The organism is Caulobacter sp. DWR1-3-2b1 (assembly GCF_049895765.1).
Lineage (GTDB): Bacteria > Pseudomonadota > Alphaproteobacteria > Caulobacterales > Caulobacteraceae > Caulobacter.
Map to the genome: position 1 here is coordinate 110,638 of NZ_JAFCSZ010000008.1, position 46,770 is coordinate 157,407.

At 66.3% G+C, this 46,770-nt stretch carries 43 protein-coding genes and 1 pseudogene (1 of these 44 only partly in view); 28 read left to right on the plus strand and 16 right to left on the minus strand.

The window, feature by feature from the left end:
• The 7 genes from ACP69S_RS10125 to ACP69S_RS10155 all read left to right on the plus strand — a co-directional run.
• A protein-coding gene (locus tag ACP69S_RS10125; RefSeq protein ID WP_425996807.1) for a HEAT repeat domain-containing protein crosses the window boundary here: on the plus strand, positions 1-473 show its 3' portion. Its footprint begins 439 nt before the window's first position; the window shows 473 of its 912 coding nt (coding positions 440-912); the start codon falls outside the window, past its left edge; its stop codon occupies positions 471-473.
• Positions 470-1,897, plus strand: a complete 1,428-nt coding sequence (locus tag ACP69S_RS10130; RefSeq protein WP_425996809.1) for a glycosyltransferase family 2 protein — start codon at positions 470-472, stop codon at positions 1,895-1,897. The genes ACP69S_RS10125 and ACP69S_RS10130 overlap by 4 nt, the downstream gene beginning before the upstream one ends.
• A 315-nt stretch (positions 1,898-2,212) precedes the next feature.
• Positions 2,213-4,726, plus strand: a complete 2,514-nt coding sequence (locus tag ACP69S_RS10135; RefSeq protein WP_425996811.1) for an ATP-binding protein — start codon at positions 2,213-2,215, stop codon at positions 4,724-4,726.
• Positions 4,723-5,106, plus strand: coding sequence for a response regulator (locus ACP69S_RS10140; RefSeq protein ID WP_425996813.1), 384 nt, complete (start codon positions 4,723-4,725; stop codon positions 5,104-5,106). The genes ACP69S_RS10135 and ACP69S_RS10140 overlap by 4 nt, the downstream gene beginning before the upstream one ends.
• The gene (locus tag ACP69S_RS10145) at positions 5,103-5,363 is read left to right on the plus strand and encodes an Hpt domain-containing protein (RefSeq protein WP_425996815.1); all 261 of its coding nucleotides are present in this window, start codon (positions 5,103-5,105) and stop codon (positions 5,361-5,363) included. Before ACP69S_RS10140 ends, ACP69S_RS10145 begins: the two co-directional genes overlap by 4 nt.
• A gap of 38 nt (positions 5,364-5,401) precedes the next feature.
• Positions 5,402-5,695: a hypothetical protein gene (locus ACP69S_RS10150; protein WP_425996817.1), complete on the plus strand. Its 294-nt coding sequence runs from the start codon at positions 5,402-5,404 to the stop codon at positions 5,693-5,695.
• Positions 5,696-5,967: 272 nt separating this feature from the next.
• The gene (locus tag ACP69S_RS10155; RefSeq protein ID WP_425996819.1) at positions 5,968-7,173 is read left to right on the plus strand and encodes an OmpA family protein; all 1,206 of its coding nucleotides are present in this window, start codon (positions 5,968-5,970) and stop codon (positions 7,171-7,173) included.
• A gap of 276 nt (positions 7,174-7,449) precedes the next feature.
• On the opposite strand, the gene mnmD is transcribed toward ACP69S_RS10155, so the two are convergent.
• From mnmD to motA, 3 genes are all read right to left on the minus strand, one after another.
• Positions 7,450-9,237, minus strand: coding sequence for a tRNA (5-methylaminomethyl-2-thiouridine)(34)-methyltransferase MnmD (gene mnmD / locus ACP69S_RS10160; protein WP_425996820.1), 1,788 nt, complete (start codon positions 9,235-9,237; stop codon positions 7,450-7,452).
• A gap of 101 nt (positions 9,238-9,338) precedes the next feature.
• The gene (locus ACP69S_RS10165; protein ID WP_425996822.1) at positions 9,339-9,662 is read right to left on the minus strand and encodes a hypothetical protein; all 324 of its coding nucleotides are present in this window, start codon (positions 9,660-9,662) and stop codon (positions 9,339-9,341) included.
• 162 nt (positions 9,663-9,824) lie between these two features.
• Positions 9,825-10,694, minus strand: a complete 870-nt coding sequence (motA, locus tag ACP69S_RS10170; RefSeq protein ID WP_425996823.1) for a flagellar motor stator protein MotA — start codon at positions 10,692-10,694, stop codon at positions 9,825-9,827.
• 121 nt (positions 10,695-10,815) lie between these two features.
• On the opposite strand from motA, the gene ACP69S_RS10175 reads away from it, so the two are divergent.
• Positions 10,816-12,126 carry an MFS transporter gene (locus ACP69S_RS10175; RefSeq protein WP_425996825.1) on the plus strand — a complete coding sequence of 437 codons (1,311 nt, stop codon included), beginning with the start codon at positions 10,816-10,818 and terminating at the stop codon, positions 12,124-12,126.
• Here ACP69S_RS10175 and ACP69S_RS10180 read toward each other — a convergent pair.
• On the minus strand, positions 12,123-12,764 hold the full coding sequence (locus ACP69S_RS10180) for a helix-turn-helix domain-containing protein (RefSeq protein WP_425996827.1): 642 nt from the start codon (positions 12,762-12,764) through the stop codon (positions 12,123-12,125). The two genes, ACP69S_RS10175 and ACP69S_RS10180, sit on opposite strands and share 4 nt — an antisense overlap.
• A gap of 164 nt (positions 12,765-12,928) precedes the next feature.
• Between ACP69S_RS10180 and ACP69S_RS10185 the strand changes: the two genes are divergently transcribed.
• Positions 12,929-13,291 (plus strand): nucleoside transporter, encoded by a 363-nt coding sequence (locus ACP69S_RS10185; protein WP_425996829.1) that lies wholly within the window; start codon positions 12,929-12,931, stop codon positions 13,289-13,291.
• Here the strand turns inward: ACP69S_RS10185 and fixJ are convergent.
• Genes fixJ through cydD form a run of 4 tightly spaced genes read right to left on the minus strand, consistent with a single transcriptional unit; the run spans position 13,288 to position 18,638 of the window.
• Complete coding sequence (gene fixJ, locus ACP69S_RS10190) at positions 13,288-13,890, minus strand: response regulator FixJ (RefSeq protein WP_425996831.1); 603 nt, start codon at positions 13,888-13,890, stop codon at positions 13,288-13,290. The two genes, ACP69S_RS10185 and fixJ, sit on opposite strands and share 4 nt — an antisense overlap.
• Positions 13,883-15,352, minus strand: a complete 1,470-nt coding sequence (locus ACP69S_RS10195) for a PAS domain S-box protein (RefSeq protein WP_425996832.1) — start codon at positions 15,350-15,352, stop codon at positions 13,883-13,885. The genes fixJ and ACP69S_RS10195 overlap by 8 nt, the downstream gene beginning before the upstream one ends.
• Positions 15,353-15,405: 53 nt before the next feature.
• Positions 15,406-16,989: an amino acid ABC transporter ATP-binding/permease protein gene (locus ACP69S_RS10200; protein WP_425996834.1), complete on the minus strand. Its 1,584-nt coding sequence runs from the start codon at positions 16,987-16,989 to the stop codon at positions 15,406-15,408.
• Complete coding sequence (gene cydD, locus ACP69S_RS10205) at positions 16,986-18,638, minus strand: thiol reductant ABC exporter subunit CydD (RefSeq protein ID WP_425996836.1); 1,653 nt, start codon at positions 18,636-18,638, stop codon at positions 16,986-16,988. Before cydD ends, ACP69S_RS10200 begins: the two co-directional genes overlap by 4 nt.
• A gap of 123 nt (positions 18,639-18,761) precedes the next feature.
• Between cydD and ACP69S_RS10210 the strand changes: the two genes are divergently transcribed.
• The 4 genes from ACP69S_RS10210 (at position 18,762) to ACP69S_RS10225 (ending at position 22,231) form a co-directional block, all read left to right on the plus strand.
• Entirely contained in the window at positions 18,762-20,318 is a 1,557-nt protein-coding gene (locus ACP69S_RS10210; protein WP_425996838.1) for a cytochrome ubiquinol oxidase subunit I, read from the plus strand.
• 12 nt (positions 20,319-20,330) lie between these two features.
• Positions 20,331-21,479, plus strand: coding sequence for a cytochrome d ubiquinol oxidase subunit II (gene cydB, locus ACP69S_RS10215; RefSeq protein WP_425996840.1), 1,149 nt, complete (start codon positions 20,331-20,333; stop codon positions 21,477-21,479).
• Positions 21,480-21,504: 25 nt separating this feature from the next.
• Entirely contained in the window at positions 21,505-21,624 is a 120-nt protein-coding gene (cydX, locus tag ACP69S_RS10220) for a cytochrome bd-I oxidase subunit CydX (RefSeq protein ID WP_425996842.1), read from the plus strand.
• Positions 21,625-21,778: 154 nt separating this feature from the next.
• Positions 21,779-22,231, plus strand: a complete 453-nt coding sequence (locus tag ACP69S_RS10225; RefSeq protein ID WP_425996844.1) for a chemotaxis protein CheW — start codon at positions 21,779-21,781, stop codon at positions 22,229-22,231.
• Between the two features lie 87 nt (positions 22,232-22,318).
• Here ACP69S_RS10225 and ACP69S_RS10230 read toward each other — a convergent pair whose 3' ends face one another.
• Positions 22,319-22,816: an ASCH/PUA domain-containing protein gene (locus ACP69S_RS10230; protein ID WP_425996846.1), complete on the minus strand. Its 498-nt coding sequence runs from the start codon at positions 22,814-22,816 to the stop codon at positions 22,319-22,321.
• Positions 22,817-22,998: 182 nt separating this feature from the next.
• Here ACP69S_RS10230 and ACP69S_RS10235 point away from each other — a divergent pair, with 182 nt between their 5' ends.
• The 9 genes from ACP69S_RS10235 to yihA all read left to right on the plus strand — a co-directional run bounded on the left by ACP69S_RS10235 (position 22,999) and on the right by yihA (position 31,312).
• On the plus strand, positions 22,999-24,363 hold the full coding sequence (locus ACP69S_RS10235; protein ID WP_425996847.1) for a flavin-containing monooxygenase: 1,365 nt from the start codon (positions 22,999-23,001) through the stop codon (positions 24,361-24,363).
• A 152-nt stretch (positions 24,364-24,515) separates the two neighbouring features.
• A complete protein-coding gene (locus ACP69S_RS10240) occupies positions 24,516-24,767 on the plus strand; it encodes a DUF2164 domain-containing protein (RefSeq protein ID WP_425996849.1) in 252 nt (83 codons plus the stop codon).
• A gap of 341 nt (positions 24,768-25,108) precedes the next feature.
• Positions 25,109-25,747 (plus strand): TetR/AcrR family transcriptional regulator, encoded by a 639-nt coding sequence (locus ACP69S_RS10245; protein ID WP_425996851.1) that lies wholly within the window; start codon positions 25,109-25,111, stop codon positions 25,745-25,747.
• A gap of 10 nt (positions 25,748-25,757) precedes the next feature.
• Positions 25,758-26,825 carry an alpha/beta hydrolase gene (locus ACP69S_RS10250; RefSeq protein ID WP_425996853.1) on the plus strand — a complete coding sequence of 356 codons (1,068 nt, stop codon included), beginning with the start codon at positions 25,758-25,760 and terminating at the stop codon, positions 26,823-26,825.
• A 100-nt stretch (positions 26,826-26,925) separates the two neighbouring features.
• Positions 26,926-27,930: an NADPH:quinone oxidoreductase family protein gene (locus ACP69S_RS10255; RefSeq protein ID WP_425996855.1), complete on the plus strand. Its 1,005-nt coding sequence runs from the start codon at positions 26,926-26,928 to the stop codon at positions 27,928-27,930.
• 114 nt (positions 27,931-28,044) lie between these two features.
• Positions 28,045-28,179, plus strand: a complete 135-nt coding sequence (gene rpmH, locus ACP69S_RS10260; RefSeq protein ID WP_012284717.1) for a 50S ribosomal protein L34 — start codon at positions 28,045-28,047, stop codon at positions 28,177-28,179.
• A 112-nt stretch (positions 28,180-28,291) separates the two neighbouring features.
• Entirely contained in the window at positions 28,292-28,783 is a 492-nt protein-coding gene (gene rnpA / locus ACP69S_RS10265; RefSeq protein WP_425996858.1) for a ribonuclease P protein component, read from the plus strand.
• A 7-nt stretch (positions 28,784-28,790) separates the two neighbouring features.
• Positions 28,791-30,647, plus strand: a complete 1,857-nt coding sequence (gene yidC, locus ACP69S_RS10270) for a membrane protein insertase YidC (RefSeq protein ID WP_425996860.1) — start codon at positions 28,791-28,793, stop codon at positions 30,645-30,647.
• Complete coding sequence (gene yihA / locus ACP69S_RS10275) at positions 30,644-31,312, plus strand: ribosome biogenesis GTP-binding protein YihA/YsxC (RefSeq protein WP_425996862.1); 669 nt, start codon at positions 30,644-30,646, stop codon at positions 31,310-31,312. The genes yidC and yihA overlap by 4 nt, the downstream gene beginning before the upstream one ends.
• 9 nt (positions 31,313-31,321) lie before the next feature.
• Here the strand turns inward: yihA and ACP69S_RS10280 are convergent, their stop codons facing one another.
• From ACP69S_RS10280 to ACP69S_RS10305, 6 genes are all read right to left on the minus strand, one after another.
• Complete coding sequence (locus ACP69S_RS10280) at positions 31,322-31,624, minus strand: hypothetical protein (RefSeq protein WP_425996864.1); 303 nt, start codon at positions 31,622-31,624, stop codon at positions 31,322-31,324.
• Between the two features lie 207 nt (positions 31,625-31,831).
• Positions 31,832-32,584 carry a DUF72 domain-containing protein gene (locus ACP69S_RS10285; RefSeq protein ID WP_425996866.1) on the minus strand — a complete coding sequence of 251 codons (753 nt, stop codon included), beginning with the start codon at positions 32,582-32,584 and terminating at the stop codon, positions 31,832-31,834.
• A gap of 183 nt (positions 32,585-32,767) precedes the next feature.
• A complete protein-coding gene (locus ACP69S_RS10290; protein WP_425996868.1) occupies positions 32,768-34,156 on the minus strand; it encodes an L-serine ammonia-lyase in 1,389 nt (462 codons plus the stop codon).
• 133 nt (positions 34,157-34,289) lie between these two features.
• Positions 34,290-35,942 carry a M28 family metallopeptidase gene (locus tag ACP69S_RS10295; RefSeq protein ID WP_425996870.1) on the minus strand — a complete coding sequence of 551 codons (1,653 nt, stop codon included), beginning with the start codon at positions 35,940-35,942 and terminating at the stop codon, positions 34,290-34,292.
• Positions 35,943-36,178: 236 nt separating this feature from the next.
• A complete protein-coding gene (locus ACP69S_RS10300) occupies positions 36,179-37,375 on the minus strand; it encodes an alanine racemase (RefSeq protein ID WP_425996872.1) in 1,197 nt (398 codons plus the stop codon).
• A 64-nt stretch (positions 37,376-37,439) separates the two neighbouring features.
• Complete coding sequence (locus tag ACP69S_RS10305) at positions 37,440-38,417, minus strand: threonine ammonia-lyase (RefSeq protein WP_425996874.1); 978 nt, start codon at positions 38,415-38,417, stop codon at positions 37,440-37,442.
• Between the two features lie 100 nt (positions 38,418-38,517).
• Between ACP69S_RS10305 and ACP69S_RS10310 the strand changes: the two genes are divergently transcribed.
• From ACP69S_RS10310 to ACP69S_RS10330, 5 genes are all read left to right on the plus strand, one after another.
• Entirely contained in the window at positions 38,518-39,126 is a 609-nt protein-coding gene (locus ACP69S_RS10310) for an acyloxyacyl hydrolase (protein ID WP_425996875.1), read from the plus strand.
• Between the two features lie 122 nt (positions 39,127-39,248).
• Complete coding sequence (locus ACP69S_RS10315) at positions 39,249-40,535, plus strand: adenylosuccinate synthase (protein WP_425996877.1); 1,287 nt, start codon at positions 39,249-39,251, stop codon at positions 40,533-40,535.
• A 106-nt stretch (positions 40,536-40,641) separates the two neighbouring features.
• Positions 40,642-41,781, plus strand: coding sequence for a hypothetical protein (locus ACP69S_RS10320; RefSeq protein WP_425996878.1), 1,140 nt, complete (start codon positions 40,642-40,644; stop codon positions 41,779-41,781).
• An 89-nt stretch (positions 41,782-41,870) separates the two neighbouring features.
• Entirely contained in the window at positions 41,871-42,680 is an 810-nt protein-coding gene (locus ACP69S_RS10325) for a response regulator transcription factor (protein WP_425996880.1), read from the plus strand.
• Between the two features lie 175 nt (positions 42,681-42,855).
• On the plus strand, positions 42,856-45,546 hold the full coding sequence (locus ACP69S_RS10330; RefSeq protein ID WP_425996882.1) for a TonB-dependent receptor: 2,691 nt from the start codon (positions 42,856-42,858) through the stop codon (positions 45,544-45,546).
• 93 nt (positions 45,547-45,639) lie between these two features.
• Here ACP69S_RS10330 and ACP69S_RS10335 read toward each other — a convergent pair whose 3' ends face one another.
• Positions 45,640-46,350, minus strand: coding sequence for an alpha/beta fold hydrolase (locus tag ACP69S_RS10335; protein ID WP_425996884.1), 711 nt, complete (start codon positions 46,348-46,350; stop codon positions 45,640-45,642).
• Between the two features lie 313 nt (positions 46,351-46,663).
• Between ACP69S_RS10335 and ACP69S_RS10340 the strand changes: the two are divergent.
• A pseudogene (locus ACP69S_RS10340) lies at positions 46,664-46,770 on the plus strand (IS481 family transposase); the annotation flags it as partial.

Genomic DNA, 46,770 nt, shown 5'->3' on the forward strand with positions numbered 1-46,770 from the left:
CGGCGGCGCCCGAGGCGACTGTCCAGGCGCTGGAACGCGGCGACCTCAGTCCCGTGCTCCGCACCCTGGCAATCGACGCCTTGGGATTGAGTGGGGACTACCAGGTATTGCCATCCCTGATCCTGGCGGCCGGAGATGATGATCAGGAAGTGCGCACCGCCGCAGTGCGGGCCCTGGGCCGACTGCAGCATCCTGCTGGAGAGGCGGCGATAGGACGAGCCATGCAGGACGAACGCTGGGTCGTTCGTTCGGTGGCGGCGGAAGCGGCGGGGCTCGCCGGCTTCTCGCGATTGGTCCATGACTTGGATCTACTGCTGGGCGATCCGGAGTGGTGGGTGCGGTTCCGTGCTGGCGAAGCCCTTGTGGCGCTGGGCGGGGAGGGGTTGTTCCTGCTGAATCGCACCGCAAGCGGTGAGCGCCCCTTGGCGCACCGAGCGGCCGAATCGGCCCTTGCTGAGCAAGCCGCGCGATGAATGGACTGCACGCACTGGCGCATGGGGTGATCCAGGTCGCGCAAAGCATCGCCTGGGCCGTCATCGTCACGGGCTTGCTGCAGAACACGCTCTATCTGTTGCAGCTCGTGCTGGCGGCCCGGGCCCTGTCACAGAACCCCTCGATCGGCACGCCGACGGTGCTTTGGCGTCGTTTCGCCGATGCCGCCCCGCCTATCACCCTGATGGCCCCGGCCTATAACGAAGCGCTGACCATCGTCGAGAGCATTCGTTCACTGCTGGCGCTGCAATATCCAAACTTCGAGGTGGTCGTCGTCAATGACGGGTCCAAGGATGAGACCCTTCAGGTCCTGATCGACGCCTTCGAGCTGACCCCGACCCAGCGTCACTATCACTTGACCGCCGCCTGCGCGCCCATCCGCGGGCTGTACAGTGGAGCCAAGCAGCCCAAACTGCTCGTGGTCGACAAGGAAAACGGCGGCAAGTCCGACGCCCTCAATGCGGCCCTGAACCTGTCGCGCGCGCCGATCGTCTGTTCGATGGACGCCGACTCGCTGCTGGAGCCTGACGCCTTGCTGCGCGCCGTGCGGCCGTTCGTGGAGGACCCCGAGCGCACCGTAGCGGTGGGGGGCACGATCCGCATCGCCAACGGCTGCAAGATATCCCATGGCCGCGTGGTCGAGGTTGGCGCGCCTCGCAATCTTCTCGCCCTGCTTCAGACCGTTGAATACCTCCGCGCATTTCTGATGGCGCGGCTGGCCTGGAGCAAGCTCGACGCCCTGACAATCATTTCCGGCGCGTTCGGGCTTTTTCGGCGCCAGGCCGTGCTCGACGTCGGCGGCTACAGCCACGGTACGGTCGGTGAAGACATGGAGCTGGTGGTCAAGCTCCACAAGCACTTCCGACGGCTCGGCAAACCCTATCGGATCGCCTTCACGCCCGAACCCGTGTGCTGGACCGAAGCGCCGGAAAGCTGGTCGGTGCTGGCGCGGCAGCGGGCCCGCTGGCATCGCGGGGCGATGGAGACCATCTTTCGCCACCGCGACATGATCCTCAACCCCCGCTACGGGCGTGTCGGTATCATCGGCTTTGGGCACATTCTCCTCGTTGACGTGCTTGGGCCAATCATCGAGGCTTTCGGCTATGTGCTGATCCCGGCCTTCTGGCTGTTAGGTCTCCTGTCGCTCGACTACCTCTTGGCGATGCTCGCGGTGACCTTCGGCTTTGGCGTGGTGATCAGTGTAGGCGCCCTGGCGTTGGAAGAGGTCGAGCTTCGTCGTTTTCCCAACGCCAAGAGCCTGCTGATCCTGATGGGCGCGGCGGTGCTGGAAAACTTCGGCTATCGCCAGATCAACAACCTGTGGAGGCTTCGCGGACTTTGGCAGTTCATGACCGGCGCTCAAGGTTGGGGCTCGATGACCCGCAAGGGATTCAGATCTGCCTAGTCGGGGCGAGGCTGAGGCGAGGGCGGCGTTTCGACCGCGAGCCGCAATTGCCGCTTGACCAGCAGCGTTGGCGTCACAGGCCACGCTAGCGGGGCTTGCCTGGAACGCAACAATGGGGGGCGCGGCGCTAGGTCGCAGGAGCGCGCGATCGCAAGGCGGGACAGCGTTTGAGCTTCAAAAGGATTGGCCAGAACCCGCCGGACACGTCGGCGCCGGGCGCCCACGCTTTGTTAGCGTTGACATCTTAAATGACGAGCGTGCGACTAAAGGCATAGCGCTTGCGCCCGAGCTTCGCTTGCCATTGGGAACTGCTTGATGTCGTTAGTCCCGCCTTCCCATTCGCCGGTCACCAAGGGTTTGCGGTTGCCCGCCGTGGTGGGACTGATCGTCGTGCCGCTTCTGTTGCTGACGATGGCGTTGGAAATTCGGCGGGAGTTTGATCGCGGGCGAGAACTTCGCGCCGCCGTCAACCACTCCTACGAGGAGCGGTTGCAGATGCAGACGGTGTTCTCGCTGATCCAGGACGCCGAAACCGGTCAGCGCGGCTATGTCATCACCGGCCAGAAGCGTTTCCTGGAGCCGTATACCCACGCCCTAGGCGCCCTGGGCCAGGAACGGAGCCGGCTGCGGAAGCTGCAGGAAAGCGAACTCGAACACCCCGGCGCCGATCGGGCCGAGCTTGCCGAGCTTGACGCGATCGACGCCCAGATCGGCGCCAAGCTGGCTTATATGCGCGAGACGATCGCCACGCGCGACACGCGTGGCGCGGTCGCCGCCCGGGTCATGGTCGGCGACGGGATCGGCAAGCAGATCATGGACGATCTGCGCCTGCGTATGGGGCGGATGTCCAGCGCCGAGACGCAGGCCCTTTCCGAGCGCATCGTCGCCGACGCCGAGCGAACGCGCGCGACCGAACATCTTACCCTGACACTGTTCCTGAGCCTTGCCCTGCTGTTGCTTGGGGCCTTCGTGCTGATCCTGTTGCAGGGCAGGGGGCGTCAACGCCTTCTCAAGAAGGTCGAGCTCAACGCCGCCCGAATGACGGCGATCTTCGACAGCGCCCAGGATGGGCTCTTGACCTTCAACCGTTCCGGCACGGTTGAGAGCCTAAATCGCGCTGGGCAGGCGATGTTTGGCTACGGGCCGATCGACACGATCGGCCGTGACGCCTCGATGCTGTTCGACATCCCCCAGGATGGCCGGCTGTTTCTCGACCGCTTAGGCGACGGACACGACCTGCGTGAGGGCCTGACCCGCGAGTTTCTGGCGCGGCGGAGGGATGGCTCGACCTTCCCGGCGGAAGTCTCGCTCGGACGCTTTGATCTCGCCAGCGGCGCCTATGTGGTCGCCGCCGTTCGCGACATGAGCGAGCGTCGGCGCATCGAGCAGATGAAGTCCGAATTCGTCTCTACCGTGAGCCACGAACTGCGAACACCCCTGACCTCTATCGCCGGCTCCCTGGGGTTGTTGGCGGGGGGAGCCGGGGGCGATCTGTCCGAGCGGGCGGGGCGGTTGGTGGGGATCGCCCACGCCAACTCCCAGCGCCTGGTGCGATTGATCAATGACATCCTCGACATCGAGAAGATCGAATCTGGCCAGATGACCTTCGCCATGGAGGCGATGGATGTCGCCGAGCTGGCGCGGGGCGCCCTTGACGCCATGCAGGGCCTGGCCGCCGAGCTTGGCGTGGAGATGGTGTTGACCGCGCCGGAGCCCCTCACCGTTCGGGGGGATGCTGACCGCCTGATCCAGGTGCTGACCAACCTCTTGTCCAACGCCGCCAAGTTTTCGCCAAAGGGGGAGACGGTCGAGATCAGCGTCTCCCGCCGCGAGGGCGGGCGGGCGCGGTTGAGCGTGCAGGACCGGGGACCGGGCGTGCCGGAGAGCTTCCGCCAGCGGATCTTCTCGAAGTTCGCCCAGGCCGATGGGTCCGATACCCGACGGCTCGGCGGAACGGGCCTGGGATTGGCCATCTGTCGCGAGATCGTCGAGCGGCACGGCGGGCGAATCTTCTTTGATTCCCCTCCCGGTGAAGGCGCGACCTTCCATGTCGATTTGCCGTTGTTCGACACGGACCCTTCCCAAGCGTCGGAACGACGACAGATCCTGATCTGCGAAGACGACGCCGACGCTGCGACGGTGCTTTCGGAAATGACGGCCGAGCTGGGGCTCGACGCCACGGTCGTCGGTACGCTGGCGGCGGCCGATGCGGCGCTGCGCGAGCCGATCCGCTATATCGCCATGCTCCTAGATCTGCGCCTGCCGGACGGCCACGGCCTTGACCTGCTGAAGCGGCTGAGGTCTCGACCCGAGACCCGTAGCTTGCCGGTGTTGATCGTGTCGGGCGAGGCCGCTTCTCCCCAGAGTCTGGACCTGCTCGACTGGCTTCAAAAGCCCGTCGATATCGAGCGGCTCAGGGCGGGCCTGGCCAATGCGCGTCGCGGCGAGTTGGCGCGCCTGCTGGTTTTACATGTCGAGGACGATCCCGACGTTCGGCAGATCGTCGCCACCGCGCTCTGCGATCATTGCGACATCATCGCCGCCGACAGCCTGAAGAGCGCTCGGCGCATCCTGCGCAATAGCTCTCCTCAGCTGGCTATCCTCGACGTGGCCCTGGGTGACGGCTCGGGGCTGGATCTGCTGCCTGATCTTCGCAAGCCGGGGCGACCGCCCGTGCCGGTCATCGTGTTCACCGCCCAGAGCCTGGACGACGGGCAGCTTACCGACTCGGTCGACGCCGTGTTGACCAAGTCGCGTGCGACCCTGAAAGAGCTGAGCGAGCGGGTTCAATTGCTGGCCGGCCGCGCGCTTGGGGAGGGAGCGCCATGACCGGCCTGAAGCTGATGTATGTCGACGACGAGCCTGATATTCGCGAGGTGGCCGCGTTCGCCTTTGAACTCGACCCGGAAATAGAATTGCGCGTCCATTCGTCGGGAGCGGCCGCGCTGGACGCTCTGGCGAGCGACCCGTGGCGCCCGCAGTTGATCCTGCTGGACGTGATGATGCCTGACATGGACGGTCCCACCACTTTGGATAGGCTCCGAGATGTCGCGGGGCTCGAAAATACCCCTGCCGTCTTCATCACCGCACGGGCCCAGCCACAGGAGCGCGCCGCCTTCATTGCTCGTGGGGCGATCGGGGTGATTGCCAAGCCGTTCGATCCGATGACGCTTGCCGCGGACATTCGCTCAATCGTGGCCGGCGCATGACCGATCCTCTCGCGCCCTTGCGGGCCAAGTTCATCGCGCGCTGCGCCGAGGATCTTCTCGTGGTCCAAGAGGGTCCGGCGGCCTCCGAACTGCCGCGCACCATCCATCGCATCGCGGGGGTCGCCGGCATGTTCGGCTATGAAGCCTTGGGCGCGTTAGCGGGCCGAATCGACGAGCGCGCCCACGCGGGGAAGGGTTTCGTCGAGCGTGAGCTGGCCGAATTGGCGGCGGCGCTAGCGGCAGTGGCGCGAAGCTAGAGCATCGCGCGGAATGGCTGAAATCCCACCCGAGAAGCTTGGATAGCTTCCCCGCAGATGCGCTGGCGCGGAGCGCCGCGGATGCGGCCGGCGCTTGGCGCCTATGGCTTGGGGTTGAACATGGCCGCGACACGCTTGGTCAGGACGTCGGGCGTGAAGGGTTTGATCTCGTCAAGGGGCGGGAGTTGCTTTTGCCCAGGAGTTTCTTCAAGATCGCCGGACCGGACCTGCGGTGCTGCTGGATGGTCAGCGAGAAGGTGACGAGCGGCCATGCCCAGTCGCTACGGGACTTCGATTTGGCAGGTCGGCCACACCTCGTTGACATCGAGTAGGGCACAGGTTCAATCCTCGTCGCGTCCACCATTCCTTTCCAAGACAAATTTGTCGGGACAGCGGTCTGCGACCTCCGTAGTCAGCGCCCTGATCTGGCGCAGGCCCGGCGTGTCCTGAACCCGCGGAGCCTGCGGACCGCTGTTCCAAGTCAGGAACGTCTCTTTTCTCAAATGTGGCACTTTTGCCACATACGAATTCGCTACTGCTGCGTTTGTCCTGTCGGGTCCGTCTCTGGGTCGGCTCCACGACAATTCTAACGAGGGTGCAAACCATGAGATTCCAATTGTTGGCCGGCGTCGCGGTGGTCGCGCTTTGCGCCGCCACTGGCGCGTCTGCCCAAAGCGCGACGAGCGGTTGGTACGTTGCCGGCGATGTCGGCTACCACATGCCCAAGGACGTCAAGGCGACGTCTTCCAAGGGTTACAACTGGGACTTCTCCCAGAAGGAAGACTGGGCTGCCTTTGGCCGTCTGGGTTACAAGTTTTCGCCCAATTGGCGGGTTGAAGGCGAATACGGCTACCGCGGCGCTGATATCGACGGCGTCCGGGGTTCGGGCCTTTCCGGCGCTCAGCCGATCGGTCTCTGCACCGCCGGCCCGATCCGCACCGCCGCCTCGCCCAAGTGCGGCGAGCCGAACGGAGAGATGAAGGCCACCACCCTCATGGCCAATGTCATCTATGACATCATGCCGGAATCCAGCATCCATCCCTTCATCGGCGCGGGCGCCGGCGTCGCTTGGGTGCACAACAAGGTCTATGGTCAGCTGAGCGGCGTTCCGGCCGGCGGCGCGCCGTTCCAGAACGCAAGCTTCGACGACGTTGATCAGGCCTTCGCTTATCAAGGTCTGCTTGGCCTGGCCTGGGACTTCGCCCCCAACTGGAGCATGGACCTGACGGGCCGCTATCTGGCCACCAAGGACCTCAAGTGGGGTCAAGTGACGCGGAACGCTGGTCCTGGCGTTGGCTCGATCACCGACACCGGCATCTATGAAGGCAAGTACAAGGACGCTTCGGTGACCTTGGGCGTGCGCTACACCTTCGGTGCGCCCCCGCCCCCGCCCCCGCCGCCCCCGCCGCCCCCGATGCCGCCTGAGCCGCCTGCGCCCCCGCCACCTCCCCCGCCGCCTGCCCCGGCTGCGTATGAAGCGCGCGAGTTCGTGGTCTACTTCCCGTTCGATCAGTACGTCCTGACGCCGGAAGCCCAGTCGGTGGTCCAGCAGGCCGCTGAATACGCCAAGGCCGGCATGGCCACCAAGCTGACGATCACGGGTCACACCGATACGTCGGGTTCGGACCGCTATAATGCCCGTCTGTCGGAGCGCCGCGCCAAGGCCGTCGCCGATGGCCTGGTGGGTATGGGTGTCGCCGCGACCGCCGTGGCTGTCGACTGGAAGGGCGAAAGCGCTCCTGCCGTCGCCACTGGCGATGGTGTCAAGGAACCGCTGAACCGTCGTTCGACGATCTCGATCAACTTCTAAGATCGACGTCAGACAAGCAGATTGGGGCTCGACCGAAAGGTCGGGCCCTTTTCTTTTGTGCCAGACCTCAGAACGAAAGACGCTCCCGATTGGGCGTCGGGAGCGTCACCGTCGACGGCCTTGAGGGCAAAGAGGCCGCCGTCATGGGCCGACCTTTGGGGGTGTCGGCCTCATGTACCCGGGCGCCGTCTTCGGGGACAGACACCCTTCGTCAAGGCCAGACCGGCCAGACGAAAGCTCGATCACGCTGACTTCGTTACCTAATTCCGGGATTGATCATATACCGGCGCCCGCCACGGGCGAGTCAAAACGACCCGGCGCCGCCAACCGCGACAATTCGCGCGGGAGCGGCGAAGGCGTCCCTGTCGCCAGGGCCACCACGTGTTCGGCCAGCAAGGGCGCCAGACAGAACCCCCGCGACCCTAGGCCGCCAAGCACAAACAGGCCCTCGTCCAGCTTGCCGGCCAGCGGCAGGTGATCGGCCGTCGTCACCCGTATGGCGGCGCGGCCGGACAGGCCGGCCTGGCTCAAGCGCGACGCCAGTTCCGGCAGTCCCTTGGCCAGGGCTTCCAGATTGCGGGCGTGATCCTCGGGCCGCTCGTCGGTGTTGAGCACGCCGCGGTCGTGGGTGGCGCCAAACAGCAGGCCGTCGCGGGTCGGTATGGCGTAGCCGCCGAACGCCGCCGGGGTCCGGCCTGGTCCTTCGGTCAGGGGCGCCCAGCTGGCCTGGCCGCGCACCGGTCGATAACCAAGGCTCGGCAGCAGGCCGCCCAATCCCGCGCCGGCCGCGACCACCACGGCGTCGGCGCGAACGATCTCGCCGCCGGCTTCGTCCAGAAGACGCCAGCCGTCGGTGCAGCGTTCCAGGGTATGCACCCGGGCTGCGATGGCCTCGCCCCGCCAGGCGTCCAGCACCCTGTGTGGCTCGATCACAAGGGCTCTGGCCATGGAGAGGGCTGCGCCGACCGGCTCGCCCAGCCGGTCGGTCGCCGAGGCCAGCAGGGTCATGGAGCCCGGCTCGAAGATGTCCTGTCCCGCGACGACGGCGAAGCGGTCGGCGACCTGCCGGGTCTGGGCCAGTTGCAGGACCCCGCGCGCGATCACGGCTCCGGGCAGGGCCTCATAGAGCTGGACAGCGCGCGCGAAAGCCTGGGCTGGAAACGCGGCGCGGGGACCGCCGCCGGCATCGAGGGCAGGGGTGACGAGGGCGGCGGGGTTGCCCGAGGCGGGGGCTTCGTCGGCGTCGATGACCATGACGTTCAGGTCCTGTGCCCGCGCGGCGCGCGCCAGAGCGGCGGCGGCGATCCCGCCGCCAATAATGGCCAGGCTGGCGGGGCGGGTCGGAGCGTGCGGCTCGCCGGGCAACCAAGCCTCCAGCCGATCCTTCTTGCGTCCAAACCCCGGGCGCTTGGCGATCTCGAAGCCCGCCGCCTGCAGGCCTCGCCGCACCGCCCCGGCCACCGTGAAGGTCGCCGCACGCGCGCCGGGGGCCGAACGGGCGGCGACGGCGGCCAGGATGTCTTCGCTCCACATCGCCGGATTGAGGGCGGGCGAGAAGCCGTCGAGGAACCAGGCGTCGGCCGCGCCGTCCCAGCTTTCCAGGGCCTGACCCACGTCCATGACCGCCAAGTCCAGGGTGGCGCGAAAGCCCGGCAGGTCCACGCGATGGAAGCCGCACGCCTGACCGGGCCAGTGGTCCAGCAAAACCTGGGCGGCCTCGCCCAGCTCGGGCCAGACGGCCAGGGCGCGGGCGGCGTCTTCTCGGCTGATCGGATGGGCCTCGACCGAGAAGATGTGCAGCCGCGCTTGTCGCGGCGCTTCGCGGCGCCACAGGTCCAGCAGGGCGGCGATGTTCAGGCCGGTGCCAAAGCCCAGTTCGCCGACCACCAGCTGGTCGCGATCCGCGAAGCTCTCGGGCATGCCGCAGCCGGTCAGGAACACCGCGCGGGTCTCGGCCAGACCGTCGGCGCTGGAGAAATAGACGTCGCCGTACAGCCGCGAGCGCGGCAGGCCGTCTTCGTTCCAGACGAGGGGCGAGGCGTCTTCTGGCGAGGGGTCGATCATGGGCTCGCTAGAGCGGCGCGAGCCGCTGTTCTGTCAAGCGGACACGAAAAAGGGGCCGCCCAGGTGGGGAGCCCCTTCGATTTCGCTGGGAGAGCGTAGGCTTAGTGTGCGGGCGGAGCCGGGGTCTGGGCGGGCGTCTTGGCCGCAGGGGCAGGAGCGGAAGCCGGAGCCTCGGCGGCCGTCACGGCGTCGTCGCCTTCGGCGGCGGGAGCGGCGGCGGCGTCGGCGGCGGCCTTGTTGGCGTCGGCGGTGGCCTGGTCCTGAGCGGCGGCGGCGTCGGTCACCGTGCTGGCGCCCGCAGCGGCGGCCTCGGCGGCGGCGGTCGAGGCGTCGTGGCCTTCTTCCTTCTTGCCGCAGGCGGCGAGCGAGAGGGCCGATACGGCGACGCCGGCGATGAGAAGCGTGCGAAGAACGGTGGTGCTCATGGGAAATCCCTTGCGGCTGTTGTTCTGGAACGTCGCTCGCTGTTCCAGGCGACGTCTTCGACTGGCAGGGAATACCGGTTCGAACGGGCGTGCAAGCGTCAGGTCACGCGCCCGTGATTACTTCGACGACAGACTCCGGCGCGACGGACTTCACGAGTCCGATCAGGCCTCGTTGGGGATCTGCGACAGGGCTTCTTCCAGCTCCAGGAAGCTGGGCTGTGCTGTGCTGGGCACGTTGCCGCGACCGATCTCGACCGAGATCTGAGCGGCGTTGCCATGCAGGTGGGCGACGAGCACCGCCTGGATGATCTTGTAGAAGGCGTGATCCTCGTCGATCACGGCGGCCAGACGGGTCGCCATGGGGCCGACCAGGCCATAGGCCATGAACACGCCCATGAAGGTGCCGACCAGGGCGCCGCCGATCATGCCGCCCAGTACGGCCGGCGGCTCGGTGATCGAGCCCATGGTCTTGATGACGCCCAGCACGGCGGCGACGATGCCCAGGGCGGGCAGGCCGTCGGACAGTTGCGTCAGGGCGTGGGCGGGGCCGTGGGCCTCGTGATGGTGCTTTTCGAGCTGCTTCTCCATCGCGTCCTCGACCTGGTGGGGATCTTCCAGGTTCATGGTCATCATCCGCAGGGTGTCGCAGATGAAGTCGACGGCGAAGTGGTCCTTGGTGATTTTGGGATAGCGCGAGAAGATCGTGCTGTCGTGGGGCTTTTCGATGTGGCTTTCCAGAGCGATGACGCCCTTGGACTTCATCGTCTTGGTCAGCAGGAACAGCAGGGCCAGCAAGTCGCGGTAGTCGGAAGCCTTCCACTTGGGGCCGCCGAAGATCTTGCCGAAGGCGGGGCCTGTGCCCTTGATCACCGTCATGGAGTTGGCGATCAGGTAGGCCGCTATACCGGCGCCGCCGATGGCCATCAGCTCGTGCGGCGCGGCGTGCAGGATCACGTCCATCTTGCCGCCGGAGATGATGTAGCTGCCAAAGACCAGGGCGAAGAGCAGCACGATGCCAATGATCTGGAACATGACGGAAGGCTGACCCCGAGAATTGATCCGGCATCATCCCGGTTATTGATTAATCCAAGGTTCCCGGATGCGGGGCCTGATCGAGTTGCACCCTGGCGGCGAGCAGCCTAACAGTCGTTTGATGTCCAACGCCACACAAGACGCCCGGAGCAACCGGGGCGCGTTCGCGATCCTCTTCGGGGTTTCCGTGGTCTCGGCCATGGGCAATAGCGGCATGTGGTCGGTGCTGCCGGCCATCGGAAGACAGATCGGCATTCCCGATGTTCTGGTGGCGGCGATCTTCTCGCTGTCGGCCGTTTTGTGGGCGGTCAGCTCGCCATTCTGGGCCAGGCAGTCCGACCTGCACGGCCGCAAGCCCCTAATTCTGCTGGGTTTGGCGGGATTTTGCGTCTCCATGACCCTTTGCGCCATCGTGGTCGGCGCCGGCCTGCACCATGTCGCTACGCCCATGGTGATCTTCGTGCTGTTCCTCATGGCGCGGGCGCTGTTTGGACTGTTCGGCTCGGCCTCGAACCCCGCCACCCAGGCCTATATGGCCGAGCGCACCAGCCGTGAGGATCGCACCCAGAGCATGGCCACCCTGGCCGGAGCCTTTGGTCTGGGCACGGTGGTCGGGCCGCTGCTGGCGCCGCTGTTTGTTCTCCCCATTGTGGGTTTGGCCGGGCCGATGTTCGCCTTCGCCGTACTGGCGGGGGTCATGCTGGTGGTCGTGCAGCGCGGCCTGCCCGAGACCTTCAAGCCCGGCCGCGGCGAAACGCCGCCGCGTCGGGGCTTTGGCTTCATCTTCAAGGGCGAGGGGGCGGGACTGTGGAAGGACCCGCGTCTCAAGCCCTTCCTGATCTATGGCTTTCTGGTCGCCTCATGCCAGACCGCCCAGTCCCAGACCCTGGGGTTCCTGATCATCGACAAGCTGGGCCTGCCGCCGATGCAGGCCCAGGGCTACATCACCCTGGCCATGGCGGCGGGCGCGGTCGCCGGCTTGCTGGCCCAATGGGGCCTGATCCGGATGTTCTCCATGCGCCCGCGCGACCTGATGCGCTGGGGCGCCGGCGCGGCGGTGGTGGGCAACGTGATTGTGGCCTTCGCGCCGGACTACGCCGCCGTGGCCATCGGTTTCGCCATCTCCAATCTGGGCTATGGCTTCGCGCGACCGGGTTTCACCGCCGGCGCCTCGCTGGCGGTGGGGGCCAAGGACCAGGCCGGCGCCGCCGGGGCGATCGCGGCCATCAACGGCCTCAATGTCGTGTTCGGCCCGCTGTTTGTGATGCTCTACCGCTGGATCGGCTGGGGTCCGTTCGCACTTAACGCCGTCATACTGGCGGGTCTGCTGGTCTATACCCTTCGCCAGGCGGCCCTGCGCAAGGTCAGTGACGCCGACCCGCAGGAAGAAGCCACCCTGGCCAGTCTCGAACGCAGCGACGAGGGCGGCTAATTCGCCAGCCGCCGAAGGGCCACGCCGTCGCACAACACGATGTGGCGCGTGGTCGGGATGGCTATGACGCCGTCGGCCTGCAACTGGGTAAGCGTGCGCGACACCGTTTCGATGGTCAGGCCCAGATAGTCGGCCATGTCCTGCCGTGACATCGGAACATCCAGTTCGCCACCGCCGCCGGTGCGATCGGCCAGATCGATCAACAGGCCGACAACCCTCTCGCGCGCTGTTTTCCGGCCCAGCATCAGCACATGGTCCTGGCTGCGCTGCAGGCCTTCGACGGTCAGGCGAAACAGCGCCCGGGCCACGTGCGGCTTTCGGGCAGCCAAGTCGCTCAGCACGCCTAGACGGACCATCCGCACGGTGGTGTCGGTCATAGCCTCGGCGGTGACCCTGTGCAGCTCCCCCGCCTCAAGCCCGAAATAGTCGCCGGCGAAATGGAACTCGTCGATCTGCCGCCGGCCGTCGCGCAGGGTCCGGCAGGTGCGGACCGAGCCCGAGATCACCTGATAGACATAGTCGGCGGTGTCGCCTTCGGCGAACACCTCCTCGTCGCGAGCGTGACGCAGGCATGGACCCGTGAAGCCGAACGGGGCCACAGTTGGCGTAAGGTCGGTCTGGCGAAGCGGAGACAGCATGGAGAGCATCCGTATTTAAGCCCTTTTGTGGGCTGGCCCGGACGCGCGGTAAATTCGGGTGCGACGCCTAAGTGGCGCTACTTACGCGGGCTTGCGGAGCCTGGTCTGGAACAGACTTGCGCTGGATCAAGGCGCGGTTTGTCTGGTTGCGATGTGTTGATTGCATGTGCGCCGCCGCCAACGCTCTCGACGAACAGCCCCTGATCGTGGTTCTCGACCCCGACGAGGCCCTGCGCGAGGCCCTGCGATTTTCGTTGGAGACCGAGGGCTACCGGGTCAGGACCTTCGGTGCGGCGTGCGATCTGATGGCCCCTGGACGCGACCGGGGCGCGGCCTGTTTCGTGATCGACGAGGCGGTTTGCGGGCCGGATCTGCGCCAGTGGCTGCGATCGAGGCGCGTGCCGGTGATCCTGATGTCCGCAAGGTGCGGCGCGGCCGCTGACGGCGATGGCGTGGCGGTAGTCGAGAAGCCGCTGATGACCGACGCCCTCAGTCGCCGGATCGCTGCGGCTCTCGCGACCAGCTAGCCCCGCACCGACAGCGTCATCCGCACCAGGGCGGCCAGGTTGTCGGCGTGCATCTTGGTCATCAGCTTGGCGCGATAGATCTCGACCGTCCGGGGGCTGATGCCTAGCTCGCGGGCGATGACCTTGTTGGGATGGCCGGCGACCACGCCGTCCAGCACTTGGCGCTCGCGTTCTGACAGGGTCCCCAGGCGATGCTGGATCTCGGTCTGATCGCCCGACACCGCCGGCGCTTCCATGGCGTTCATCGCCCGCTTCAGGGCGTCGAGGATCCGGCTTTCCGAGAATGGCTTTTCGATGAAGTCGACCACGCCCGAGCGCATGGCCTCCACCGCCATCGGGATGTCGCCATGGCCGGTGATCATGATGACGGGCATGCGGGCATCCAGCGCCGCCAGCCGCGCGACCAGTTCCTGGCCGCTCATTTCAGGCATGCGGACGTCGGTGATCACGCAGCCGGGACTGGCGGTGGGCAGGGCGTCCAGGAAGGCCGGTGCGCTGTCATAGCTGACGACCTGGAAGTCGGCCGACTCCAGCAGGAAGGCCAGGGACTCGCGAGCGCTTTCATCGTCGTCGACTACATGCACGACAGCGTCAGTCATGGATCTCATCCTCCTGGTCGGCCGGCGGCAAGGTGAAGCGGAAAATCGTTCCGCCGCCGGGATTGGTCTCGGCCCAGATCCGCCCGCCATGGGCCTCGATGATCGAACGCGAGATCGAAAGGCCCACGCCCATACCCTGAGGCTTGGTGGTCATGAAGGGCTGGAACAGTTTCTCGCGCACCGCGTCGGTGATGCCGCCGCCGCTGTCGGTGACGCTAACCCGGGTCCAGCCTTCCTCGTTCAGGTCGCTGGAGATGACCAGGGCGCGGCGGGGCATGTTCTCCATGGCGTCGATCCCGTTGCGGATCAGGTTCAGCAGCACTTGCTGGATCTGCACCCGGTCGGCAAATACTTGGTCGGCCTGGGGATCTAGCGACAGCCGCACATCGACCTGGCGCTCCTTCTCGCCGATCAGGGCCAGGGCGCTGGCCTCCTCGACCAGCTTTGACAGGCTCTCGACTTCGCGCTCGCTGGCCCCGCGCCGCACAAAGTCGCGCATTTTGTGGATCACATCGCCGGCGCGCAGAGCCTGGGCGGCGGCGCGGTCGATGGCGTCGCGCACCTTGGCCTGATCGGCGGGACGGCCCCGGTCGATCAGGCGCCGCGAACCGGTCAGCAGATTGGCGATCGCCGACAGCGGCTGGTTCAACTCGTGGGCCAAAGCCGAAGCCATCTCGCCCACCGCCGTCAGGCGCGAGACATGGACCAGTTCGTTCTGCAGTTCCTGCAGGCGGGTCTCGGTCTGCTGGCGGTCCGTCAGGTCACGGATAAAGCCTGTGAAAGAGGGACGGGGTCCCTTGGTCTCGCCGACCGCCAGCTCCATCGGGAAGGTCGAGCCATCCCTGCGCTCGCCCACCACCACGCGACCGACGCCGATGATCCGCTTCTCGCCGGTCTGGGCGTAGCGATGCAGATAGCCGTCGTGAGCCTGACGATAGGGGCTGGGCATCAGCAGGTTGACGTTCTGGCCGACGGCCTCTTCCGCCGTCCAGCCAAACAGACGCTCGGCGGCGGCGCTGAACGAGGTCATCATTCCCCCGCGGTCGATGACCACCACAGCGTCGGGCACGGTGTCGAGGATCGACTGCAGGTGGGCGTTGGTCGCCGCCGCCCGTCGCCGAGCCGCGTGGAACCAGCCGCCGCCGATAGCCATGCCGATGCCGACCAGCAGGAAGATCACGCCGCTCATCGATCCGACCAGGGTCCGGGCGTCGTCCTGGGTCACTGCCCCGACCGCCAGGCTGGCGCAGACCGTCGCGAACAGGCCGCAGATCAGGCCGCCGAGCGCGGCGCTGACCAGCACGGCGGGGATGAACAGCAGGAACGACGAGGCCGCGGTGAACGCCTCGCCCAGAGACAGCCGCAGCGCGAATGTCCCCGCCACGGCCACGGCGGCCACCATATAGGGGCCGGGTCGCGGGTCGCTGAACAGGGGATAGGGGGTCGGCCGGACGGCCTTCATGTCGTCTCGTCTCTGTTGCCTGGGTCTTATAGCCGAGGCTGGAGGCAAGTCCTCTACAACGACAGCCGTCGCCCGCAGATCGCCAGAGGCGCGGGCCGGTGGCTGACCAGCACCACGCCCTGCCGCGTGCGATCCAGCCGCGCGGTCAGGCGTTCCAGCACCAGCGCCTCGGTCGTGGCGTCCAGACTCTCGGTGGGCTCGTCCAGTAGCAGCCAGGGCGCGGGACGCAGATAGGCGCGAGCCAGGGCCAGTCGGCGTCGCTCGCCGCCCGACAGGCGCTCGCCATTGTCGCCGAGCCAAGCCTTCAGGCCCGCCGGCGCGGCGCGGATGCGCTCCTCGAGCGCGGCGTCGCGAAGGGCTTCCCACATCTGGTCTTCAGAAGCGTCGGGCGCGGCAAGGCGGAGATTGTCGGCCACCGTGCCGGCGATCAAGGCCGCGTCCTGAGGCGCATAGGCGAAGACGGCGCGCGCGACGGCGGGGTCGAGATGGGCCAGATCCGCGCCGCCAAGCGCCATCGCGCCCGGCGTCACGGGACGCAGGGCCACAAGACGTTCCAGCAACGTGGTCTTGCCGGCCCCTGATGGTCCCGTGATGGCGATGCGGTCTCCGGGCGCGAAGTCCTCGTTCAGCAGTCGAAGGCCGGGATCCCGAAGATGGAGGGCGGTAGCGGCTGGCGGCGCATGGCGGAGCACGGCGTCGAGACGGTCGGCGGCTTCGCCCGCCGCGCCGTCCTGGTCGAAGGCGGCGGCCAGGTTCGCGACCCCGTCCACGGCCATGGCGGCGGCCAGACCAGCCAGCGCGGCCAGCGCTGCGCCCGCCGGCGCGGCGAGGGCAATGGCGGCGGCGATGGCCAGTCCAAGGATCACGGCTTGCGAGAGAGCGATCCAGCCCCTGGCCCGGGCGGCGTCCAGTCGCGACGCATCGACCGCCTGTCCCCGCGTCGCCAGGGTCTCGCCGGCCCAGGCTTCCATCCCATAGGCGCGCAGCTCTGGCGCGGCGGCGGCGAGGCTGGCGGCGGCGTCCTTGAGGGCGCCCATGCGAATCTGGATCCCGCGACCGGCGGGAGCGGAGAGGCGCCGGGCTAGGGCGCGCGCCACGAGGATCGCGGCGGTGGCCGACAACAGGATCGCGAGCGCCGCCGCCCAACCCGCCAGGGCGCCCAAGGCCACACCCGCGGCCACGGCGGCGCCCGCGCCCCACGGCGCCGACAGCCGCACGAAACGTGTCTCGACCGCGTCGACATCCTGCACCAGCCGGGCCGAGGCCTCGCCGCCAGAGAGAGCCAGGGCTTCAGCCGGCGGCGCGGCGGCGAGCGAGGCGAACAGCACCGGCCGGATCGCCGCGAGGGATCGCAGGGCGGCGGCGTGACCGGCGAGCCGCTCGCCATAGCGCGCGCCGGTGCGCAGGATGGCGAGCAGCCGGATGGTGGCGCTGGGGAGCAGCACGTTGAAGGCCTGAGCGGCGCCCAGGCCGGCAACACCCGCCAAGGCGGCGCCGGTGATGAACCAGCCCGAGACGCCCAGCAGCAAGGTCGAGGCGGCGCCCACGACCACCGCGCACACGGCGGCCAGCAACAGGCCCTCGGCGTGGCGACGGCGCTGGGCGCGGATCAGGGTCTGGAGCGGGAAGGTGGTCATGTCAGCCTCACCACATGATCGGCCAGGTTGGCTAAGGCCTCCGAGTGTGTGGCGATCAGGGTCGTGCGGCCTCGCGCGGTTTCCCGGATAGCGGCCAGCAGGTCGGCCTCGGCGCCGGCGTCGAGATTGGCGGTGGGCTCGTCCATCAGCAGGATCGGCGCGGGCTTGAGAATGGCGCGGGCCAAGGACATCCGTCGGCGTTCGCCGCCAGACAGTCCGGAGCCTCGCTCGTCCAGCCAGGCGTCGAGGCCGCCGGGGCGTATGGCCAGGGCGCCGGAGAGGCCGACCCGTTCGGCGGCGGCGTCGATCTGCGCGTGGGTCGCGTCGCGATGGGCCAAGGCGATATTGTCGGCGATGGAGCCCGGCGTGATCAGCGGATGCTGTCCGGCCCAGGCAACCTGTCCCGACAGCGCGCCAAGCTCGGCCAGCGGCCGGCCGTCGATCAGCACCGCGCCGGCGGTCAGCGGCGCGAGGTCGAGCAGCAGGTTCAGCAGCGAGGTCTTGCCCGAGCCGCTGGGGCCCAGCAGGGCAACGATCTTTCCAGCGGGAACCTCCAGATCGAAGCCTTCCAACACGGGCGCATCAGCATTGGGATAGCGGATGGTCACGCCGCTGAACCGGATCGTCGGCGGGGCGGTAAAAACTGGCGCGGCGGGACGCTGCTCCGGCCGGGGCAGGGCGATCAGGCTGGCGGTCGCGGCCTCGGCGGCTTGGCGGTCGTGATAGGCGGCGGCGAGGCGTCGCATCGGCAGATAGATCTCCGGCGCCAGGGCCAGCACGAAGAAGGCGCGCTTCAGGTCCAGTTGCTCGGGGACCGGGAAGGGCAACAGACGCAGCAGATTGAAGCCGCAATAGACCGCCACCAGGGCCACCGAAAGGGCGGCGAAGAACTCCAGCGCGCCGGAGGAGAAGAAGGCCACTCTCAGTACGCGGATGGTGCGGTTGGCCAGTTCGTCGGCTGAGCGGGCCAAGTCGCGGGTGATCCGCTGCTCGGCCTGAAAGGCCAGCACCACGGGCAGGGCGCGAACCCGGTCGAGGAACAGGCCCGACAGTCGCTCCAGCGCCGTGAACTGGGCGCGGGATTCTGCCGCGGCGGCCGTGCCGGCCAGGGCCATGGCGATGATGAAGGGCAGCAGGGCGCCCAGGAGGATGGCGGCGGCGATGGGGCTGGCCAAGGCGGCGACGGCGATCAGGGCCAGGGGCGTCGCGGCGGCCGCAAACCGGGCCGGGAGAAAGCGCGAAACATGGCCGTCCAGCGCTTCGACCCCCTCGACCACGGCGGTGGTGGCGTCGCCGCTCGACAGGCCGCCGCCGGGCTTGCGGGCGGCGAGGGCGGAAGCGGTGTCACTGCGGGCGATAGTCTTGACCAGGGCGGCTGCGCGGGCCCCGGCCTCGCCCGCCAGCTTTGTCATCACGCCGCGAGCGACTGTTGCGACGACCAGCAGCACCAACCATCCCCGGAATTCTTTCCCGGTCGCCAGGGCGTCGATGGCGCAAGCCAGGGCGGCGGCGAAGGCGGTCGCCGCCGCCCCGTCCAGCAGGATCAGCGTCCGGGCGCGACGCAGGGGGGATGCGCCGAACCGCGCCAAGTCCTTCAATCTTGCCGTGACCAGCGTGTGGCCAGCGATAAGCGATGGACGAGCTTGCATAGGCTGAGTGTAGGCTAGCTTCGCCGGCTGCCCTTGATCTGGATCAAGGTCGGCGCGGCCCGACGGGTCTAGGGCGGTGCTCTCGGTCGGCGCGATCATTCGCCGTCCGTTTCGGAGCTGTGCATGGACCCCGCTGTCGTCGATCTCTCGAGACTGCAGTTCGCGCTGACCGCGCTGTACCACTTCCTGTTCGTGCCTCTGACCTTGGGGCTCTCTTTCATGCTGGTCATCATGGAGAGCATCTATGTGATGACCAAGCGCCCTATCTGGCGGACGGTCACAAGGTTCTGGGCCGGACTGTTCGGCATCAATTTCGCCCTGGGCGTGGCCACAGGCCTGACCATGGAATTCCAGTTCGGCATGAACTGGGCCTACTACTCGCACTATGTCGGCGACATCTTCGGGGCGCCGCTGGCCATCGAGGGCCTGATGGCCTTCTTCCTCGAAGCCACGTTCGTAGGCCTGATGTTCTTTGGCTGGGACAAGCTTTCGCGCGTCGGCCATCTGGGTGTGACCTTCCTGGTCGCCATCGGCACCAACTTCTCGGCCCTGTGGATACTGATCGCCAATGGCTGGATGCAGAACCCGGTCGGGGCGGCGTTCAATTCCGACACCATGCGCATGGAGGTCAGCGACTTTCGCGCCGTGCTGTTCAATCCGGTGGCCCAGGCCAAGTTCGTCCACACGGTCAGCGCCGGTTACACCATCGCCGCCGCCTTCGTGCTGGGGATCTCGGCGTACTACCTGCTGAAGGGTAAGTATGTCGGCGTCGCCAAGCGCTCGATGACCGTCGCCGCCGCCTTCGGCCTGGCCTCGGCCCTGTCGGTCGTCGTGCTGGGCGACGAGAGCGGCTATGCCCTGACCGACAACCAGAAAATGAAGCTCGCGGCTCTGGAAGCCATGTGGGAAACAGAGCCCGCCCCGGCCGGCCTGACCGCCTTCGGCATCCCCAGCCTCGCCGACCGCAAGACCCACTACGAGGTCAAGATCCCCTATGTGCTGGGCCTGATCGCCACGCGCAGCATCGACAAGCCGGTCGCGGGTATCTTCGAGCTGGTCGCCACCGCCGAGGACCGCATCGAGTCCGGCGTGGTGGCCTATGGCGCGCTGGAAGTCCTGAAGGCCAATCCCAAGGACATGGCCGCCCGCGCGACCTTCGAACTGCATCGCCGCGACCTGGGCTATGGCCTGCTGCTCAAGCGCTATGTCTCCGATCCGCGCATGGCCGACGCCGCGACGATCAAGAAAGCCTCGTGGGACACCGTGCCAAACGTGCCGGTAATGTTCTGGGCGTTCCGGATCATGGCCGGTATCGGCCTGCTGATGATCGCCCTGTTCGCTACCGCCTTCGTGCTGGTGACCATGCGCAAGCACGACACCAAGTGGTTCCTGATCGTCGCCGTCTGCGCCATCCCGCTGCCGTGGATCGCCACGGAACTGGGCTGGGTGCTGGCCGAGGTCGGACGCCAGCCTTGGGCGGTGGAGGGCGTGCTGCCCACCTTCCTGGGCGCTTCGGATCTCAGCGTCGCCCAGCTGTGGACGACCATCGTCGCCTTCACCCTGCTTTACGGCGCCCTGGCGGTGGTCGAGGTCGGGCTGATCGTGCGTCACATCAAGAAGGGCCCCTTCGCCGAGCAGGAGGCCTTCGCCCCCGCCAACGGCGAACCGGCCGTCGCCTGAGGAATGACCGTCATGGAACTTCCAATCGACTACGCGACCCTCCGGGTCATCTGGTGGGGCCTGCTGGGCGTGCTGCTGATCGGCTTTGCGCTGACCGACGGTTTTGACATGGGCGTCGGCGCCCTGCTGCCGTTCGTCGCCAAGACCGACGAGGAGCGGCGGATGGTGATCAACACCGTTGGCGCCACCTGGGAAGGCAACCAGGTATGGTTCATCGTCGGCGGGGCATCGATCTTCGCGGCCTGGCCCTTTGTCTATGCGGTGGCTTTCTCGGGTTTCTACCTGGCCATGTTCCTGGTGCTGGCGGCGATGATCCTGAGGCCGGTCGGCTTCAAGTATCGCTCCAAGCGGCAGGATCCGCGCTGGCGCTCGTTCTGGGACTGGGCGCTGTTCACCGGCGGTTTCGTGCCGGTGCTGGTCTTCGGCGTCGCGGTCGGCAACGTCCTGCAAGGCGCGCCCTTCCGCTTCGATAGCGATCTGCGGATGAGCTATCTGGGCTCGCTGCTGGGCCTGTTCTCGCCCTTCGCCCTGCTGTGCGGCCTGCTGTCGGTTTCGATGCTGGTGCTGCACGGCGCGGCTTGGCTGACCGTGAAGGGCGAGGCAGGGCCGGTGACAGAGCGCGCCCGCTGGTTTGGCGAGATCGCCGGCCTGGCCAGCATCGTGCTGTTCGCGGCCGGCGGCTTTTTCGTCGCCTTCGGCAGCATGGGCTTTCGGCTGGAAGGCCTGACCGACGCGGCCGGACCGTCCAACCCCTTACGCACCGTGGTGGTCGCCGCGCCGGGAGCCTGGCTCGACAACTATGTCCGCAATGGCTGGATGATCGCAGCGCCAGTACTGGGCTTCCTCGGCGCGGCGGTCGCCCTGGTAGGTCTGCGGTTCGACAAGGCCCCGTTGTCGTTCGCCGGCTCCTCGGCCTCGACCCTGGGCATCGTGGCGACGGTGGGCCTGTCGATGTTCCCGTTCATCCTGCCCAGCGCGGTGGACCCGCGCTCAAGCCTGACGGTGTGGAACGCCTCGTCCAGCCACCTGACGCTGTTCATCATGCTGATTGTCACGGCGATCTTCCTGCCGTTGATCCTGATCTACACCGCCTGGGTCTACAAAGTGCTGTGGGGCAAGACGACAATGGCCGCCCTGTCCACCAACCCCGACCTCTACTGACCCAACGACTGAGGGAGACGAGACGATGTGGTATTTCGCGTGGGTTCTGGGCCTGGGACTGGCCGTCGCCTTCGGCGTGCTGAACGGCGTCTGGTACGAGTTCAACCTGTCGGACGACGGCGACGAGGGTCTGTCCGAACCCTGATCCGCTCACGCGATTGCGACAATCCGGCGCGCTGCTTCGGCGCCAGCGTTAACCGTTGTTAAAGGGCCAATCGCGTCATGTGAGAGCGTGGTCTGGAGCGCGCCGAATACGCGAACCAGAGGCACGCCTGACCTTCTATCCCGGGGACCTCGATATGACCGACCAAGCCGCGCCGGCCCTGGAGCTGATCTCCTTCTGCATCGGCGAGCAGGAATTTTGCATCGACGTGAAGACCGTCCGCGAAATCCGCGGCTGGACTCCGGCGACGCCAATCCCGCACGCACCGTCCTACCTGCGCGGGGTCATCAACCTGCGCGGCGCGATCATGCCGGTCATCGACCTGCGCAACCGCCTGGGCCTGGGCGTCACCATTCCAGAGACGCGCCACGTGATTGTGGTCGTCGAGTGCCAGGACCGTCTGGCCGGCATTCTTGTGGACGCCGTCTCCGAGACCTTCACCGTGTCGCGCGAACACCTGCAGCCGGCTCCCGACCTGGGCGTCGAGGAACTGCGCTTCATCCAGGCGATCATCTCGATGGAAAACCGCCTGATCACCTATCTGCGCATGAACGACGTGTTCCCGGCGGTCATCCGCGAAGCCGCTTAAGTCTCGAGCGTTCAGACAGCAAAAAGCCGCCGCCTGCTGATCGCGGGCGGCGGCTTTTTGCTGTCTGAACCGCGGGGACGCCGCCATTCAGCCCTTCCGGACGATCAGGGCGGCGGCCGCGTGAAACCCGGCTTCTGCCTCGGCGGCGGCGGCGACACCTGCGTGGCGGTCGGCGGCGACGCTCATGGCCTGGCGGCCGGTGGTGGGAGCCGCATAGCTCTGCGAGACCTTGCGAGCGTCCTGGGCGCGCAGGGTGGCGTTCGAGGCCGCCGTCTCGTGCCAGGTCGCCAGTTGGTCGGCGGTCAACGCGCCTTCGGGCGCAGCGTCGGCATGGGGCATGACCTCGCCAAAGCCGATGGCCACGAAACCATGGATGACGCCATAGTCTTCTTCGGACAGCACGAAGGTGATCTGACGCTCCTCGACCTGACCGGTGTAGACGTCGCTGTCGGGGTCGAACTCGCGCAGCACCAGGATGTCGCCGACCGAGAAGTCGCGGTCGTTGCGGCGGATCTCGAAGCGTTTCTTGTTCGAACGGACGGCGGCGAAATATTGCGGCCAGGTCTTCAGTTCGTGGCGGGTCATGGTCTTGGCCTTCGTATGCGCGGCGAGTCGGAAAAGATGGGGTCGTGGTGTCGAACGCCAGACCCTAGCGGAGGATTAACCCACCGACGCGAAACTGTGGAGCGCCGTGACGTAGGGGCGCCGTTTGATCGCTTGCATAACGCTGATACGCTTTCCTGAACAACGATAAGTCAGGGGCGGACATGACGGGCAAGCTTCCCAAAGCGTGCATCATCGGCGCGGGCTGCAGCGGCTTCACCACGGCTAAGCGCCTCAAGGATGTCGGCGTCCCCTATGACTGCTTCGAGATGTCCGACGATGTCGGCGGCAACTGGTATTTCAAGAACCCCAACGGGATGTCGGCCTGCTACGAGAGTCTGCATATCGACACCTCCAAATGGCGGCTGGCCTTCGAGGATTTCCCGGTCCCGGCTGACTGGCCCGACTTCCCCCACCACGCCCAGCTGCACCAGTACTTCAAGGACTATGTCGATCATTTCGGGCTGAGGGAGACGATCAGCTTCAACACGCGCGTGGAGAAAGCGCGGCGCACCGACGACGGCCTTTGGGCGGTGACCCTGGGAACCGGCGAGACCCGGCTCTACGACGTGCTGTTCGTCTGCAACGGCCACCATTGGGACCCGCGCCTCCCAGAATATCCAGGCGAGTTCGACGGCCCGGCCTTTCACGCCCACGCCTATAGCGACCCGTTCGACCCCGTCGATATGCGCGGCAAGAATGTCGTGGTGGTCGGCATGGGCAATTCGGCCATGGACATCGCCAGCGAGCTTTCGCAGCGGCCTATCGCCAAGACCCTGTGGGTCTCGGCTCGCCGCGGGGTGTGGGTGTTTCCGAAATATCTGAACGGCAAGCCCTCGGACAAGTCGGCCCTGCCGGCCTGGATGCCGCGCAAGCTGGGCCTGGCCCTGACCCGCAAGGTGCTGAAAAAGACCATCGGCCGGATGGAGGATTACGGCCTGCCCAAGCCCGACCATGAACCACTGGAGGCCCACCCGTCAGTGTCCGGCGAGTTCCTGACGAGAGCCGGCTGCGGCGACATCAGGTTCAAGCCGGCCATCCAGGCGCTGGAGGGCAGAAACGTCCGCTTCACCGACGGCAGCGTCGAGCAGGTCGATGCCATCGTCTTCGCCACCGGCTACAAGATCAGCTTCCCGTTCTTCGATGATCCCGCCCTGCTGCCCGGCGAGGATCACCGCTTCCCGCTGTTTAAACGGATGATGAAGCCGGATGTCCCCAACCTCTTCTTCATGGGTCTGGCTCAGCCGCTTCCGACGCTCGTGAACTTCGCCGAGCAGCAGGCGAAACTCGCGGCGGGCTATCTGGCCGGCCGTTACAAGGCGCCGTCGGCCGAAGAGATGGCGCGGATCACAGCCAAGGATGAGGAGCGGCACTTGGGCCAGTTCTACGCCTCGGCGCGACATACGATTCAGGTGGATTTCAACGTCTACTGCGCCGACTTGAAGAAGGAGATCGCGCGGGGAGAGAAGCGGGCGCGGGCGGCGGGTAACCGGCTGCCGGTGGCGGCGCGGGCGGCTGTGCCGGCCTGACCACTCGCCCCCTCCTGACCGCCACGCGGTCGTCCTCCCCCGGAGGGGGAAGACGAAGCCGCGCCGACCTCATCTTCCTCCTCCGGGGGAGTAGGGCCGTAGGCCCGGAGGGGGCAAGTGGCTAGGGTGCGCGGAGAATCGGAGCCCGCCCCATGCCCAAGATCGACCTCGACAAGGACACTCACGCCAAGCTGACCGACGGCCTGTCGCGGTACCTCAAGGACGAGCTGGATCTGGAGGTCAAAGGTTTCGACGCCAAGTTCCTGCTCGACTTCATCACCGAGCGGCTGGGGCCGTACTACTATAACCAGGGCCTGCACGACGCCCAGGCGCTGTTCGCCAAGAAGATCGAGAGCATCACTGACGCGGTCTATGAGCTGGAGCAGCCGACCAAGGGGTTCTAAGCTCGCTCCCCCAGCGTAAAGATTGACCTCCGACGCAGCCCATCCATCATCCCTCCGACCGCATCGCCGGCAACTGGGTGTTCCAGGCCGCCGAGCGCGACGCCATGCATACGGGGGTCAAGCCCATTATGTCGCCTCGGCCCGCCACACCATCCAGATCAATTGCGGAGCCTATGCCTTCTACCTGCGCAAGGAGCTCAAGTGCGGAATCAAGCGGGCCGGGGCGCTGGGAAACCCCCTGCCGATCGCTCCGCGTGCGGCGAAAGTCTTGCCCCATGCGGCGGAATGAGGCTCAGATCATGACGGGGCGTCATGATCGCCTCGCCTACGAGTCGCGTTTGATGTCGAATATCGCCTATTTCCCCAAGGCGCCGGTCCTCGACGACCGGCCCGGTAAGCGAGAGCGCACCAAGGTCGCCAACCGCCAGGCCATCCTGGATGCAGCACGGGAAGTGTTCGGCGACCTGGGCTACGACGCCGCCACGGTGCGCGACATCATCCGCCGCACCGGCCTCGCCTCGGGCACTTTCTACAACTATTACAAGTCGAAAGAGGAAGTCTTCGACGCCCTGGCGGACGACGGCGCGCGGCGTTTTCGGCCTCTGCTGCGTGTCGAGGTCGACAAGGCCATCGACTTTCAGTCGTTCCTGCGCGGCGCAATCAGCGCCTATTTCGAGTTTGTAGCGATCGAGCAGGAGAACTGGCGCCTGAACCGGCCGGCCGGCGAGCAGATCCCCCACGCCCGCGCCACGCCCGAGATCGTCGCGGTGTTCGACGAGGTGCGTGAGGGCTTTGCGAAAGTGCTCGAGCTGGAGCACGCCCCGGCCGTCGACCTCGACTACCTGACCGCCGCCTGCATCGCCGTGGCTCGCGAGGTCGGCGACAAGATGCTTGAGCGCCGACCGATCGACACCACCGGCGCCGCCGACTTCGCCGTCAAACTGATCCTGGGCGGTCTGCCCGCCCTCCCCAAGCTGTAGAAGAGTTCGCATGGCCAACGACGCCGTCCAGAAGTTCATTCTGAAGACCATCCTGTCCCTGCCCAGCCCGATCCTGCGGGTGATGTCGGGCGGAGGGGTGGTCTATCGTGGCGGTCGGACCCTGGACCCGCGCTTCCAGTTCTTCGCCCATGCGGCCAGGAAGATGCCGCCGATGACAACCTTCCCGCCGGACGTGGCTCGCGCCGGCAGCGCCAAGGGGTTGGCGGCAGTGGCTGGTCCGTCCGAGCCCGGCGTTCGCACTGAGAGCCTCAGCATAGACGGCCCCGATACTCCGGGAGGGGGCGGCAACCAGATCCCCTTGCGGGCCTATCGCCCGGCCGACCAAGACAGTTCCGCGCCGCTGATCGTCTTTGCCCACTTCGGTGGCGGTGTGATCGGCGACCTGGAAACCTGCCACGCCTTCTGCGGGATCTTGGCCAAGGTTGCGCGGACAGCGGTGCTGTCGGTCGATTACCGTCTTGCGCCCGACCACCGCTTCCCGGCCGGTCTCGACGACGTGCTGGCTGCCTATCGCTGGGGCCGCGACAACGCCGCTCGCTTCGGAGCCTTGCCGGGGACTGCGGCCATCGGCGGCGACTCGATGGGCGGCAATTTCGCCGCTGTCGTCGCCCAGGAGATGAAGCGTCTGGGCGAGGCTCAGCCCGCCGTGCAACTGCTGATCTACCCCGCAGTCGATGTGGCTAGCGAGACGGCGTCCATGACCGTCTATGCCGACGCCTATCCGTTGAGCCGGCCGATCATGGACTGGTTCATGGGTCACTATATGGGTCCCGACGCCAACCCGGCCGATCCGCGCGTGTCGCCTGACAAGACCGCCGACCTGTCGGGCCTTGCGCCGGCCGTGGTGATCACTGCTGGCTTCGACCCGCTGGTCGACCAGGGAGAGGCCTATGCCAAGCGCCTGCAGGCGGCCGGAGTGCCGGTGACCTACCGCTGCTACGACAGTCTGGCGCATGGGTTCACGGCGTTTACCGGCGCGGTGCCGGCGGCCGATGCGGCGTGCCGTGAGGTGGCGCGGCTGGTGCGGACGGCGTTCGAGGCGGGACCCAATAAGTAGGACAGGGGAGACCGGACATTCGGCCGCACAAACCCAATGTTCACCGTCATCCCGGGACAAGTCCCGGGATGACGGTGAAAAGAGCAGGGGAATCCGTCCCATGACCACTATCCCGTCCACCATGCGCGCCCTCGTCGTCGAAAGCCTTGCCCCCGACTACGCCGGTTGCGCGGTGTGCGAGGTCCCGACTCCCACGCCAGGCCCCGGCGAAGTCCTGGTCCGGGTGAGGGCCGCCAGCGTCAACTTCCCCGACCTGCTGATGACCCGCGGCGAATACCAGTTCAAGCCGCCGGTCCCTTTCACGCCGGGCCTGGATCTGGCCGGCGAAGTCGCGGCGCTCGGGGAGGGCGCCTCCGGCTTCGCCATCGGTGACGCGGTGGTTGGCGGCGCGCGGCTGGGGGCTTTCGCCGAATATGCCCAGGTCTCAGCCGCCGCGCTGAAGCCCAAGCCCGCACGCCTGTCCTATGCCCAGGCCGCCGCCTATGGCGCGGCCTATCTCACCGCCTATGTCGCCCTGGTCCGTCGCGCGCGGATCGAGCCCGGAGAGTGGGTGCTGGTCCATGGCGCGGCCGGCGGCGTTGGTCTGGCCGCCGTGGACCTCGCCAAGGCCCTCGGCGCGCGGGTGATCGCGGCGTCGGCCTCCAACGACAAGCTGGCGGCGGTTTCGGCGCTCTACGCACCTGACGCTGCCGTCAACGTCACCGGCGGCTTCCGCGAGCAGGTGAAAGCCATCACCGGCGGGCGTGGGGCCGACATCATCTACGACCCCGTCGGCGGAGACGTCTTCGATGAGAGCGTGCGCTGCATCGCCTTCGACGGCCGGCTGCTGGTGATCGGCTTCACCTCGGGGCGGATCCCGACGGTCTCGGTCAATATGCCGCTGATCAAGGGCTTCTCGGTCATGGGCGTACGGGCAGGGGAATATGGCCGCCAGTTCCCCGAAAAAGGCCACGAGAACGTCGAGGCGGTCTGGAAGATGGCGGACGAAGGCGTAATAAGGCCGCACGTCCACACCGAGCTGCCCCTTGACCGCTGGCGCGAGGCGTTCGATCTGCTGGCGGGGCGCAAGGTGATCGGCAAGGCGGTCATTCGGCCGGATCTTTGAGGCCAAGTCCCTGAACCGACTCAGGTTGACAGCCGCGGCGCCTTCCCTTATCCACCGCCCCTCACTCGCGGAGGCCTTGCGGCCCTCGCGTCCCATTATTATCGGAGCCACCTCGTGAAGCGGACATTCCAGCCGTCGAAGCTCGTGCGAGCCCGCCGTCACGGCTACCGCGCACGTATGGCCACCAAGAACGGCCAGAAGATCGTTGCGCGTCGCCGCGCTAAGGGCCGTAAGCGCCTGACGGCCTAAGAACGGCTCACCCCGTTCTTTTCTCCCGCTCGCGGGAGGCACAGACCATGACAAAAGCCGCCTTTTCCCAGAGCCTGTTCTCAGGTTTTCGCCGGAAAGGGCGGCTTTTTTCATGATCGCGCCCTCACCGGCCAAGGATGGGCAGGACGCCGTCGTGAAGATCGAGCGCCTGAAAAAGCGCCCCGATTTCCTCAAGGCCGCCAAGGCTCCGGCCCTGTCGCGCGGCGCGGTCTTCATGCAGATGCGGGCCCGGCTCGACGATGATCCCCTGATCCGTGTGGGTTTTACCGCCACCAAGAAGGTCGGCGGCTCGGTCGAGCGCAATCGCGCCAAGCGCCGACTGCGCGAGGCCGCGCGGCTGCTGCTACCCCTTCATGGCCGTCCCATGTACGACTATGTATTCATCGCGCGCGGCGGCACCCGCACCCGCGAATGGGGGCGTCTGCTTGACGATGTGAAAACCGCGCTGATAAGCCTCGCGGCTGAACATGATCGCGCGGACGCTCGGGCCAGATTGGCTCAATCCGCTGATCTTCTCAAAGACACACCTTTCGACGACACACCTCTCGACGCTAGCGCGCCCGATCCCTCCGTTTCCGGTTAAGTCATCCATGCAGAACGACAACAAAAACACGTTGATGTTCATCGTCAGCGCGTTCGCGATCCTGATCGGGTACCAGTTTTTCATCCTGGGTCCGAACCAGAAGAAGGTTGAAGCCGAACTGCAGGCCAAGAAGGTCGCCGAGGCGCAGATCATTGCGACCCAACCCGGCGTGGTGCTCGGCCCCGACGGCCGTCCCGCACCGCTGAAGCTATCGCGCGACGCCGCCAAGGCCCAGAGCCCGCGTCTGTCGATCGATACGCCGGCCCTTTCCGGTTCGATCTCGCTGAAGGGCGCTCGGATCGACGACCTGTGGCTCAAGCGCTACGACCAGACCACATCCAAGACCTCGCCGCCGGTCGAGCTTTTCCGCCCCGAGGGCGCCGAGCACGCCTGGTTCGCCGATTTCGGCTGGGCTGGCGCCAATCTGCCGGGCCTGCCCGACAGCCGCACCGTCTGGACCGCCGCACCGGGCCAGGTGCTGCGTCCCACTTCGCCGGTCGTGCTGACCCATGACAACGGCCAGGGCCTGGTCTTCACCCGCACCATCTCGGTCGACGCCGATGCGATGTTCACCGTCGCTGACAATGTGCGCAACCAGGGCAGCCAGATCCTGTCGCTGGCGCCCTACGCCTCGGTGCAGCGTCAAGGCATCCCGGCCAAGCTGGGCGCCAATCAGATCGTCCACGAAGGCGCCATCGGCGTGTTCGGCGGCGAGGATGGCAAGACCCACAGCCTAAAACAGTCCAAGTACGGCAAGTGGAAGAAGGACAAGCCGCTCGAGACCTTCCCCTCCAAGGGCGGGTGGACCGGCATCACCGACCAGTACTGGCTGGCGGCCCTGGTGCCCGACCAGTCGCAGGATGTCACGGCCCAGTACCGTGTCACCCAGGCCGGCGCTGTCGACATCTATGACGTCAATTTCGTCGGACCGACCAAGGCCCTGGCGCCCGGTCAGACCCTGACCCAGTCCACGCGCCTGTTTGCGGGCGCCAAGACCGTGCCGCTGTTGCGCCAGTATGAATATGGCGGCCAGCCGCCGGCCTGGTGGAAATTCTGGGACAGCCGCAAGGCCCAGGTGCCGCGTTTCGACGACGCCATCGACTGGGGCATATTCAGCTTCTTCACCCGTCCGATTTTCAACGTGCTGGAGATGTTCTTCAAGCTGGCCGGCAACTTCGGCGTCGCCATCCTGCTGCTGACCGTGGCCCTCAAGCTCGTCCTCTACCCGCTGGCCGACAAGAGCTACGAGTCCATGGCGAAGATGAAGAAGGTCGCCCCCGAGGTCGAAAAGCTGAAGGCCAAGCACAAGGACGATCCTGCCAAGCAACAGCAGGAAATGATGGGGCTGTACGCCAGGGAGAAGATCAATCCGATGATGGGCTGCCTGCCCATGCTGATCCAGATCCCGGTGTTCTATTCGCTCTACAAGGTGCTGACGGTGACCATCGAAATGCGGCATGCGCCGTTCTTCGGCTGGATTCGCGACCTTTCCGCGCCTGAGCCCACCAGCCTGTTCAACCTGTTTGGCCTGATCCCCTATGATCCGGGCAGCCTGCCGATGGTCGGCGCCATGATCGCGCACCTGGGCATCTGGCCGCTGCTGTATGGCGTCACCATGTGGCTGACCACGGCGATGAACCCGCCGGCCGCCGACCCGATCCAGCAGAAGATCTTCCAGTGGTTCCCGGTGATCTTCACCTTCACCCTGTCGGGCTTCGCCGTGGGTCTGGTGATCTACTGGTGCTGGTCCAACGTCCTGACCATCTTGCAGCAGTACATCATCATGCGCCGCTACCAGGTCGAGAACCCGATCGACAAGATCATCGCCCGCTTCAAGGGCAAGCCCGCACAGGCGACCAGATGACCGAGCCCAACTTCGCGCCGCCTTCCGGTCCCGTCTTCACCGAGGAAGAGATCGAGGCGGCGCGCGTGCTGTTCGCCCAGCCGGTGGCCTTCATGATGGGGGCGGTGAACATGGACGGCCTGCCCCATCCGATCGCGCCGGAAGTCTGTTTCGCCGGCCGTTCCAACGTCGGCAAGTCCAGCCTGATCAACGGCTTGGTCAACCAGAAGTATCTGGCCCGGGCCTCTAACGAGCCGGGCCGCACGCGGGAGATCAACTTCTTCCTGTTGGCCGAGAAGCTGCGCCTGGTCGATCTGCCGGGCTACGGCTTCGCTCGGGCTTCGAAGACCGCGGTCAGCAAGTTCCAGGACTTGGGCCGGGCTTATCTGCGCGGCCGGGCCACGCTCAAACGCGTCTATCTGCTGATCGACGCCCGTCACGGCCTCAAGAAGGTCGACGGCGAGGCGCTCGACGCCTTGGATACGGCGGCGGTCTCCTACCAGATCATCCTGACCAAGGCCGACAAGATCAAACCGCACGAGGTCGAGAAGGTTACTGCCGAGACGTTGCAGGCCATCGCCAAGCGTCCCGCGGCTTTCCCGCGTGTGCTGGCGACTTCGTCGGAAAAAGGCCTGGGCATGCCGGAACTGCGGGCCGAGATCTCGCGGGTCTGCTTTGACGAATAGCCGGCAGGCCTAAGACCCCAGCCGCTTGTAAGTCGAGGTGCAGCGCGCATTGCACTGCGCCCAATGACTGGGGCAGATGTCGTCGCCGCCTGCCGCACAGAAATAATACGATCGCGCACAAGCGGCCCGGCACTGGCCAGTGTCGCCGCCAAGCCGGCTTGAGGCCAGCGGAATTAGCGGTTGCAGGGCTGTCTGGGGCGCCGCGACAACCGCTGGCGGCGGAGCCTTGGCCTTGGGCGCAGGCTTCTGGGCGGCGCCGACGGGCGAGGCCAGGGCGAGTGACATCAGCAGCAGGGCGAGGACGCGGCGCATGGGCAGAGCCTAGCGCACAGGCGTTAAGGCTTGGCTAACCATGTTTGCGGCGCCGGACGCCCCCTTCATCACGGCGCTATCGACACCGCGCCACCTCCCCCGCTTCGCATGGGAGGAGATGATTCCATCTTCTCACCCGTGCAGCGGGGGAGGTGGCGCGCTGCGAATACGCGGCGTGACGGAGGGGGCGTCCCGGCATTCGCCGTGCTACTTCAGCTTCTCGATCAGCGCCATCGCCGCCGCCGGGTTTCGCACCTTGGCCCCGGCGATGAAGTAGGCGAACACGTCGCCGCGCTTGGCCCAGGCCTGGGTCTGCTTGGCGATGCCATCAAGCTCGTCGGAAGTCATGCCGGTCGGCTCGTCAGGTTTGCTGGACATCAGACGGGCATAGGTGAAGTCGGCGGTGGGCTGGTCGATGCAGGGCCATGTCGGCTCCTCGTCGTCGACGGCATAGACGATGGCCGCGCCATATTTGGCGGCCAGATCATAGAACTGCTGAGTGGCGAAGGTCGGGCTGCGCACTTCGAGAGCGTGCCGCGCCGGGCGGCCGCCGATCTCCTTGGGCAGCAATTTCAGGAAGCCCTCGAAGTCCACCGGATCGAACTTCTTGGTGGCCATGAACTGCCAGTTGATCGGACCCAGCTTGTCGCCCAGCTCCTCCATCCCCTGGGACAGGAATTTCTCCAGCGAGTCGTTGTTCTCCGACAGCACCTTGCGGTTGGCGCAATAGCGGCTGGCCTTGACCGAGAAGACGAAGTCGTCGGGCGTCTCATCGCGCCACTTCATCCAGCTATTGGGCTTGAAGGTGGAATAGTAGGTGCCGTTGATCTCGATGCTAGTCAGGTTGGAGGAGGCATATTTCAGCTCGTCCTTCTGCTTGACCGTGTCGGGAAAGAACACGCCTCGCCAGGGCTCGAAGGTCCAGCCGCCGGTGCCGATGCGGATCACGCCTTTGGACATGCTTGTTCCCTTCCTGTTCCGGGCAAACCTAGGGGAGGTTTTGATAGGCGTCGAGCCGCAAAATCCTCCCCCTGAAGGGGGAGGCGGCCGAAGGCCGGTGGGGGGAGACCGCATTGAGCCAGCAGTTACTTCCCCCTCCGTCGCCTTCGGCGACACCTCCCCCGCTAGGGGAGGATCTAGGCCTCAGCACTCCACCCGGTTGACCGACAGCCCTACGGCCAGCCCGCCCATCGAGGTCTCCTTGTAGATTTCGTTCATGTCCTCGCCGGTGCGCTTCATCGTGGCGATGACCTTGTCGAGCGAGACGCTGTGCTGACCGTCGCCCAGTAGGGCGAGACGCGCCGCGTCGATGGCCTTGATGGCGCCCATGGCGTTGCGCTCGATGCAGGGGATCTGGACCAACCCGCCGATCGGATCGCAGGTAAGACCCAGATTGTGCTCCATGCCGATCTCGGCGGCGTTCTCGATCTGGGCGTTGGTCCCGCCCAGAGCCGCGCACAGGCCAGCGGCGGCCATCGAGCAGGCCACGCCTACCTCCCCCTGGCAACCGACCTCGGCGCCGCTGATCGAGGCGTTGCGCTTGTAGAGCGCGCCGATCGCGGCTGCGGTCAGCAGGAAGACACGGACCTGCTCGGGCGAGCCGTTGTAGAAGCGCACGAAGAAACGCAGCACAGCCGGCACCAGCCCCGCAGCGCCATTGGTCGGGGCGGTGACAACGCGGCCGCCGGCGGCGTTCTCCTCATTGACCGCCATGGCCCACAGATTGACGAAGTCCATGGCCGCCAGCGGGTCGCTGATCTGGCGCTCCATCCGGCCCTGGATGGTCTGGTGGATCTGATGGGCGCGGCGCTTTACGGAGAGGCCGCCAGGCAGGATGCCGTCCTGGCGCATGCCTCGGTCGATACAGGCTTCCATGGCGTCGAAGATGCGGTCGAGCCCCGCGTTCATCTCGGCTTCCGACATCCGGGCCAGCTCGTTAGCGCCCATGACGCCGGCGATTGTCAGGCCGGCATCGGCGGCGCGCTGCAGCAGGTCGGCGCCGCTTTCGAACGGGTGGGGGAGGGCCGGACCATCCTCGGGCGGGGCGTTGCGGCCCATCTCGCTCTCGTCGCGCACGAAGCCGCCGCCGATCGAGAAATAGGTGCGTTCCAGCAGCACGGCGCCGGAGGCGTCGAAAGCGGAGAAGGTCAGCCCGTTGGGGTGCTGGGGCAGCCGCTCATGGCCGGCCCAGACGATGTCGCGCGCCTCGTCGAAGGCGATCCCGGTCTCGCCGCCCAGCGTCAGCCATTGCGCAGCCCGGGCCTCGACAAGCGCGGCCTCGCCGGCGTCGGGATCGAGGTCCGCGGGGACGAAGCCCATCAGGCCCAGGATCACCGCCCGGTCGGTGGCGTGGCCTTTGCCGGTCAGGGCCAGGGAGGCATAGAGGCGGATCTCAACGCGCGCAGCCAGCGGCAGCTTGCCGGCCTCGCGCAGCCGACCGACGAACCGCACTGCAGCCGTCATCGGACCCATGGTGTGGCTGCTCGACGGACCAACGCCGAGCTTGAAGAGGTCGAAGACCGAGGCTGTCATGGGGATGATCGCACAAAACCGGGTGTCATCCCGGGCGACGCGAAGCAGAGACCCGGGACCACGGCACGCTCAGGCGCTTGCGGCGGTCCCGGCTTGGCGCACTGCACGCTTGGCCGGGATGACAGCACGCGGCCTACTTGCGCTGCGCTTTGGACGCGTCGCGCGTACCCTTGAACTCCGAACCCGCGCCCCATTCGGGCCAGCGGGTCGAGTTGGCCAGGTCCAGGCCCAGGCCCTGGATCAGGCTGATGTCGGCGGTCATGCCATCCAGGCGCCAGCTGTCGCTCCATTCATCGGCGGGCTGGTGGTAGGCGTTGATGCGATAGGCGTCGGAGAAGGCCTTGCCGGCCGCCACACCGCCCTCGACCAGGTCCTCGCCCGAACCGAACGAGATGGCCGGCACGCCGCGCTTGGCGAAGGGGAAGTGGTCCGAGCGATAGAAGTAGCCGGCCTCGGTGGCGGGGTCGGGCGTATAGGTGCGGCCAGCCTTCTTGCCGTGGGCAATCAGGTCGTCCAGCAAACCGAGCTTGGCGCTGCCCGAGATGGTGAAGTCCTTGGCCGGACCGGCCGGATCCAGAGCGTCGGTGTTGAGCACGCCCACGGTTTTTGCCAGCGGATAGAGCGGGTTGGCGGCGTAATATTCCGAGCCCAGCAGGCCCTTTTCCTCGGCGGTCACGGCCAGGAAGACCAGGGTGCGGGCGGGGCGCGGACCCTTGGCGAACACCCGTCCCATTTCCAGCATCGCGGCGATGCCGGTCGCGTTGTCCACGGCGCCATTATAGATCTTGTCGCCCTTGGCGTCGGGCTGGCCCACGCCCAGGTGGTCCCAGTGGCCGGTGAAGAACACCGTCTCGGCAGGACGCTTGACGCCGGTCAGCTTGCCGACCACGTTCTTCGACACGATGGTCTTGTGGTCGACCGCGTAGGCGGCCGAGAAGGTCGCGCCCTTCAGTTCCACCGGCTTGAAGTCGCGGCTCTGGGCCTGCTTCTTCAGAGCGTCGAAATCCAGGCCCGCTTTCTTGAACAGATCCACGGCGGTGTCGCGCTGGATCCAGCCTTCCAGGGCCGGGTGCTGCTTGGTCGGCTCCTTGCGGACAATGTCGAACATCGTGTTGGTGTTGGAGTTCTTGACCGTCGCCCAGCCGTACGAAGCGGGCGCGGTTTCATGGACGATCAGCAGGCCGGCGGCGCCCAGGCGGGCGGCTTCCTCGAACTTGTAGGTCCAGCGGCCGTAATAGGTCATGGCCTTGCCGCCGAAGTCGCCGGATCCCGTCTCGAAGTCCGGGTCATTGATCAGGACGACGACGATCTTGCCCTTGACGTCCAGGCCCTTGAAGTCGTCCCACTTGCGTTCCGGAGCCTTGACGCCATAGCCGGCGAAGACGATCGGGGCGTTCTGGATCGAGACCTTGTCGACCTTGGTCATGGCCGCGCGGATCGCGATCTGCTCGCCCTGATTCAAAGCGATATGCGCGCCGCCGACCATGATGTGGGCGTTGATCGGACCCTTGATCTCGAACATGCCCAGCGGCACGTCCTGGGTCCAGGCGCGCTTGCCGGCCTTCAGATCGCCGCCGGGCTCCAGGCCCGCGGCCTTCATCTGCTCGACGATATAGGCGACGGTCTTGGTCTCGCCGGCCGTGGCGGGACCACGACCTTCGAAGGCGTCGGAGGACAGGGTTTTGATATGGGCGGCAAGCTTGACGGGGTCGATCTTCGGCGCATCAGCGGCATGAGCCAGCATGGGTGCGGCGATCAGGGCGGTGGCGAGCAGCAGGCGTTTCATCGTTGTCACTCTTTGGAGCAAATCTTGTCGTTGGGGCGGGACCGTATCCGGGGTGATCGGCGAGGGGAAGCAGGTTTGGTTGGCTGACCGCGTATCCCAAACCCGCTCTTCCCGGCGAAGGCCGAGACCCAGATCCATCCAGAGCCTTTTGGCGGTGATGCGCCATGAAGCGGCGCCAGAAGCACAGGCGTCCCGGGGTTCGATCTGGGCCCAGGCTTTCGCCGGGGAGAGCGGGATTAGATTGAACTCACCCGCCGCCCGTCCACCGCCCACCGCTCCAGCGTCTCCCCGTCCCAGACGTGCAGGGCGTCGTAGAGGTTGATGGTCGGATCGCAGTGGCCCGGCTGAAGCCAGACGACGTCGCCGACTCTGGGTGCGTCGGCGGGAAAGTCGCGGGCCGGGTCGGCGTCGGCCGCCGTCACCGCGCTAGCGAAGCCCAGCGGATCGCGGCCGCCGGCCTTCAGGACGTCGATCATTGAAGGATGGGAGATCATGCCGTGCTCGTCGCCCATCGGACGCCACAGCGAGCCCGGAGCGGCGCCGGAGATCACGCGGGCGGGCGGGCCGTCCATCGACATCGCCTTGAAACCAGCATCGACCACGACGTGGCTCTTGTGGCGGGCCGAGACGACGCTGGACGCGATGTGCAGTGAGGATTCGAACGCCCACTCACCGCCGCCGGGCGGGCCGCAGTCGTCGTATTCGACGTCCATGACGGCATATGAGCCCGCCTGGAGTTCGGTGAACACGCCCGAAGCCAGGTCGAAGGCGTGGGTGCCGGTGCCGCCACCAGTGACGACGGGCGGGGCCAGGCCCACGGCGGTCAATTCCACGACCAAGGCCTTCAGCGTGGCAAAGGCGGCCTCGTCGGCGGCCTTGCGGGCCGCGCCGTCGTCCAGGTGCTGTAGGTGGCCCAGATAGGCCTGGATGCCCGCGAAGCGCAGGCCCGGCGAGGCGTCGGCGGCGCGGGCCAGCTTCAAGGCTTCGTGCGGATAAACGCCCGTGCGGTGGGTGCCGAGGTCGAGGTCCACCACGAGGTCGAGCTTCGTCCCGGCCGCGACGGCCGCGTCGGACAGGCGGTCGATCTGGCCCTCGTCGTCGGCGGTGACGCCGATCCGCGCGCCGGCCTTGGCCAGGGCGGCCAGGCGTCCTCCGGCCCAGGCCGGGGGCGGGGCGGTGACGAGAATGTCCTTGATCCCGCCGGCCACGAAGGCCTCAGCCTCGCCGACCGTCTGGGCGCAGAGACCAACCGCGCCGCGTTCGACGATCAGCCGGCCGAGGTTCGAGCACTTGTGCGTCTTGCCGTGGGCGCGGAGACGAACGCCGACCGCATCGCACAGAGCTTGCATGCGGTCGATATTGCGGAGCAGAGCGGCGCGATTGACCACGAGGAGCGGGGTCTGAGGGAGGGCGGCGTGCGGTGGAAAGTTCATGCTGTTCCCATTCCTTGACCGTCATCCCGCGAACAAGTCGCGGGATGACGGGGTTTGTGGTGGCTTAAATCTCACCCGCCAACACCCGCGCGAACAACCCCGGATCGACATTGCCGCCTGACAGCACGACCGCGCTCGTCTTGCCAGCCACATCGATCTTGCCCGCCAGCGCCGCCGCCAGGGCTACGCAACCGCCGGGTTCGACCACAAGTTTCAGCACCGAGAAGGCATAGCGCATGGCCTCGGCGACCTCGGCGTCGGTCACCGCGACGATGCCGCTGAGCAGCTGGCTGTTGATCGGCCAGGTCAGCGCGCCGGGAATCAAGGTCAGCAAGGCGTCGCAGATCGAGCGGGCGTCCTTGTCGATGCTCTCGCGCTGGCCGGAGATCATCGAGCGCCGCGTCTCGTCGAAGCCAGCGGGTTCAGCGCCCCAGACCTTGGTCGTGGGCGACAGGCCCTTCACCGCCGTGCTGGTCCCGGCGATCAGGCCGCCGCCGCCGACTGGCGAAAGCACTCGGTCCAGCTCGACGCCGAGCGCACGGGCCTGTTCGACGATCTCCAGCCCCAGCGTACCTTGGCCGGCGATGATGTGCGGGTCGTCATAGGAGGGCACGACGATGCAACCGCGTTGGGCCGCGATCTCGTCGGCGATGGCGATGCGATCCTCGGTGAAGCGGTCGTAGAAACGAATCTCGGCCCCGAAACCCTTGGTCCCCGCCACCTTCACCGCCGGCGAGTCTGACGGCATGACGATGAGGGCCGGGCAGCCGATCAACTGGGCCGCCAGGGCCACGCCCTGGGCGTGGTTGCCCGACGAGAAGGCCACGACCCCGCGCTTGCGCTCGTCAGCGGTCAGCTGGCTCAGCCGGTTATAGGCCCCGCGAAACTTGAAGGCCCCCGCCCGCTGCAGGGTTTCGGGCTTGAGCAGCACCCGCCCGCCCAGACGCTCGTTCAAGGCGGGGCTCTCGATCAGCGGCGTCTCGACCGCATGGCCCTTCAGGCGACCAGCGGCGGCCTGGATGTCGGATAGGGTGATGGTCATGCCCAAAGGTCTAGCTCGCGCGCGTTGTGATCGAAACTCTTTGCGAGCCTCGCCGTTCAAGCCATAACCAGCTCGGGGTTGGGCTGTTCAGGGAAACCACATGAAGACCGCAATGTTTGCCGCCGCCGCCGTCGCGGCGCTGGGTTTCGCCGCGCCTGCCATGGCCGAGGAGGTCTTCGCAGGCCTCTACAAGCACGACGTCACCTTTATCGGCGAGGCCGTGGGCCTGGGCGCCGCTGGTCGCGAGGACGGCGTCGACATCCATCTGGGCTATCGCACCGACCGGATCGAAAGCCTGACCTGGCTGGGCAAGCCACAGGTCCATGCCTTCGTGTCGCTCAACAGCGAAAACACCTCCAACTTCGTGGCCGTGGGCTTCGACTGGAAGATCGAGCTGGGCGCGCGGGGCGGCTTCTATCTGCGCCCGGGCTTTGGCCTGGCCTATACCGACGGCGAGGCGGGCCTGCCGCCGGCCAATGCTCCGAACCTGACGCCAGAGGAACGCGCCCGCCGCACTAACCTCTATTACACGCGCATCGATTTCGGCTCGCAGGTGCTGTTCGAGCCCGAGCTGGCGCTGGGCTACCAGTTCAACGACAGCTGGTCGGCCGAGCTCAGCTATACTCACCTTTCGAACGGCCAGATCTTCGCTCAGGGCAAGAACCAGGGGCTTGACGATGTAGGGGTTCGGCTGGTCTACGCCTTCTGACTTTGCGGGATTTGGCTTGGCCGCTCTCGTGACGCCGCCCAAAATCGAATAAGCGTCTGCGGCCGAGTCCTGTCGAAGGGCCGCGTGACGTCACCGGGCAGGTGACAAGGCATATCTCTATCATGGCCAATGTGACCGTAGTCGGCGCCCAGTGGGGCGACGAGGGCAAGGGCAAGATCGTCGACTGGCTCAGCAATCGAGCCGATGTCGTCGTGCGTTTCCAGGGCGGCCACAACGCCGGCCACACGCTGGTGGTCGACGGCAAGGTCTACAAGCTGGCCCTGCTGCCCTCTGGGGTCGTTCAAGGCAAGTTGTCGGTCATTGGTAACGGTGTGGTGGTCGATCCCTGGCACCTGCTGGGCGAGATCGACAAGATCGCTGAACAGGGCGTGGTCATCTCACCCGAGCTGCTGATCCTGGCCGACAATGCCTGCCTGATCCTTCCGCTGCACAAGGACCTGGACCAAGCCCGCGAGGCCGCCTCCAGCCAGAAGATCGGCACCACTGGGCGAGGCATCGGCCCTGCCTATGAAGACAAGGTCGGCCGCCGCGCCATCCGTGTCGCTGACTTGGCCGATCCCGAAGTCCTGAAGCCGAAGATCGAGCGCCTGCTCTCGCATCACGACGCCCTGCGTCGCGGCCTCGGCTTGCCGGAAGCCAATGCCCAAGAGCTGTTCGACGCCCTGATGGCACTAGCCCCGCGCATCCTGCCCTATGCCCAACCGGCGTGGCGGGTGCTGGACCAGGCCTACAAGGCCGGCCGCCGCATTCTGTTCGAGGGCGCTCAAGGCGCTCTGCTGGACGTCGACCACGGCACCTATCCGTTCGTCACCTCGTCCAACACCGTGGCGGGCCAGGCTTCGGCCGGTTCGGGCATGGGGCCCTCGGCGACCGGCTATGTGCTGGGCATCGTTAAGGCCTACACCACCCGCGTCGGCGAAGGCCCGTTCGCGGCGGAACTCTTCGATGAGGTGGGCGTGCACCTGTCCACCGTCGGCCGCGAGGTCGGCGTCAACACCGGCCGCGCCCGTCGCTGCGGCTGGTTCGACGCCGTACTGGTGCGCCAGTCGGTGGCCATCAACGGCATTCACGGCGTTGCCCTGACAAAGCTGGACGTGCTGGACGGCCTCAAGACCCTGAAGATCTGCGTCGGCTACAGGATCGGCGACAAGACCGTCGACTACCTGCCGGCCGGCATGCGCGACCAGCAGGCCGCCATGCCGATCTACGAAGAAATGGAAGGCTGGAGTGAAAGCACAGCCGGCGCCCGCTCGTTCAAGGACCTCAACGCTAATGCGGTGAAATATGTGCGCCGGGTTGAGGAGCTGATCGGCGCGCCGGTGGCCCTGTTGTCGACCAGCCCCGAGCGCGACGACACCATCCTGATGCGCGACCCCTTCCAGGGGTAGGCCCTACCGCCCGCGATCTGAGGACAACCGTTGGGCGACCGACGTTCGGTTAGCGCTTATTTAGGACGCGAGGTTCTACAAGGGCGGCCTCCGGAGAGGGTCGTCCTTGTCAGCGCGTCGTAAACTCAAGCCGGTGCGCAGCAACGACCGCGTGACCCGCAGCCTGCGGGCGCTGGAGCGGACGGCCTCGACCAGCCGGGTGTTGAACCTGCTAGCCATTCAGGCCGACAGCGGCCATCGGCCTGAGCACGCCCTGCATCCGCTGTTCCGCAACCGGATCCTCAACAACGCCTTGATCGTCAAACATCGCCTGCGCAGCGACGACATCTTCCTGTTCGACGAGGCGCGACCGACGGCTACCAAGATCATCATCCCCTTCGACCGGGGCGATCTGGGTCTGGGCGGTCAATCGTTTTTCGTAGGGCAGCGCGGCTGGGCCGACCTCCTGCGCGAGGCCTGCAACGACACCACCGACATGACCCGCGACCTGGCGACGCTGCGCATGATCGACATGCTGCCGTCGTTCGACCCGTTCCTTCTGCGCGAGCACCTGCGCCGCCACGGCATGAACGTGGCCGCCTGCTATTTCGCCCTGTCGCCCGCCGACCTGGAGCAGATGCAGGGCTTTGTGAGCTTCGAGATTTCGCGGCTGATCGATCTGGCCTATCGCGACACCGGCCGCTTCCCGGGCACCCACGCCGCGCGTCTGGTCGAGGCCCTGCTGTCGACCGATGTCGACGAGCGCCTGGAGCCCCTGCGCGAGACCCTCATGTTGGAGGGCGAGAGCTTCAAGGAAGGCGTCTTCAGCTGGAAGGGCTTTCTCTACTACAAATGGATGCTGACCCGCCTGTGGCCCGAGCTGGCCTCGGTCAGCGGCGAGATCGGCAAGCTGGTCATCGCCGGGGCGCGCGACACCGAGACTGCTCGCTATCTGGACGAGGCCCGCAAGCGCCTCCAAGCCGGTGTGGTGATCGAGCGCAAGGCTGTGCAACGCACGCTGCAGGTCTATGATGACGCCTTCGAGGATCTGATCGAGAACGGCAGGCCGCAGGCCTTCCGGGATTTTCTGTTGCGCGCGCCCGACCTTTTCCTCTCGCTGGGCGAAAAGGTTGGGGTGATCTCGCACATCGCCAGCTATTGGCGCTATCGGTTCCCCGAGGGGCGTCCGCCGACGGCCCATGTGGACGAGGCCATCGATATCTTCCAGGACTTCGAAGGCGGTCTTAGTGTGACCCTGACAAACTGAAGCGACGCACGGTCAAGCTTATCAAGCGGATTTTTACGAACGGCCGTTAAGTATGAGGCCGAATCACCTTTTCAGGAGCCGATTTCCCGGTGTTCGACGGCAATCTCCGCACCATACAGCGTGTCGCCGCCAAGGTTCAGCGGGTGCTGGTCGTCGACTCCAATCCGGCGACGGCGCGGCTGCTGGCCGACCAGCTTCGGCAGTTGGGCGGCGTCCAGATCTTTCCGGCGCCGACCATCGAGAAGGGCTATGCGATGGCCCGCGCGGTCGATCCGCAGCTGATCTTCGTCGAGTCGGCCAGCACCGGCGTCGATGGCCTGATCCTGACCAAGAAGATTCGCCGCAGCGATCTGGTCTGCCGCGAGGCGCCGATCATCATGTGTACAGTCGAGGCCACGGCCGAGCTGATCTTCGGGGCTCGCGACGCGGGGGTGCACGAGTTCATGCGCAAGCCGTTCACGATCGGGGATCTGGAGCGCCGTCTCGAAGCCGTAACCCTGAAGCCGCGCGACTGGATCGAGGCGGTGCAATATGTCGGTCCCGACCGGCGTCGCTTCAACTCGGCCGACTACAAGGGTCCGCGCAAGCGCAAGGCCGACGCCAAGGGTACGATTGCCGCGCGGCTGTCCCAGGCCCTGCGCATCGTCCGCTCGGCCGCCCAAGCGCTGGACTCCGACCCCAACCAGGCCCGCCGCGCCTTGGCCGCCCAGGCGGTGGAGCTGCGCAAGGTCGGCGACGCCGTGAAGGAGCCCCGTCTGATCGCGGCCGCCGCGGCGCTGGAAGACTGCATGAACAGCGAGCTCCCCGGACCCCAGGCCCGCGCCGAGCTGCTGGCCCGCGTTGACGCCCTGATGGGCTTCATGGCCGCCGACGACGATGGCGGCCGGGGCGCCGCCTGAGGTCGATCGGCTGGTCCAGTCGAGTATTCAGCGGGCCGCACACCAGATCCCGAGGGTGTTGCCAGTTGGCGACATGGCTCAGGTTCCGCGAGGCTGTCACAATTCGACAACCTAAATCCTGAAAATGTTTCACAGAGCCTAACTAACCCTCCCCCAACTAATCGAGGGGGCTACAATGAAATTCCGAGTTCTTCTGATGGGTGCGGTGTCGGCGTTCGGCTTGACGTCAATGGCAAATGCCCAGATCGGCGGCGGTGGGACCGCCGAGGTAAGCGAACTGCTGGTGACCGCCCGTCGCCCGCTCGCGGAGAGCGAAGCGACCGCCCTGCAGGTGCAGCGCGCCTCGGACTCGTTGGTCAGCGTCATCTCGGCCGACGCCGTCGGCGACCTGCCCGACCAGAACATCGCCTTTGCCGTTGGTCGCCTGCCGGGCGTCGCCGTCCAGCGCGACCAGGGCCAAGCCCGTTACGTCAACCTGCGCGGCGCGCCCGTCTACTGGACGACGCTGTCGTTCGACGGTCTGAGCGTGGTCAGCCCGCAGGGCCGCGACTCGCGCTTCGACAACATTCCCTCGGCCATTGCCAGCCAGATCACCGTGCAAAAGGCCGTCGTGCCGTCGATGCCGGGCGACACCGTCGCCGGCAATATCGACATCCGCACGCGCCGCGCCTTCGATTATCAAGGCCAGAAACTGACCGGCAAGCTTGGGGTCGGCAAGGTCGAGCTGGGCGGCGGGACCGAGCTGGACACCAGCCTCGTCTATTCGAACATCCTGATGGACGGCAAGCTGGGCATCGTGGCTCAGGGCTCGTTTTACAGCCGCGACATGGTCACCAATAACTGGGAAACCGATCCCTACATTACCAACACGACCGATCCGACCAAGCACTTCGCGCGCGAACACGAGAACAAGCACTACCGTCTGAATCGTTCGAACATCTCGGGCTCGACCCGCATCGATTACAAGTTCGACGACGACAATATGATCTTCGCCAGCACCATCAATACATTCTACCATGACGATGAACTGCGCGATAACTTCATCTTCCGTCTCGATCAGGGTACGGACGCCGCAGGCAACGGATACAACACCGCCGCCTACATTAACGCCAACGACCCGACCTTCGGCACTGTCTATGGCGCCCGGACCAACGCCCGCGTCGACTACCGCGACACCGAAGAGTTCATGACCACCAACACGGTCGGCGGCGAGCACAGCCTGCCGGCCTGGAACGTGTCGTGGCGCCTGAACTATACGTTCACGGACGACGGCCGAAACACCCCGGTGACCGCCGCCTTCCAGAGCCCGTCCAGCTTCCTGCTGCGCCCGACGGTCGAGTATGACTTCCGCAACGGCGACGCCAACACCGTCAAGCTGTTCAGCACCGGCGGCACGACCGCGGCCCGCACCAAGGGCGCGCAGATCACCAATATCGAGGCCTTCCAGTTCCCGGCCACGAGCATCGGCAACCTCAAAGGCGGCGACATCACCAGCGCCTGGACCGGCAAGTTCGATCTGGACCACGAAACGCAGTTCTTCGGCCTGCCAACCAAGCTCGAGTTTGGCGGCCTCTATACCGACCGCACCAAGAAGTCGCGCGAGACCAGCTATACGCGCGCCTTCACCGCCAGCAACGCGCCGCCCTGGGCCTTCTTCGCCATCGACGACGCCTATATGGGCACTCAGGACCTCAACTACAGCTTCCGCTACACCAATGCCGGCGCGACGACGGCCTATATGGATAACCTGGTCGCGACGGGCGTAGCGGTCCGCAACGACACCCGTGGCAACTTCTGGAAGGTGTCGGAGAAGATCATCGCCGCCTACGGCATGGGCACCACCACCTTTGACTGGGGCAGCCTGGTCTACGGCGCCCGCGTCGAGATGATTGAGAACACCGGCCAGGCCTATGTGAACTTCCCGGCCGTCGGCGCCACCCCGGCCGAGATCCGCCTGGTCAACACCTCCAGCGACGAGACACTGGTTTATCCCAGCGTTCACCTGAACTGGAACGTTCACGAAAACGTCAAGCTGCGTGTGGGCTTGACCACCTCGGCCTCGCGCGCCGACTTCGACGACTTGCGTCCCAACTTCACGATCAATGACACGGCCCAGACGATCTCGGGCGGCAACCCCGACGCCAAGCCCGAGAAGCAGATCGGCCTGGACACCTATGTCGAGTGGTACATGACCCCCGAGGGCTTCTTCTCGGCGGGCCTGTTCTACAAGGATATTTCGGACGTCCTCGTCCAGACGTCCAACGTTTACGGACGCGATAACCTCAACCTCCCGAACCTTGACCGCTCAATCTACACCTATTCGCGGATCGATAACGGCGGCGACGGTCACCTGCAGGGTCTGGAAGTCTTCTTTTCCGGCACCGCCAGGAAGTTGGTCAGTGATCTGAACCTGCCCGAATGGATGGAAGGCTTTGGCACCCGTCTGTCGGGCACCTGGACCTCGTCGGAGGTGAGCCTTCCGGCCACGGGTATACTGCCAGCGCGAAAGATCAGCGTCCTGGGCACCTCGGACGCGGTCTATAACGTCCAGGCCATCTATGAGAAGTACGGCCTGACGGTCCGTCTCGCCTACCAGTATCGCACGCCCTGGGGCGAGTCAGTCGGCAACTACCAGACGATCAACGGCGGCGTGTACCCGGCCGATAATGGTGACGTCTTCTGGGATGCCGACGAGGAGCTGGATCTGTCCGTCCGCTACCAGGTCAACCAGAACTTCGAAGTCTACCTCGACGGCGTCAACCTGACCGATCAGGGCGCCCGCCGCTATGGAGACCAGAAGCGTTATCCGATCGAGTACGAAACCTTCGGTCGCCGCTACGTCGCAGGCGTCCGCTTCAACTTCTAACTCGATCTCCGATCCCCCGACGGAAATGGCCGGCTGAGCAATCAGTCGGTCATTGACGTTTTTGGGGCCGGCTAAGAGTGAAACGGCGGCGGATTATCTGTGGCCCGCTGGTCGCTCCAGCCAGTGCCGCAGCGCGCCGTTCACCGGGCCGGCGGCCTCCATCGGGGTCATGTGCCCGGCTTGGGGGATAATCAGCAGGTGCGAGCACCCGATGGCCCGGGCCATTTCGCGGTGACCGGCGGCGGGGGTGATCTGGTCGTTCTCGCCACAGATGATCGCGAGTGGGACGCGCAACGCCCGGAGCGCCGCCTCGCCGTCCTCGCGCTCCAGGCTGTTCTGACGGATGAACACCTTGCGGCCCAGGCGCTGGGTCATGGCGACGATGCGGCCGGTCAGGTCGTGGTCGTCGAGGCGCGAGGCGTCGATATAGCTTTTCATGATGGCCTGGCCGATGCCGATGAACTCGCCTGACTTGCGGGCCGCCTCGGTCAGAGCCAGCCGCCGCGCCGCGCGTTCGGGGCTGTCGACGCGGATCGAGGTGTCCAGCAGGGCCAACCGCTCGATACGGTCGGGCGCCTGGCGGGCAATCTCCTGGGCGACATAGCCGCCCATGGAAAAGCCGGCCACGGCGAAGGTCGGCTCAGCGTCAGCCAGCACCGACTCAGCCAGTTCGCGGATGGTTTCGCCGCGCGTCAGATCCGGGACGAAGAGGCGAGCGACGTCGGCGAGGCCGGCGATCTGGTCGCGCCACAGCTCGGCGTCGTTCAGCAGGCCGGGCAGGAGGATGAGCTGGGGGAGGGGCATAGCGACCCTATAGTAGCTCCTCCCTCTTGGGGCAGGGATATCGCATATGGAGTTGCGCGGAAAAAAGCTGTCATCCCGGACAAGCGAAGCGCAGATCCGGGACCACTGGGAGCGCTGAGTTCAGGCGCCGGTCCCGGATCTGCACGCTGCGCGCTTGTCCGGGATGACAGCCGTTTTTGGTCATATGCAATAGCGCGCCTCTTGGGCGAAGTGGCCCACAGGACCGGAGGGGCTAGCTCGGCCTAAGTCGCCCTAGATGTTTGGTCCCGGACTTTGATGGTGCACTATTTTCCGATGGTTGGAAGGATGCGCTATGGGGCAGGTACACCACGGGAGCGCCACAACGACAGCGGCGGTCCGTCGAGCGATACAGCATAGTCAAGAGAGCCTGAGGGGCCTGGCGAAGCGTCATGGGATCAA

Bases quoted from the DNA above. Each gene is read 5' to 3' on its own strand.
- cydB (WP_425996840.1), top strand. From the start codon at position 20,331: ATGGAACTTCCAATCGACTACGCGACCCTCCGGGTCATCTGGTGGGGC.
- ACP69S_RS10145 (WP_425996815.1), top strand. From the start codon at position 5,103: ATGACCGATCCTCTCGCGCCCTTGCGGGCCAAGTTCATCGCGCGCTGC.
- fixJ (WP_425996831.1), bottom strand. From the start codon at position 13,890: ATGACTGACGCTGTCGTGCATGTAGTCGACGACGATGAAAGCGCTCGC.
- ACP69S_RS10330 (WP_425996882.1), top strand. From the start codon at position 42,856: ATGAAATTCCGAGTTCTTCTGATGGGTGCGGTGTCGGCGTTCGGCTTG.
- ACP69S_RS10165 (WP_425996822.1), bottom strand. From the start codon at position 9,662: ATGAGCACCACCGTTCTTCGCACGCTTCTCATCGCCGGCGTCGCCGTA.
- ACP69S_RS10255 (WP_425996855.1), top strand. From the start codon at position 26,926: ATGACCACTATCCCGTCCACCATGCGCGCCCTCGTCGTCGAAAGCCTT.
- yihA (WP_425996862.1), top strand. From the start codon at position 30,644: ATGACCGAGCCCAACTTCGCGCCGCCTTCCGGTCCCGTCTTCACCGAG.
- ACP69S_RS10290 (WP_425996868.1), bottom strand. From the start codon at position 34,156: ATGACAGCCTCGGTCTTCGACCTCTTCAAGCTCGGCGTTGGTCCGTCG.
- ACP69S_RS10300 (WP_425996872.1), bottom strand. From the start codon at position 37,375: ATGAACTTTCCACCGCACGCCGCCCTCCCTCAGACCCCGCTCCTCGTG.
- ACP69S_RS10235 (WP_425996847.1), top strand. From the start codon at position 22,999: ATGACGGGCAAGCTTCCCAAAGCGTGCATCATCGGCGCGGGCTGCAGC.
- ACP69S_RS10200 (WP_425996834.1), bottom strand. From the start codon at position 16,989: ATGACCACCTTCCCGCTCCAGACCCTGATCCGCGCCCAGCGCCGTCGC.
- ACP69S_RS10135 (WP_425996811.1), top strand. From the start codon at position 2,213: ATGTCGTTAGTCCCGCCTTCCCATTCGCCGGTCACCAAGGGTTTGCGG.
- ACP69S_RS10335 (WP_425996884.1), bottom strand. From the start codon at position 46,350: ATGCCCCTCCCCCAGCTCATCCTCCTGCCCGGCCTGCTGAACGACGCC.
- cydX (WP_425996842.1), top strand. From the start codon at position 21,505: ATGTGGTATTTCGCGTGGGTTCTGGGCCTGGGACTGGCCGTCGCCTTC.
- ACP69S_RS10210 (WP_425996838.1), top strand. From the start codon at position 18,762: ATGGACCCCGCTGTCGTCGATCTCTCGAGACTGCAGTTCGCGCTGACC.
- ACP69S_RS10285 (WP_425996866.1), bottom strand. From the start codon at position 32,584: ATGTCCAAAGGCGTGATCCGCATCGGCACCGGCGGCTGGACCTTCGAG.
- motA (WP_425996823.1), bottom strand. From the start codon at position 10,694: ATGTTCCAGATCATTGGCATCGTGCTGCTCTTCGCCCTGGTCTTTGGC.
- ACP69S_RS10225 (WP_425996844.1), top strand. From the start codon at position 21,779: ATGACCGACCAAGCCGCGCCGGCCCTGGAGCTGATCTCCTTCTGCATC.
- ACP69S_RS10250 (WP_425996853.1), top strand. From the start codon at position 25,758: ATGGCCAACGACGCCGTCCAGAAGTTCATTCTGAAGACCATCCTGTCC.
- ACP69S_RS10175 (WP_425996825.1), top strand. From the start codon at position 10,816: ATGTCCAACGCCACACAAGACGCCCGGAGCAACCGGGGCGCGTTCGCG.
- ACP69S_RS10230 (WP_425996846.1), bottom strand. From the start codon at position 22,816: ATGACCCGCCACGAACTGAAGACCTGGCCGCAATATTTCGCCGCCGTC.
- ACP69S_RS10245 (WP_425996851.1), top strand. From the start codon at position 25,109: ATGTCGAATATCGCCTATTTCCCCAAGGCGCCGGTCCTCGACGACCGG.
- ACP69S_RS10295 (WP_425996870.1), bottom strand. From the start codon at position 35,942: ATGAAACGCCTGCTGCTCGCCACCGCCCTGATCGCCGCACCCATGCTG.
- ACP69S_RS10195 (WP_425996832.1), bottom strand. From the start codon at position 15,352: ATGAAGGCCGTCCGGCCGACCCCCTATCCCCTGTTCAGCGACCCGCGA.
- ACP69S_RS10315 (WP_425996877.1), top strand. From the start codon at position 39,249: ATGGCCAATGTGACCGTAGTCGGCGCCCAGTGGGGCGACGAGGGCAAG.
- ACP69S_RS10185 (WP_425996829.1), top strand. From the start codon at position 12,929: ATGTGCGCCGCCGCCAACGCTCTCGACGAACAGCCCCTGATCGTGGTT.
- cydD (WP_425996836.1), bottom strand. From the start codon at position 18,638: ATGCAAGCTCGTCCATCGCTTATCGCTGGCCACACGCTGGTCACGGCA.
- ACP69S_RS10305 (WP_425996874.1), bottom strand. From the start codon at position 38,417: ATGACCATCACCCTATCCGACATCCAGGCCGCCGCTGGTCGCCTGAAG.
- rnpA (WP_425996858.1), top strand. From the start codon at position 28,292: ATGATCGCGCCCTCACCGGCCAAGGATGGGCAGGACGCCGTCGTGAAG.
- ACP69S_RS10155 (WP_425996819.1), top strand. From the start codon at position 5,968: ATGAGATTCCAATTGTTGGCCGGCGTCGCGGTGGTCGCGCTTTGCGCC.
- yidC (WP_425996860.1), top strand. From the start codon at position 28,791: ATGCAGAACGACAACAAAAACACGTTGATGTTCATCGTCAGCGCGTTC.
- ACP69S_RS10140 (WP_425996813.1), top strand. From the start codon at position 4,723: ATGACCGGCCTGAAGCTGATGTATGTCGACGACGAGCCTGATATTCGC.
- mnmD (WP_425996820.1), bottom strand. From the start codon at position 9,237: ATGATCGACCCCTCGCCAGAAGACGCCTCGCCCCTCGTCTGGAACGAA.
- ACP69S_RS10310 (WP_425996875.1), top strand. From the start codon at position 38,518: ATGAAGACCGCAATGTTTGCCGCCGCCGCCGTCGCGGCGCTGGGTTTC.
- ACP69S_RS10130 (WP_425996809.1), top strand. From the start codon at position 470: ATGAATGGACTGCACGCACTGGCGCATGGGGTGATCCAGGTCGCGCAA.
- ACP69S_RS10280 (WP_425996864.1), bottom strand. From the start codon at position 31,624: ATGCGCCGCGTCCTCGCCCTGCTGCTGATGTCACTCGCCCTGGCCTCG.
- ACP69S_RS10240 (WP_425996849.1), top strand. From the start codon at position 24,516: ATGCCCAAGATCGACCTCGACAAGGACACTCACGCCAAGCTGACCGAC.
- ACP69S_RS10180 (WP_425996827.1), bottom strand. From the start codon at position 12,764: ATGCTGTCTCCGCTTCGCCAGACCGACCTTACGCCAACTGTGGCCCCG.